This window comes from Streptomyces sp. NPDC047117 (genome assembly GCF_040643545.1).
Taxonomy (GTDB): Bacteria; Actinomycetota; Actinomycetes; order Streptomycetales; family Streptomycetaceae; genus Streptomyces.
Genome location: NZ_JBEYUN010000020.1, coordinates 57,096 through 114,076, shown reverse-complemented (window position 1 = coordinate 114,076; position 56,981 = coordinate 57,096). Strand labels below are relative to the sequence as shown.

50 protein-coding genes (2 of these 50 cut by a window edge) are annotated in these 56,981 nt (G+C 72.7%); 16 read left to right on the top strand and 34 right to left on the bottom strand.

The annotated features are described in order from the left end of the window. Both ABZ840_RS30965 and ABZ840_RS30960 read right to left on the bottom strand, forming a co-directional pair. Nucleotides 1-1,265: the 5' portion of an ammonium transporter gene (locus ABZ840_RS30965; RefSeq protein ID WP_361565079.1), read on the bottom strand. Its footprint begins 67 nt before the window's first position; 1,265 of the gene's 1,332 nt are visible here — the first part of the coding sequence; it begins with the start codon at nt 1,263-1,265; its stop codon lies beyond the left edge, outside the window. A 161-nt stretch (nt 1,266-1,426) separates the two neighbouring features. Then, nucleotides 1,427-3,100, bottom strand: coding sequence for an AMP-binding protein (locus ABZ840_RS30960; RefSeq protein ID WP_361565076.1), 1,674 nt, complete (start codon nt 3,098-3,100; stop codon nt 1,427-1,429). 165 nt (nt 3,101-3,265) lie between these two features. Between ABZ840_RS30960 and ABZ840_RS30955 the strand changes: the two genes are divergently transcribed. Both ABZ840_RS30955 and ABZ840_RS30950 read left to right on the top strand, forming a co-directional pair. Beyond that, a complete protein-coding gene (locus tag ABZ840_RS30955; protein WP_361565073.1) occupies nt 3,266-4,087 on the top strand; it encodes a helix-turn-helix transcriptional regulator in 822 nt (273 codons plus the stop codon). After that, complete coding sequence (locus ABZ840_RS30950) at nt 4,084-4,278, top strand: DUF397 domain-containing protein (protein WP_361565070.1); 195 nt, start codon at nt 4,084-4,086, stop codon at nt 4,276-4,278. Before ABZ840_RS30955 ends, ABZ840_RS30950 begins: the two co-directional genes overlap by 4 nt. On the opposite strand, the gene ABZ840_RS30945 is transcribed toward ABZ840_RS30950, so the two are convergent. Further along, entirely contained in the window at nt 4,247-5,293 is a 1,047-nt protein-coding gene (locus ABZ840_RS30945; protein WP_361565067.1) for a phosphotransacetylase, read from the bottom strand. The two genes, ABZ840_RS30950 and ABZ840_RS30945, sit on opposite strands and share 32 nt — an antisense overlap. Nucleotides 5,294-5,603: 310 nt before the next feature. Further along, complete coding sequence (gene xsc / locus ABZ840_RS30940) at nt 5,604-7,412, bottom strand: sulfoacetaldehyde acetyltransferase (RefSeq protein WP_361565064.1); 1,809 nt, start codon at nt 7,410-7,412, stop codon at nt 5,604-5,606. 234 nt (nt 7,413-7,646) lie between these two features. Here xsc and ABZ840_RS30935 point away from each other — a divergent pair, with 234 nt between their 5' ends. The 3 genes from ABZ840_RS30935 (at nt 7,647) to ABZ840_RS30925 (ending at nt 11,238) form a co-directional block, all read left to right on the top strand. Continuing rightward, nucleotides 7,647-8,462, top strand: coding sequence for an IclR family transcriptional regulator (locus tag ABZ840_RS30935; RefSeq protein ID WP_361565061.1), 816 nt, complete (start codon nt 7,647-7,649; stop codon nt 8,460-8,462). 74 nt (nt 8,463-8,536) lie between these two features. Continuing rightward, nucleotides 8,537-9,535 carry an AAA family ATPase gene (locus ABZ840_RS30930; RefSeq protein WP_361565058.1) on the top strand — a complete coding sequence of 333 codons (999 nt, stop codon included), beginning with the start codon at nt 8,537-8,539 and terminating at the stop codon, nt 9,533-9,535. After that, entirely contained in the window at nt 9,532-11,238 is a 1,707-nt protein-coding gene (locus ABZ840_RS30925; RefSeq protein ID WP_361565055.1) for a cobalt chelatase, read from the top strand. Before ABZ840_RS30930 ends, ABZ840_RS30925 begins: the two co-directional genes overlap by 4 nt. On the opposite strand, the gene ABZ840_RS30920 is transcribed toward ABZ840_RS30925, so the two are convergent. After that, nucleotides 11,224-12,864 carry a PLP-dependent aminotransferase family protein gene (locus tag ABZ840_RS30920; protein ID WP_361565053.1) on the bottom strand — a complete coding sequence of 547 codons (1,641 nt, stop codon included), beginning with the start codon at nt 12,862-12,864 and terminating at the stop codon, nt 11,224-11,226. The genes ABZ840_RS30925 and ABZ840_RS30920 overlap by 15 nt on opposite strands. A gap of 243 nt (nt 12,865-13,107) precedes the next feature. On the opposite strand from ABZ840_RS30920, the gene ald reads away from it, so the two are divergent. The 3 genes from ald (at nt 13,108) to ABZ840_RS30905 (ending at nt 17,832) form a co-directional block, all read left to right on the top strand. Then, entirely contained in the window at nt 13,108-14,223 is a 1,116-nt protein-coding gene (ald, locus tag ABZ840_RS30915) for an alanine dehydrogenase (protein WP_361565050.1), read from the top strand. 124 nt (nt 14,224-14,347) lie between these two features. Beyond that, the gene (locus ABZ840_RS30910) at nt 14,348-15,718 is read left to right on the top strand and encodes an aspartate aminotransferase family protein (protein WP_361565047.1); all 1,371 of its coding nucleotides are present in this window, start codon (nt 14,348-14,350) and stop codon (nt 15,716-15,718) included. A 572-nt stretch (nt 15,719-16,290) separates the two neighbouring features. Then, nucleotides 16,291-17,832: an amino acid permease gene (locus ABZ840_RS30905; protein WP_361565044.1), complete on the top strand. Its 1,542-nt coding sequence runs from the start codon at nt 16,291-16,293 to the stop codon at nt 17,830-17,832. Nucleotides 17,833-17,864: 32 nt separating this feature from the next. On the opposite strand, the gene secD is transcribed toward ABZ840_RS30905, so the two are convergent. From secD to argC, 7 genes are all read right to left on the bottom strand, one after another. Beyond that, nucleotides 17,865-20,225, bottom strand: coding sequence for a protein translocase subunit SecD (gene secD / locus ABZ840_RS30900; RefSeq protein WP_361565041.1), 2,361 nt, complete (start codon nt 20,223-20,225; stop codon nt 17,865-17,867). Nucleotides 20,226-20,411: 186 nt separating this feature from the next. Then, a complete protein-coding gene (locus ABZ840_RS30895; protein ID WP_361565038.1) occupies nt 20,412-20,807 on the bottom strand; it encodes a hypothetical protein in 396 nt (131 codons plus the stop codon). A gap of 302 nt (nt 20,808-21,109) precedes the next feature. Continuing rightward, nucleotides 21,110-21,649, bottom strand: a complete 540-nt coding sequence (locus ABZ840_RS30890; RefSeq protein ID WP_361565035.1) for an arginine repressor — start codon at nt 21,647-21,649, stop codon at nt 21,110-21,112. Between the two features lie 8 nt (nt 21,650-21,657). Continuing rightward, nucleotides 21,658-22,881, bottom strand: coding sequence for an acetylornithine transaminase (locus tag ABZ840_RS30885; RefSeq protein ID WP_361565032.1), 1,224 nt, complete (start codon nt 22,879-22,881; stop codon nt 21,658-21,660). Then, complete coding sequence (argB, locus tag ABZ840_RS30880; protein WP_361565029.1) at nt 22,878-23,825, bottom strand: acetylglutamate kinase; 948 nt, start codon at nt 23,823-23,825, stop codon at nt 22,878-22,880. Before argB ends, ABZ840_RS30885 begins: the two co-directional genes overlap by 4 nt. After that, on the bottom strand, nt 23,822-24,973 hold the full coding sequence (argJ, locus tag ABZ840_RS30875) for a bifunctional glutamate N-acetyltransferase/amino-acid acetyltransferase ArgJ (protein WP_361565026.1): 1,152 nt from the start codon (nt 24,971-24,973) through the stop codon (nt 23,822-23,824). The genes argB and argJ overlap by 4 nt, the downstream gene beginning before the upstream one ends. Further along, the gene (gene argC / locus ABZ840_RS30870; protein ID WP_361565023.1) at nt 24,970-25,998 is read right to left on the bottom strand and encodes an N-acetyl-gamma-glutamyl-phosphate reductase; all 1,029 of its coding nucleotides are present in this window, start codon (nt 25,996-25,998) and stop codon (nt 24,970-24,972) included. The genes argJ and argC overlap by 4 nt, the downstream gene beginning before the upstream one ends. A gap of 158 nt (nt 25,999-26,156) precedes the next feature. Between argC and ABZ840_RS30865 the strand changes: the two genes are divergently transcribed. Then, the gene (locus ABZ840_RS30865; RefSeq protein WP_361565020.1) at nt 26,157-26,912 is read left to right on the top strand and encodes a VOC family protein; all 756 of its coding nucleotides are present in this window, start codon (nt 26,157-26,159) and stop codon (nt 26,910-26,912) included. A gap of 119 nt (nt 26,913-27,031) precedes the next feature. On the opposite strand, the gene ABZ840_RS30860 is transcribed toward ABZ840_RS30865, so the two are convergent. After that, entirely contained in the window at nt 27,032-27,925 is an 894-nt protein-coding gene (locus ABZ840_RS30860) for an NADP-dependent oxidoreductase (protein WP_361565230.1), read from the bottom strand. 79 nt (nt 27,926-28,004) lie between these two features. Between ABZ840_RS30860 and ABZ840_RS30855 the strand changes: the two genes are divergently transcribed. Both ABZ840_RS30855 and ABZ840_RS30850 read left to right on the top strand, forming a co-directional pair. Continuing rightward, nucleotides 28,005-28,616 carry a helix-turn-helix domain-containing protein gene (locus ABZ840_RS30855; RefSeq protein ID WP_361565017.1) on the top strand — a complete coding sequence of 204 codons (612 nt, stop codon included), beginning with the start codon at nt 28,005-28,007 and terminating at the stop codon, nt 28,614-28,616. A gap of 95 nt (nt 28,617-28,711) precedes the next feature. Beyond that, nucleotides 28,712-29,635 carry an LLM class F420-dependent oxidoreductase gene (locus ABZ840_RS30850; RefSeq protein ID WP_361565014.1) on the top strand — a complete coding sequence of 308 codons (924 nt, stop codon included), beginning with the start codon at nt 28,712-28,714 and terminating at the stop codon, nt 29,633-29,635. A gap of 59 nt (nt 29,636-29,694) precedes the next feature. Here ABZ840_RS30850 and ABZ840_RS30845 read toward each other — a convergent pair whose 3' ends face one another. Continuing rightward, nucleotides 29,695-31,020 (bottom strand): bifunctional class I SAM-dependent methyltransferase/N-acetyltransferase, encoded by a 1,326-nt coding sequence (locus tag ABZ840_RS30845; RefSeq protein ID WP_361565012.1) that lies wholly within the window; start codon nt 31,018-31,020, stop codon nt 29,695-29,697. Between the two features lie 255 nt (nt 31,021-31,275). Further along, nucleotides 31,276-32,499: a beta-ketoacyl-ACP synthase II gene (locus ABZ840_RS30840; RefSeq protein WP_361565010.1), complete on the bottom strand. Its 1,224-nt coding sequence runs from the start codon at nt 32,497-32,499 to the stop codon at nt 31,276-31,278. 262 nt (nt 32,500-32,761) lie between these two features. On the opposite strand from ABZ840_RS30840, the gene ABZ840_RS30835 reads away from it, so the two are divergent. Continuing rightward, complete coding sequence (locus ABZ840_RS30835) at nt 32,762-33,721, top strand: D-2-hydroxyacid dehydrogenase family protein (RefSeq protein ID WP_361565008.1); 960 nt, start codon at nt 32,762-32,764, stop codon at nt 33,719-33,721. A 39-nt stretch (nt 33,722-33,760) separates the two neighbouring features. Here ABZ840_RS30835 and ABZ840_RS30830 read toward each other — a convergent pair whose 3' ends face one another. The 4 genes from ABZ840_RS30830 to ABZ840_RS30815 form a co-directional block, all read right to left on the bottom strand. Further along, on the bottom strand, nt 33,761-34,330 hold the full coding sequence (locus ABZ840_RS30830; RefSeq protein WP_361565006.1) for a histidine phosphatase family protein: 570 nt from the start codon (nt 34,328-34,330) through the stop codon (nt 33,761-33,763). Between the two features lie 52 nt (nt 34,331-34,382). After that, nucleotides 34,383-34,898 carry a GNAT family N-acetyltransferase gene (locus ABZ840_RS30825; protein ID WP_361565003.1) on the bottom strand — a complete coding sequence of 172 codons (516 nt, stop codon included), beginning with the start codon at nt 34,896-34,898 and terminating at the stop codon, nt 34,383-34,385. Between the two features lie 70 nt (nt 34,899-34,968). Next, nucleotides 34,969-35,166, bottom strand: coding sequence for a DUF1918 domain-containing protein (locus ABZ840_RS30820; protein WP_361565000.1), 198 nt, complete (start codon nt 35,164-35,166; stop codon nt 34,969-34,971). Nucleotides 35,167-35,348: 182 nt separating this feature from the next. Beyond that, on the bottom strand, nt 35,349-36,635 hold the full coding sequence (locus ABZ840_RS30815; protein WP_361565227.1) for a family 10 glycosylhydrolase: 1,287 nt from the start codon (nt 36,633-36,635) through the stop codon (nt 35,349-35,351). A gap of 167 nt (nt 36,636-36,802) precedes the next feature. On the opposite strand from ABZ840_RS30815, the gene ABZ840_RS30810 reads away from it, so the two are divergent. Both ABZ840_RS30810 and ABZ840_RS30805 read left to right on the top strand, forming a co-directional pair. Further along, complete coding sequence (locus ABZ840_RS30810; protein WP_361564997.1) at nt 36,803-37,660, top strand: 3-hydroxybutyryl-CoA dehydrogenase; 858 nt, start codon at nt 36,803-36,805, stop codon at nt 37,658-37,660. 483 nt (nt 37,661-38,143) lie between these two features. Continuing rightward, nucleotides 38,144-38,401 carry a hypothetical protein gene (locus ABZ840_RS30805; protein WP_361564994.1) on the top strand — a complete coding sequence of 86 codons (258 nt, stop codon included), beginning with the start codon at nt 38,144-38,146 and terminating at the stop codon, nt 38,399-38,401. Between the two features lie 49 nt (nt 38,402-38,450). Here the strand turns inward: ABZ840_RS30805 and ABZ840_RS30800 are convergent, their stop codons facing one another. From ABZ840_RS30800 to infC, 10 genes are all read right to left on the bottom strand, one after another. Further along, nucleotides 38,451-38,981, bottom strand: coding sequence for an NUDIX hydrolase (locus ABZ840_RS30800; protein WP_361564991.1), 531 nt, complete (start codon nt 38,979-38,981; stop codon nt 38,451-38,453). Between the two features lie 50 nt (nt 38,982-39,031). Beyond that, entirely contained in the window at nt 39,032-40,369 is a 1,338-nt protein-coding gene (locus ABZ840_RS30795) for a transcriptional regulator (protein WP_361564989.1), read from the bottom strand. Between the two features lie 73 nt (nt 40,370-40,442). Next, on the bottom strand, nt 40,443-41,747 hold the full coding sequence (locus ABZ840_RS30790; protein ID WP_361564986.1) for a PP2C family protein-serine/threonine phosphatase: 1,305 nt from the start codon (nt 41,745-41,747) through the stop codon (nt 40,443-40,445). Nucleotides 41,748-42,000: 253 nt separating this feature from the next. Then, nucleotides 42,001-44,508, bottom strand: coding sequence for a phenylalanine--tRNA ligase subunit beta (pheT, locus tag ABZ840_RS30785; protein ID WP_361564983.1), 2,508 nt, complete (start codon nt 44,506-44,508; stop codon nt 42,001-42,003). Continuing rightward, a complete protein-coding gene (gene pheS / locus ABZ840_RS30780) occupies nt 44,508-45,635 on the bottom strand; it encodes a phenylalanine--tRNA ligase subunit alpha (RefSeq protein WP_361564980.1) in 1,128 nt (375 codons plus the stop codon). Before pheS ends, pheT begins: the two co-directional genes overlap by 1 nt. Nucleotides 45,636-45,775: 140 nt before the next feature. Further along, a complete protein-coding gene (locus ABZ840_RS30775) occupies nt 45,776-46,936 on the bottom strand; it encodes an ATP-binding protein (RefSeq protein ID WP_361564977.1) in 1,161 nt (386 codons plus the stop codon). A 38-nt stretch (nt 46,937-46,974) separates the two neighbouring features. Continuing rightward, nucleotides 46,975-47,829 carry an RNA methyltransferase gene (locus tag ABZ840_RS30770; protein WP_361564974.1) on the bottom strand — a complete coding sequence of 285 codons (855 nt, stop codon included), beginning with the start codon at nt 47,827-47,829 and terminating at the stop codon, nt 46,975-46,977. A 117-nt stretch (nt 47,830-47,946) separates the two neighbouring features. Continuing rightward, nucleotides 47,947-48,330 (bottom strand): 50S ribosomal protein L20, encoded by a 384-nt coding sequence (gene rplT, locus ABZ840_RS30765; protein WP_030251930.1) that lies wholly within the window; start codon nt 48,328-48,330, stop codon nt 47,947-47,949. Nucleotides 48,331-48,431: 101 nt separating this feature from the next. Then, nucleotides 48,432-48,626 (bottom strand): 50S ribosomal protein L35, encoded by a 195-nt coding sequence (gene rpmI, locus ABZ840_RS30760; RefSeq protein ID WP_030251934.1) that lies wholly within the window; start codon nt 48,624-48,626, stop codon nt 48,432-48,434. Nucleotides 48,627-48,750: 124 nt separating this feature from the next. After that, on the bottom strand, nt 48,751-49,329 hold the full coding sequence (gene infC / locus ABZ840_RS30755) for a translation initiation factor IF-3 (protein ID WP_030251937.1): 579 nt from the start codon (nt 49,327-49,329) through the stop codon (nt 48,751-48,753). 532 nt (nt 49,330-49,861) lie between these two features. On the opposite strand from infC, the gene ABZ840_RS30750 reads away from it, so the two are divergent. After that, nucleotides 49,862-50,251: a DUF1844 domain-containing protein gene (locus ABZ840_RS30750; protein WP_361564970.1), complete on the top strand. Its 390-nt coding sequence runs from the start codon at nt 49,862-49,864 to the stop codon at nt 50,249-50,251. A 92-nt stretch (nt 50,252-50,343) separates the two neighbouring features. On the opposite strand, the gene ABZ840_RS30745 is transcribed toward ABZ840_RS30750, so the two are convergent. From ABZ840_RS30745 to ABZ840_RS30730, 4 genes are all read right to left on the bottom strand, one after another. After that, nucleotides 50,344-51,090 (bottom strand): MIP family channel protein, encoded by a 747-nt coding sequence (locus ABZ840_RS30745; protein WP_361565224.1) that lies wholly within the window; start codon nt 51,088-51,090, stop codon nt 50,344-50,346. Between the two features lie 329 nt (nt 51,091-51,419). Next, entirely contained in the window at nt 51,420-52,154 is a 735-nt protein-coding gene (locus ABZ840_RS30740; protein ID WP_361564967.1) for an SseB family protein, read from the bottom strand. A 164-nt stretch (nt 52,155-52,318) separates the two neighbouring features. Beyond that, nucleotides 52,319-53,461 (bottom strand): type VII secretion-associated serine protease mycosin, encoded by a 1,143-nt coding sequence (mycP, locus tag ABZ840_RS30735; RefSeq protein WP_361564964.1) that lies wholly within the window; start codon nt 53,459-53,461, stop codon nt 52,319-52,321. Continuing rightward, nucleotides 53,458-54,603: a hypothetical protein gene (locus ABZ840_RS30730; protein WP_361564962.1), complete on the bottom strand. Its 1,146-nt coding sequence runs from the start codon at nt 54,601-54,603 to the stop codon at nt 53,458-53,460. The genes mycP and ABZ840_RS30730 overlap by 4 nt, the downstream gene beginning before the upstream one ends. A gap of 227 nt (nt 54,604-54,830) precedes the next feature. Here ABZ840_RS30730 and ABZ840_RS30725 point away from each other — a divergent pair, with 227 nt between their 5' ends. Further along, nucleotides 54,831-56,045 (top strand): amino acid deaminase/aldolase, encoded by a 1,215-nt coding sequence (locus ABZ840_RS30725; protein WP_361564959.1) that lies wholly within the window; start codon nt 54,831-54,833, stop codon nt 56,043-56,045. 46 nt (nt 56,046-56,091) lie between these two features. Here the strand turns inward: ABZ840_RS30725 and ABZ840_RS30720 are convergent, their stop codons facing one another. Continuing rightward, nucleotides 56,092-56,981: the 3' portion of a DUF2510 domain-containing protein gene (locus ABZ840_RS30720; protein ID WP_361565221.1), read on the bottom strand. 145 nt of this gene lie beyond the right edge of the window; only the last 890 of its 1,035 coding nucleotides appear in the window; its start codon lies beyond the right edge, outside the window; it ends in the stop codon at nt 56,092-56,094.

Below are 56,981 nucleotides of genomic sequence, written 5' to 3'. Positions count from 1 at the left end.
GGGTCGCGGCGGCCTACCGTGCCGTGGCCGAGGACGCCGTGGTCGTAGGCGGTCTCGGCGTGGATCGTCAGGTCCAGGCCGGTCCGTTCGTGGTCGGGTGCCGCGCGGAAGCCCATGACCTTGTCGATGGCCTTGCCGAGGCCGTATGTGACGAGGAAGGCGTACGCGCCGGTCGCGAGGACGGCGACGAGCTGCTTGAGGAGCTGACCCGCGCCGCCGCCGGAGAACAGTCCGGCCGGGCCGTCGGTCATGGCCGAGGTCGCGAAGAAGCCGATGAGCAGGGTGCCGAGGACGCCGGCGACGAGGTGGACGCCCACCACGTCCAGGGAGTCGTCGTAGCCGAAGCGGAACTTCCAGTTGACCGCGTACGAGCAGACCACACCGGCGGTCAGGCCGATGGCGAGGGCGCCCCAGACGCCGACCGAGCCGCAGGACGGGGTGATCGCGACCAGGCCCGCGACCGCGCCGGAGGCCGCACCGAGGGTGGTGGCGTGCGCGTCCCGCCGCTTCTCCACCAGCAGCCAGCCGAGCAGGCCGGTGCACCCCGCGGCCTGGGTGTTCAGCAGCGCCATGGCGGCCTTGCCGTCCGCGGCGACGGCGGACCCCGCGTTGAAGCCGAACCAGCCGAACCACAGCAGCCCGGCCCCCAGGATCACCAGCGGCAGGCTGTGCGGGCGCATCGCCTCCTTGCCGAAGCCGAGGCGCGGCCCGAGGACGAGGGCGAGGGCGAGGCCGGAGGCGCCGCAGTTGACCTCGACGACGGTGCCGCCCGCGAAGTCCAGCGCGCCCAGCCGGTCCAGGATCCAGCCGCCGGGCGCGAAGACCCAGTGCGCGACCGGCGCGTAGACGAGCAGGGTCCACAGCGCCGTGAAGGCCACCCACGCGCCGAAGCGGGCGCGGTCCGCGATGGCGCCGCTGATCAGGGAGACGGTGAGGATCGCGAAGGTGAGCTGGAAGGCGGCGAAGAGGGCGGTCGGGACGGTGCCGGTGACGCTCTTCGGGCCGATGCCGTGCATGCCGAGGTGGTCCAGGCCGCCGATCAGCCCGGCTCCGGTGTCCGGCGCGAAGACCAGGCTGTATCCGATCGCGAGCCAGACGACCGTGACGACGGCGATGGCGGCGAAGCTCATCATGAGCATGTTCAGCACGCTCTTGGCGCGCACCATGCCGCCGTAGAAGAGGGCCAGCCCCGGCGTCATCAGCAGCACCAGTGCGGTCGCGGCCAGCAGCCAGGCGGTGTCCCCGGAGTCGATTCCGGCAGGCATGTGCGTCAACCTTCCCGCCCGGCGGAGGTGACAGGGGGCGACGCCGGGCCAGGGAAGAGAGTGACCCGCCGTAATTTCCGGTGGCGAACATCGACGTTTCGGCGACGTTTCGCGTTACCGCGGAGTTTCCCTGGCGCGGCCGCCCGCGGCCGCCGCGCGTGTCAGCCGGCTGCCTCCCGCAGTCCCCGCAGTTCCCGGCGGAGGATCTTCCCTGTCGCCGTCTTCGGCAGATCATCCAGGATGGACAGGGAGCGGGGGTATTTGTACGCGGCCATCTGCTCCCTGCAGTACCCGATCAGCTCCTCCTCCGTGACGGACGCGTCCCGCTCGAGGGACACGAACGCCTTCACGCTCTCGCCCCGGTACGCGTCCGGCACGCCGACCACGGCCGCCTCCCGGACCGCGGGATGCCCGTACAGGACGTCCTCCACCTCGCGCGGCCACACCTTGTACCCGGCCGCGTTGATCATGTCCTTCTTGCGGTCCACGAGGTAGAACCAGCCCGCGGCATCCATGAAGCCGACGTCCCCGGTACGCAGCTCCCCGCCGGGCAGCGCCGCGGCCGTCGCCTCGGGCTTGTTCCAGTACCCGGGCACGACCTGCGGCCCCGAGGTGGCAATCTCCCCGACCTCCCCGACCGGCACCTCGGCCCCCTCCTCATCAAGGATGCGGACGACCGTGTTGAAGACGGGCACCCCCACCGACAGCGCGCCGGAGGCCGGGTCGACGGGCGCCTGCGCGCCGAGCGGCACAGCGTGCGTGGGCGAGTTGGTCTCCGTCAGCCCGTAGATGTTGTGGATGTACCGGCCCGTCGCCTTCTCGAACTGCTCGGTGACGGCCGGCGCGACGGGCGCGCCGCCGGAGTAGACGACGCGGAGCGAGGCGAAGTCCTCCCGGACGGCGTCCGGGGCACCGGCCAGGCTGATGAAGACGGTGATCGCGCCGACCGTGAACGTCGGCCGGTGCTCGCGCAACGCGTCGAGCACGACACCCGGGTGGAACCGGTGCGCGAGCACCAGCGGGCAAGGCAGCAACAGCGCGACCGCCAGATGCCCGATCAGCCCGGTGATGTGGAACAACGGCGCAACACCCAGAATGCTGTCGTCCTCGCCCAGCCGCATCCACTCCCGGTACGTACAGGCGTTGAACAGCATCGTCCCGTGCGTGTTCAGCGCGCCCTTGGGCTCGCCGGTCGTACCGGAGGTGTAGGTGAGCACGGCGACATCACCGGGAGCGGGCGTCGCGGGCGCGGGGACCCGCCCCGCGTACCGCTCGACGAGCGCACGAAGATCGAGCGTGCCCCGCGGACGGCTCCTCCGCACACCGTCGAACAACCGGGGGTCGTCGCGGGTCTGCCAGTCCAGCGGCGAGCAGGTGACCACGGTGGCGACCTGGGTGGCGCCACCGCCGATGACGCCCCTGGCCACGCTCTCGTACAGCGCGTCCAGGCACAGCAGCGCGCTCGCGCCGGAGTCGGTGAGCAGGTACGTCAGCTCGCGGGCCTTGTTCATCGGGTTGACGGCGACCGCGGCGCCGCCGGCCTTCCATGCGGCGAGCAGGCCGATGACGAACGCCGGGTCGTTCTGCACGTACAGCGCGAGCCTGTCGCCCGGCGCGAAGCGCCGCTCGGCCAGCGCGACGGCGAGCGCGTCGGACGCGGCGTCCAGCTCGGCGAGGGTCAGCACACCGTCGAAGTACCGGATCGCCTCGGTGTTGGGGCTGCGCGCGACGGAATCCCGGAAGGCGTGCAGGAGGGTGGGGTGCTCCGGGGTGATGTCGGCCGGTGCCCCCTCGGCGTACCGCGCCAGCCAGGGACGCTCCCGGTACGCGCTCACGTGATCACCATGGGCTTTCCCCTCATCGGTGCGGCGTAGCGGAGCGGCTCCACTGTGAATCAGCTTTCAACTACCCGTCAATGCGCAGGCGTCGCGAGACGCGTGCCGGTGACGATTGCCGGCTTCGGAGAGTGACGAGCCGTGTGCGGCGGCTAGCCTCGCCGCATGGCGAAAGAAACCGGCGAACGACCCGCCATCTGGGTCGGCTACGGCAAACTGCTGAAGCTCTTCCGCGAGCGGGCCGGGCTTACTCAACAGCAACTCTCCGAAGCTGTGGGCTATTCGTACGAGCTCGTCGCATCGGTCGAGCAGGGCCGTCGTCCGGCGAAGGCCGTATTCACCGAGGCCGTGGAGAGCGTGCTGGACGCGGGCGGAACGCTGCGCACGCTGCAGCCGCAGATCGAACTCGCCAAGTTCCCCGCGTTCTTCCGGGACTTCGCCCTGCTGGAGGCGGAGGCGGTGAGCCGGTTCTCGTACGACCCCGGCGTCGTGCCGGGGCTGCTCCAGACCGAGGAATACGCACGGAGTTTGCTCCATGCCCAGTACCCGCCGCTCGACGACGAGACGGTGGAGCAGCGCGTCTCCGCACGCCTTGCGCGGCAATCCCTGCTCACGCGGCAGAAGCCGCCACTGGCCCTCGTGTTCGTCATCGAGGAGGCCGTGCTGCGCCGTGCGGTGGGTGGCGCGGGCGTCATGAGGGACCAGCTCGGCAAGCTGCTGGAGTGCGGGCAGATCCGCAACGTCGACATCCAGGTGCTGCCGACAACCGTCGTCGGGCACAGCGGACTCAACGGAGGCCCGATGGTGCTCGTGGAGACCTCGGACCGCAATCAGGCCGTCTACCTCGAATCACACGGCGTGAGCACCTTGGTTTTCGACCGTGCGCGCGTCAGTGAACTGTGGATGAGCCATGGGATGCTGCGCTCGCAGGCCCTCGGCCCGGAGGAGTCTGCACGACTCGTCGAACGCGTGGCAGGGGAACTATGAACACCGAATTGGCCTGGTTCAGGAGCAGCTACAGCGGCCCTAACGGCGGCGACTGCGTGGAGGTCGCTGCGGCGCCCGGCACGGATACGGTCCACGTGCGTGATTCGAAGGCGATACGCGGGCCCGAGATGCAGGTATCGCGGGTCGCTTGGAGCGCGTTCATCGCGTTTGCGGTGGCTGGCGACGCCTGACCGTCGCCTGTACCGCCGTGGCCAGGGACAGGGCCGCTGTGTCGGAGCCCGTGCAGCCGCGGGAGAGGTCGTGGAGGGGGGCGGCCAGGCCCTGGAGGAGGGGGCCGATGGCGGTGGCGTGGCCGAGACGTTGGGCGATCTTGTAGCCGATGTTGCCGGCGGCGAGGCTCGGGAAGATGAAGGTATTGGCCTGCCCCGCCACCGTTGAGGCGGGGGCCTTGGCGCGGCCGATCGCCGGTACGCAGGCCGCGTCGTACTGGAGCTCGCCGTCCACCGCCAGCTCCGGATCGCTCGCGCGGAGCAGCCGTACCGCGTCGCCGACCCGGTCGACCTGGGGGTGCTGGGCGCTGCCCTTCGTGCTGAAGGAGAGCAGCGCCACCTGGGGTGTGCCGGCGGTGAGTTCCTCGTACGTGGCGGCCGTGGCGCGGGCGATGTCGGCCAGCTCCGCCGAGGTGGGGTCGACGACGACGGCGCAGTCGCCGTAGCCGAGGACGCGGCCGTCGGGCAGCTCCATCAGGAAGCTGCTGGAGAGGGTGCGGATGCCGGGGGCCAGGCCCACGACGTAGAGGCCGGCGCGCAGGACGTCGGCGGTGGGCCGGTTGCTGCCCGCGACGCAGCCGTCCACGTCGCCGAGGCGGAGCGCGGTGGCGGTGAGGAAGAGCGGGTCGGCGGCGAGTTCGCGGCGGTCGTGGGAGGTGAGGCGGCGGCGGGCTTCGAGTGCTTCGGCGAGCGCGTCCGTGCAGCGGGGGTCGGCCGCGAGGCGGGCCGGGTCGAGGATGTCGAGCGCTTCCGGGTCCTCGGGGAGCTTGAGGTCCAGGTCGGCGGCGAGATTGCGGACGCGGGCGGGGTCGCCGGTGAGGACGGGCGTGACGGCGCCCTGCTCCGCGAGGTGGGCCGCGGCCCACAGGACGCGGGGGTCGGTGCCTTCCGCCAGCGCGATGCGGGGTTTGCGGTGCGCGGTGCGGAGCCGTTCCGCCCATGTGGTGATCAGGGGCTGGGCGGGGTCCGTCGACATGGCGCGGCTCCTTCGGTGGCGGGAGGGGGGACGGCCAGGGGCGCGGGGAACTGCGCGAGCGGCCACGGCGGTGGCGCGGCCGCCGGTGGCGGGTCAGGGGCACCCCGGGTGGCGAAGCCGGGGCACCTCGCGGAGCAATGGCCGGGGCCGCCCGCGTTGAGGGGCGCGGGCGGCCCCGGCCGGGGTGCGGTCACCGCTGCCGGCAGGGCAGCCGGGTGGCGCGGGCCGCACCCGGTGGACGCCGTCCGCACGGCGTCCACCGGCACGTGGCGGCGGACCGGCGGAACCCCGCCCGGTCGGCCGGCTCCGGTCAGACGTAGTCCTGGTACTTCTCCAGGTACCGGACCGGCTTCTTGAGGGCGTCGCGGCGGAACGGGTCGCCGAGCTCACGCGTGCACATGATCTCGATGACGGTGGTCCGTCCCTCGGTCATCTGCGCCTCCACCGCCCGCTGCAGTGCGGGGCCGACGTCCTCCAGCTTCTCGACGACGACGCCGTCCGCGCCCATCGCCTGCGCGATGCCCGCGAAGGACTCGCTCTCCAGCTCGCCCGCGACGAAGCGGCGGTTGTAGAAGTCGACCTGGTTCTTCTTCTCGGCGCCCCACTGGCGATTGTGGAAGACCACGGCGGTGACCGGGATGTCGTGGCGTACGGCGGTCATGATCTCGCCCATGCTCATGCCCCAGGCGCCGTCCCCGGCGTACGCGATCGCCGGGCGGTCCATCGCGGCGGCCTTGGCGCCGATGATGGTCGGCAGCGCGTAGCCGCAGTTGCCGAAGGACATCGGCGCGAAGAAGGAGCGCGGCTCCTCGAAGCGCAGGTAGCTGTGGGCGACGGAGTTGATGTTGCCGATGTCGGTGGAGACCATCACCCGCTCCGGCATGGCCTTCTCCAGTTCGCGCAGGACCTGGCGCGGGTGCAGCCAGTTGCCGTCCTCCTGCTCCTGTTCGGCGATCATGTCGAGGGAGTAGGGGTCCTTCTCGTGGGTCCAGGCGGAGAGTTCCTCCTCCCAGGCGTCCTTCTCGGCCTTGGTGCGCGCGGCACGTTCCTCGCGGGTGGCGTCGCAGGCGAGGGTGCGGTCGGCCAGCCGGTCGGTCAGCGCCGAGGCCGCGGCCTTCGCGTCGCCGCAGATGCCGACGGTGATCTTCTTGACCAGGCCGAGCATCTTGTGGTCCGCGTCGATCTGGATGATCTTCGCGTTCTTGGGCCAGTAGTCCATGCCGTGCTGCGGCAGCGTGCCGAACGGGCCGAGCCGCGTACCCAGCGCGACCACCACGTCCGCCTGCGAGATGAGCTTCATCGCGGCCTTGGAGCCCTGGTAGCCGAGCGGCCCGCACCACTGCGGGTGGCTCGCGGGGAAGCTGTCGTTGTGCTGGTAGCTGTTGACGACCGGCGCGCCCAGCCGTTCGGCGAGCGCCTTGCACTCCTCGACACCGTCGGCCATGACCACGCCGCCGCCGGAGATGATGACGGGGAACTCGGCGGTGGCGAGCAGTTCGACCGCCTCGGCGAGGGTCCGCTCACCGCCGGGGCCGCGGTCCAGCCGCTGCGGGTCGGGGATCTCGGTCTCGATCTCGCCGTAGAAGTGGTCGCGCGGGATGTTGAGCTGGGTGGGGCCGATCTCGGAGTGGGCCCGGTCGAAGGCGCGCGCGGTGTACTCCGCCATCCGCTGCGGGTTGTTCACGTGCGCCTGGTACTTGGTGAACTCCTGGAACATGGGCAGCTGGTCGGCCTCCTGGAAGCCGCCCAGCCCGGTGCCCATGGTGCCCGCCTCGGGCGTGATCATCACGACGGGGCTGTGCGCCCAGTACGCGGCGGCTATCGCGGTGACGCAGTTGCTGATGCCGGGGCCGTTCTGGCCGATGACGACGCCGTGCCGGCCGCTGACCCGGGCGTACCCGTCGGCCATGTGGCCCGCGCCCTGCTCGTGCACGACGGGGACGAGGCGGATGCCGGCCGGCGCGAAGATGTCCATCGCGTCCATGAACGCCGAGCCCATGATGCCGAAGATGTCGGTCACCCCGTTGGCCACGAGGGTCTCGACAAAGGCCTCCGACGGGGTCATCCGCTGCTGCCCGCTGACGACGGTACGGCCGTCGGCCGTCTGCTTCTCGCTCAAGGTTCCACTCCTTCGACACGCCGGGGAGGCACGGAAAGCGCTCGATGAGCCCTACGTAAGGGGCTGCATGCGCCAATAATCGGTACGTGGCGTTCCTGAATTCAGGATCTGGCTGGACCATAAGGGGGCCGCACGGAGCCGTCAACGATGCGTTCAGGAAATCGAGACGGTGGTAGCTTGTTTCCGGAATCCACACCGGATGACGACTGGTGGACGTACAGCCCTGGAGGTACCGTGGTCCCGCCACGCGAGCCCGACCCCGGCGCGGTGAACGGCGACACGCCGACCATGCGCCTCTTCTCCCTGCTCGAACTGATCGCCGCGAAGGACCAGTTGGTCTCGCTGCAGGGCCTGGTCGAGGAGACCGGGCTGCCCAAGCCCACGCTGCACCGGATGCTCCAGCAGCTGGAGAGCACCGGGCTGCTGATCCGGCAGAGCGACGGCCGGCACTACGGCACCGGCCACCGGCTGCGCCGGCTCGCCGAGAACCTCCTCCTCAACGCCACCCACCACGGCGCGCGCCACACCGTCCTGCGCGGCCTGGTCGAGGAGCTGGGCGAGAGCTGCAACATCACCGCGCTCTCCGGCAACGAGGTGGTCTACCTGGACCGCGTGGAAACCCCGGAACCGCTCCGCTTCTACCTCCGCCCCGGTTCCCGGGTACCGACGCACTGCTCGGCCAGCGGGAAGATGATCCTGTCCCAGATGAGCCCGGCGCAGCGCCGCAAGCTGCTCGCGCACGCCCCCCTCAAGGCGTACACCGGCAAGACGATCACCGATCTGGACGCGCTGGAGGAGGAGTTCAAGCGCATCCGGCGGGACGGCTTCGCGCTGGACGACGAGGAGTTCCTGCCGGGGCTGGTGTGCGTCGCGGTGCTGGTGCCGACCGATGACGGCGGCCGCTCCAACCTGTGCGTCGCGGTCCAGGCGCCGGTCATGCGGCTGACAGCGGACAAGGCGCTGTCGCTGCTGCCGGCGCTGCAGCGCGCCGCGGACGCGATCAGCCGGATCGAGGCGGAGGGCACACCGGAGGACGCGACGGCGTCCTGAACCGGCACCCGTACTTCGGTGCACCCGTGCACCGGTACTTCGGTGCACCCGTACTTCGGAGGAGTTCCCCGCACATGACGACAGCCCCGGACACCACCATCGCCGTCAAGGACGTCTTCGGCATCGACTCCCCGCTCACCGTCCCCGCGTTCCGCGAACCCACCCCGTACGTACCGGAGGCGGACCCCGCGTACCGCTTCCAGCCGGACGTCACCCTCGCCCTGCTCGCCGGCTTCGCGCACAACCGCCGCGTCCTGGTCCAGGGCCTGCACGGCACGGGCAAGTCCAGCCACGTCGAGCAGGTGGCGGCGCGGCTCAACTGGCCCTGCGTACGCGTCAACCTGGACGGCCACCTCAGCCGCCCGGACCTGATCGGCAGGGACGCGGTGGTGCTGCGCGACGGGCAGCAGGTGACGGAGTTCCAGGAGGGCATCGTGCCGTGGGCGCTGCAACGGCCGATGGCGCTGGTCCTGGACGAGTACGACGCGGGGCGACCCGACGTGATGTTCGTGCTCCAGCGGATGCTGGAGAGCGACGGGAAGCTGACGCTGCTGGACCGGAACCGGGTGCTCGCGCCGCACCCGGCCTTCCGGCTCTTCGCCACCGCCAACACGGTGGGCCTCGGCAACCTCAACGGCCTCTACCACGGCGCGCAGCGGCTGAACCACGCACAGATCGACCGCTGGCACATCGTCGCCGCGCTCGACCACCTCCCCGCCGAGGAGGAGGCCGCGATCGTCCGCGCCCGCGTCCCCTCCCTCGCCGACGAGCGGGGCCGCGCGCTGGTGGCGGCGATGGTGGCGGTCGCGGGCCTCACCCGCGAGGGGTTCCGGGCCGGCGACCTGTCCACCCTGATGTCCCCGCGTACGGTGCTCACCTGGGCGGAGAACACCGGGATATTCGGCGACCCGGCCGCCGCCTTCCGGGTCTCGTTCCTCAACAAGTGCGACGAGGCCGAACGCCCGCTGGTCGCCGAGTACTTCCAGCGCTGCTTCGACCGCGAGCTGCCCGAATCCCACCGGCTCACGGCCGCGTCCGGGGAGCCCGCCGCGCACGAGGAGCCCGCCGCGTGACCGCCCGGCAGGCCGCGGCGCGGCGGCGGCAGCAGGCGGAGGAGCTGTGCGCGGGCGCGGTACGGGCGCTGAGCGCGGAACCCGCGGTGCACTTCCGCGGCGGGCGCCCGTACCGCGGCCGGCACCCGGTCCCGGTACACGCCCCGCACGCCCGCCCCTCCCCCGACGACGCCGACTTCGCCTCCCGGCGCGGCGCGGCCGACGGCCTGGCGCTGCGGCTGCGCGGCTCGGACCCCGGCCTGCACGCGGAGGCGTGCCCCACGGACGACCCGGCCGCCCGGCTGGTCTTCGAGCTGCTGGAACAGTTCCGTACGGAGGCGCTGACCCCCGCGCCGCTGGCCGGCGTACGCGCCAACCTCCGCCACCGCTTCACCGTGTGGTCCGAGGACTGCGTGCGGTCCGGCCTCACCGAGACCGCCCGCGGCCTGCTCCTCTTCACCGTCGCGCACGTCACCCGCGCCCGGCTCACCGGCGAACCCGTGCCCGCGCACGCGGAGGAGCCGATCGAGGCCACCCGCGCCGCGCTCGCCCCGCTCACCGGCCACGACCTGGCCGCCCTCCGCCGCCACCGCGCCGACCAGCATGCCTTCGCCCCGTACGCGCTGTCCCTGGCCCGTACGGTCGCCGGCCTGCTCACGGCGGCGGTCACCCCCGGCGACAAGACCGAGGACGACGACCCCGACGAGTACACCCGCTCCCCCTTCGCCGCCCTCCTCGACCTCGACTCCGAGTCCGCCGAGGAGAGCCCCACCGCCGCGTCGGGCCACAGCCGGACCCTGGCCGAGGCGCCCGGCGGCTACCGCGTCTTCACCACCGCATACGACCGCGAGGCCGCCGCCACCGCGCTCGTCCGCGCCGAGCTGCTGCGCGAGTACCGCGCCCGGCTGGACCGCCGCGTCGCCGACCAGGGCGTCAACGTCCCCCGGCTCGCCCGCGAGCTGCACCTGCTGCTCGCGACGCCGGCCCGCGACGGCTGGGACGGCGGCCAGGAGACCGGCCACATCGACCCCGGCCGGCTCAGCCGGCTGATCACCTCGCCCACCGAGCGGCGCCTCTTCCGTACCGAACGGACAGCGCCGGTCGCCGACGCGCTGGTCACCTTCCTCATCGACTGCTCGGGCTCGATGAAGGAGCACGCCGAGTCCGTGGCGATGCTGGTGGACGTGTGCGCCCGCGCCCTGGACCGGGCCGGCGCCGGCTGCGAGGTCCTCGGCTTCACCACCGGCGCCTGGAACGGCGGCCGCGCCCGCCGCGACTGGCTGCGGGCCGGCCGGCCGCCCCACCCCGGCCGTCTCAACGAACGCTCCCACCTGGTCTTCAAGGACGCGGCCACCCCCTGGCGCCGGGCCCGCCACGGGATCGCGGCGCTCCTCAAGCCCGATCTCTACCGCGAGGGCATCGACGGCGAGGCGGTGGACTGGGCCTGCGCCCGCGCAGAGGCCGGCGCCGAGGGCCGCAGGGTCCTCTTCGTCGTCTCGGACGGCAGTCCGATGGACACCGCCACCCACCTCGCCAACGACCGCCACTACCTCGACCACCACCTGCGGGACGTGGTCGCGCACCGGGAGTCCGGCACCGAGATCCACGGTCTCGGCGTGGCCCTCGACCTGACCCCGTACTACCGCCGTTCCCGCATCCTCGACCTGCCGCCGGACACGGGAAACGGCCTGTTCCGCGAGGTGCTGGGGCTACTGGCCCGCTAGCTGGCGGGCCACCAGCCGCCCCAGGATCCGGATGCCCGGGTCGATGGCATTGAGGGGCGGTGCGGCGAAGCCGATGCGGAAGTGGTGCAGCGGGGGGCCGTCGGTGCCCCGGGGCAGGAAGTAGATGTCGCCGCGTTCGATGAGGACGCCGTGGCGCTGGGCGCTGTCGACGAGCTTGCGGCAGTCCAGTTCCTCGGGGCCGGTCATCCAGAGGCTGACGCCGCCCGGGGAGGGGGTGGTGTGCCACGGGAGGTGGGCGTTGACGGCCGTGCAGACGGCCTCCCACTTGCGCATGAGCTGGCCGCGATAGCGGCGGACGGCGCGCTGGTACTCGCCCGACTGGATCATGAGGGCGAGCGCGCGCTGGGTGTGGCCCGAGGGGTGACGGACGGAGTAGCGGCGCAGGTCGCGGAGTTCGCGTACCAGCTCCTTCGCGCCGACCAGGTAGCCCAGGCGCAGGCCGGGGGCGAGGAACTTGGAGAAGGTGCCGAGGTACACGACCTGGTCGGTGGTGTCCAGGCCCTTCAGTGCCGGGGTCGGAGTGCCCTGGTAGCGGAACTCGCTGTCGTAGTCGTCCTCGACGATGACCGTGCCGCTCTCCCGGACCAGGGAGAGCAGTTCGCGGCGGCGGCCGATGCCGAGGGTGACGTTGGTGGGGTGGTGGTGGCTCGGGGTGACGTGCAGCAGGTCGACGCCGGCGAGGGTGGCGGGCGGGGTGAGCCCGGCGGCGGTCACCGGCAGCGGCATCAGGCGGGCGCCGGCGCGGACGAAGATGTGGCGGGCGTCGAGGTAGCCGGGGTCCTCGACGGCGACGGTGGAGCCGGTGCCGAGGAGGGCGCGGGAGAGCAGGTCCAGGCCCTGCTGGGAGCCGACGGTGACGAGGACTTCCTCGGGGGTGGCCTCGACGCCGCGGGCCGGCAGCAGCCTGCTGCACACCATCTCGGCCAGCAACGGGTCGTCGCAGGCGATGCTGTCCTGGAGGCTGTAGCGGGCGTGCGGCTGGTACAGCGCTTCGTTGAGCGCGCGGGACCAGTCGCGGGCGGGAAAGGCGCGCAGGTCCACCTGCCCGGCGAGGAAGGGGTACGGATACTCGGCCCAGTCGGCGCGCTTCTCGATGTGCGGGAGGGTGTCCTCGGGGTGGCCGCGCAGCCGGGCGCTCCAGTCGAAGGGCTCGGCCTCGGGGCGCTGTTCGGCGGCGCAGTGCGGGCGCATGTCGCGGTTGACGAAGATGCCCTGCCGCACCCGGCTCTCGACGAAGCCCTCGGCGACCAGCTCCTGGTAGGCGGCGTTGACGGTGTTCCTGGAAAGGCCCAGCTCACGGGCCAGTTCGCGGGACGAGGGGAGCCGGCTGCTGGCGTCGACGGTGCCGACAGCTATGCCGTGCTCGATGGCCTTGCGGATCTGTCGGTACAGCGGTTCGGCCGAGTCCCGGTCGATCTCGATCAGTGTGCGGGGAATACCGGCCTCCTGCGATGGCGGATGGCGGGGAACGTGCTGGACCGGCGTACAGGCAGGGGGAAAGGACCGGCGGGCGGAGGCGGGACTGCCCCCATCGGATTGACCGGAATCGCCTTGTCGTGGGGTGCCAGCTGACGGGATCGTAACCGCGTCCGGGCCGCCGCCCAAGAGGTCGGGCGGGAGAAATTGCCCGGACGGACGGGTTCCGGTAGGCCCGGCCCTGGACCCATCAGAAGCCGGAGAACTGGCGCTTACGCCCGGACCAGTTGGCCCCGCACGCTAGCGCCACGAGACGCCACGACCGCCACGGCACGTCAGGCCGCGGCGCGTCACGGCGGAGCGCCGCCGCCCCGGACACCGAGAGTCGCCGGGCGCGCTTGCCGCGCCCGCCCCTACCGATGGGAGTTCTTCGTGAAGATCGGAATCCCGCGCGAGATCAAGAACCACGAGTACCGCGTGGCCATCACCCCCTCGGGCGTGCACGAGCTGGTCCGCCACGGCCACTCCGTGTACGTCGAGCAGGGCGCCGGCGACGGCTCCTCGATCCCGGACGCCGAGTACGCCGCGGCCGGCGCCACCGTCCTGCGGGACGCCGATCAGGTGTGGGCCACCGCCGACATGATCCTGAAGGTCAAGGAGCCGGTCGCCGAGGAGTACCACCGCATGCGCGAGGGGCAGCTGCTCTTCACGTACCTGCACCTGGCCGCCTCCAAGGAGTGCACGGAGGCGATGCTGGAGTCCGGGATCACCGGAGTCGCGTACGAGACCGTGCAGCCCGCGGACGGCTCGCTGCCGCTGCTGTTCCCGATGTCGGAGGTCGCGGGCCGGCTGGCGCCGCAGGTCGGCGCGTACCACCTGATGCGCGCGGCGGGCGGCCGCGGCGTCCTGATGGGCGGCGTCTCCGGCACCTCCCCCGCCAAGGTCGTGGTCGTCGGCGCGGGCGTCTCCGGTATGAACGCGGTGGCCGTGGCCACCGGCATGTGGGCCGACGTCACGCTGCTGGACCTGAACATCGAGAAGCTGCGCGCCGCCGACCGGATGTACCAGGGCCGGATCCGGACCGTCGCCTCCAACGCCTTCGAGCTGGAGCGGGCGGTCCTGGAGGCGGACCTGGTCATCGGCGCGGTACTGGTGCCCGGCGCCCGCGCCCCCAAGCTGATCAGCAACGACCTGGTCTCCCGGATGAAGGAGGGCTCGGTACTGGTCGACATCGCCATCGACCAGGGCGGCTGCTTCGAGGACTCGAAGCCGACCACCCACGCCGACCCGACGTACCAGGTCCACGACTCGGTCTTCTACTGCGTCGCCAACATGCCGGGCGCGGTGCCCAACACCTCCACCCACGCGTTGACCAACGTGACCATGCCCTACGTCCTAGCCATCGCCGACAACGGCCTCGCCGCCGCGGCCGCCGCCGATCCCGCCGTCAAGCGCGGCATCAACGTGCTCGGCGGCCAGCTCACCTACCAGCCGGTGGCCGAGGCGCACGACCTGAAGTACGTGGACGTGGACGAGGTCCTCGTCTGAGGCGCGCCGCGGGCCCGCCCGTTCCCTCGCGCCGCGGGCCCGCCACCGCAAACCCGTCCGAACCACTCTCCTCCCCTCCGCTCCTCTCCGCTCTCCTCCCCTCTCCTCCCCCGGAAGGATCACCGTGAGCACCGAACACTCCTTGCGCGCCAAGGCACAGGCCCACCTCGGCCAGCACTTCACCCGCAACGACGTCTGGCAGGACGAAGGACTGCCGGTGTTCGTCCGCAGCGAGGGCTGCCACCTCTACGACGAACAGGGCCGCCGCTTCCTGGACGGCCTGGCCGGACTCTTCTGCGTCAACATGGGCCACGGCCGCGGCGACATCGTGGCCGCCGCCACCAAGCAGATGGAGACGCTGCCGTACTCCACCAACTGGGGCGCCGCGCACCCGCCGGCCGTGGAGGCGGCGAGCCTGATCGCGGACCTGGCGCCCGGCGACCTGAGCGTCACCTGGTTCGTCAACTCCGGCTCGGAGGCCGTGGAGACGGCCATCAAGTTCGCCCGGCAGTACCACCGGAGCCAGGGCGCCCCCGAGCGTACGAAGATCATCAGCCGGCACATGGCGTACCACGGTGTGACGCTCGGCGCCCTGTCGGTGACCGGGCTGCCCAAAATCCGCGACCCGTTCCAGCCCCTGCTGCCCGGCATCCGGCACGTCCCCCACACGCTCGGCTTCACCGGCGACTGCGGCCCGGCGGACGAGCTGGACTGCGTACGCGCCATCGAGCAGGCCATCGTCGAAGAAGGCCCGGAGACGGTCGCCGCGGTCTTCGCCGAGCCGGTGCAGAACGGCCGCGGCGCGCTGGTCCCGCCGGACGGGTACTGGCGCGAGCTGCGCCGGATCTGCGACACGTACGGCGTACTCCTGGTCGCCGACGAGGTCATCTGCTCGTTCGGGCGGCTCGGCGAATGGTTCGGCAGCGGGCACTTCGGCGCCGTGCCCGACATGATCACCTTCGCCAAGGGGTCGACCTCGGGGTACGCGCCGCTGGGCGGCATGATCGCCCGGGAGCCGCTGGTGCGCGGCCTGTTCGAGTCCCCGCAGGGCGGTACGTTCACGCACGGCGCGACCTGGGGCGGCCACCCGGTCTCCACGGCGGTCGCGGTCGCCAACATCACCGCGATGCGGGACGAGAACGTCCTCGGCAACGTCCGCACGCTCGGCCCCGAACTGCGCGCCGGACTGGAGGCCATCAAGGACCGGTACCGCGTGGTGAAGGACGTACGCGGCATGGGCTTCTTCTACGCGGTCGAGCTGATGGCCGACCGCGAGACGGGCCGCGAGCTGACCGAGGCGGAATCGCAGAAGGTGCTGCGCGAGGTACTGCCGACCGCCTTCCGCCGCACGGGCGTCATCCTCCGCCCCGACGACCGCGGCGCGACCATGCTGATGATCTCGCCCCCGCTGATCGCCGACCGCGAGGTACTCGGAGAACTGCTCTCGGGCGTCGACGTCATGATGGCGGACGTCCAGCGAGCGGTGCTGGGGTAGCGGGGGGCTGCCTAGGGGGCTGGACCGGCGGCGGGGGCTGGGCGGAGGGCCTGGGCCGGCGCTACGGGCGTACGGGGTCGGCGCCATCGGCGTACGGCTGACGCCACGGGCGCGCCGGCTGGGCAGCTCGGGCAGCTCAGCCCCGACGCCGCGGCGTATACGTGGCGGCTCGAACACCCCCGTCCCCCCAGCAGGGGGTTACCCAAAGAAGGCGGCGCGAACGCCCGGGTCCCTCAACAGCGCCGGCCCCTTCCCACATCCGCCGCGGCGCATACGTGGCGGCTCGAACACCCCCGTCCCCCCAGCAGGGGGTTACCCAAAGGAGGGGGCGCGGAAGCATCGGGGTTACCCAAGGGAGGCGGTGCGGACACGCCCGCCTCCCTCGGCGCAGCCCTCCCCTTGGTGTGCGCGAAAACGATCATCGTGCAATGCCGATGCAACACGCGCGTCATGCGCGCGTTCTAGGCTCCCCTCTGGTACCGCGATATCGCTGGTTTCTGGCGCTTTCTCCGGAGTTCACCGGGCGGCCATCATCCCCGACAATGCCGATCACCCGAGGAAAGGGCGTCTCCGTGGGAGAGAAAAACACCGAAGCCACCGAAAACGCGGGGCTGCGCGGTGAACTGAAACAACGCCATATGCGGCTCATCGCCCTCGGCGGTGTCATCGGCGCGGGGCTCTTCGTCGGCAGCGGCGTGGTCATCGAGGACGCCGGACCGGCCGCGATCATCTCGTTCATGCTGGCCGGCGGGCTGGTCATCCTGGTCATGCGGATGCTCGGCGAAATGGCGGTGGCCCGTCCCTCGGTCGGCTCCTTCTACGCGTACGCACGCCTCGCCCTGGGCAATTGGGGCGGATTCACCATCGGCTGGCTCTACTGGTATTTCTGGGTGAACGTGGTGGCGCTGGAAGCCGTCGCCGGCGCGAGTCAGCTGCACGTCTGGCTGCCGGGCATTCCACTCTGGGTCATCAGCCTCTGCCTGATGGTCATCCTCACCGCGGTCAACATGTTCTCGGTGAAGTCCTTCGGGGAGTTCGAGTACTGGTTCTCCTCCATCAAGGTCGCCGCCATCACCGTATTTCTCGTCCTCGGCCTGGTATTCGTCCTCGGAATGTGGCCCGGTGCGCACGCCGACGTATCGAACCTGACCGCGCATCAGGGATTCGCGCCGCACGGCATCGGTCCGGTGCTCGCCGCCGTCATTCCCGCGGTCGGTTTCTTCACCGGTGCCGAGATCGCCGCGCTGGCGGCATCGGAGTCCAGCGAGCCGCGCCGCAACGTCGCCAAGGCCACCAACTCCGTCGTCCTGCGCGTGCTGCTCTTCTACGTCGGCTCGATCTTCCTGGTCATCGCGATCGTGCCGTGGAACAAGCCGGACGTGGCCGACGGCCCGTACGTCGCGGCGCTCCAGGAGATCGGTATCCCCTCCGCCGGCACCCTCATGCGGATCCTCGTACTGGTCGCCGTGCTCTCCTCGCTCAACGCGGGCCTCTACAGCGCCTCCCGCATCGTCTTCGCGCTCACCCGGAACGGCGACGCGCCGCGCGGCCTGACCAAGCTCAGCAAGCGGGGCGTGCCGCGCCGCGCGATCCTCCTCGCGACCACCCTCGGCTATGTCTCGGTGATCATCGCGTACGTCTCGCCGGACGCCGTCTTCTCCTTCATCGTGCACTCCTACGGAGCGGTGGCCCTCTTCGTGTACCTGCTCGTCGCCCTCTCTCAGCTGCGGCTGCGCCGCCGCCTGGAGCGCGAGGACCCGGAATCGCTCCAGCTGCGGATGTGGTGGTATCCGTACCTGAGCTGGTTCACGGTGGCCGCGATGACGGTGGTGATCGTCACGATGGCCGTGCTGCCCTCCACCCGTATGGACTTCGCGGCCAGCGCCGTCACGCTCGTGGTCGTGCTCGCGGCGTACGGCGTGCGCGCGTACCGGCGGCGCGGCCGGGGCGGACCCGCCGCCGGAGCGCCGGCCGGGACCCCGACCGACGCCCCGGATACGGGCGCCACGGAGACGGCCGCCACGAGGGCGGGCGTCACGGGGACCGGCGCCACAGCGGTATCGGCACTGGAGGCCGAGACCCCCGCCCCTGAAGCAGAGGTGCCCCGCCCCTGAGGCGGACCACCTCACCGCTGTCTTCCGTACGGCTACACCACCGCGCCCGTGTCGTCCGTGCGGCCCGCGCCCGCTCGACGGCGCGGGCCGGTCAGGGACGGCGCGGGTCCGCGGCGCGTGACCGGCCGGGGCGGCGGCGCCGCGCTGCGGGCCTCCAGGGAGATGGCCAGCGGCATGGCCGTGAACAGCGACGAGTACGTGCCGACGCCGATGCCGATCAGCAGCGCCACCGCGAAGTCGGTGAGCGTGTCCCCGCCCAGGAACGCCAGCGCGGCCAGGATCAGGACGGCGCCGATGCCGGTGTTCACCGTGCGCGGCAGGGTCTGCAGGATCGCGGAGTTGGCGACCCGGTCGAACCGGGCCCTGCGGTTCGCGCCCCACAGCTCGCGCACCCGGTCGAAGACCACGACGGAGTCGTTGACGGAGTACCCGATGACGGTGAGCAGCGCCGCCAGGAACACGCCGTCGACGGGCTTGCCCAGCCAGGCGAAGACGCCGACGAGGATCAGCACGTCGTGCGCCATGGCGGCCACCGCGGAGGTGCCGAACGTCCAGCGGAAACGGACCGCGAGGTAGCCGAGCTGGGCGAGCAGCGCCACGCCGAGGGCGATCAGCGCGTTGCGGCGCAGTTCGTCCCCCAGGCTCGGACCGACCAGTTCGTCCCGTACCTTCTCGGTCTTCCCGCCGAGCCCGGCGACGGCGGCCCGGACCTCGCCCTCCTGCGCGGCGGTCAGCTTCTCGGTGCGTACGGTGAGGCCGCCGTCGCCCGAGGAGTTCACGACGGCGCGCGGGAAGCCGGCGTCGGCGAGCGCCGTGCGGGCCGCTCCCGGGTCCACCCGGGTGGCGGTGGTGTACTCGACCATCCGGCCGCCGGTGAACTCCACGCCGAATTCCAGGCCGCGCAGTCCGATGCCGCCGGCGGCGAGGACGAGGACGAGCGCGGAGCCGGCGAGCCAGCGGCGCCGGTGGCGCATCAGGTCGGGCGAGCGGCGGGTGAGCCAGGTGCGCACCCGGCCCTCGTTCGCCAGTCCGGTGATCCGCGGCGCGGCCCGTACGAGGTCCCGGCCGACGGCGAATTCGGCGAGGACGCGGGTGACGACCAGTGCGCTGATCATCGAGGCGAGGACGCCGATGGAGAGGGTGACGCCGAAGCCGCGTACCGGCCCGGAGGCGAAGAAGAACAGCAGTCCTGCGGCGAGCAGGGTGGTGATGTTGGAGTCGGCGACGGCGCTGAAGGCGTTGCGGAAGCCGGCGGTGAGGGCGGTGCGGATGTTCGGCCGCGCGCCGTTGTCCGCGCTGCCGCGCCGCTTCTTCTTGCGTCCGGCCGCGTACTCCTCCCTGGCCCGTTCGAAGACGAGGACGTTGGCGTCGACGGCCATGCCGATGGCGAGTACGAAGCCGGCCAGGCCGGGGAGGGTGAGCGTGGCGCCGAGCGCCAGCAGCGCGGCGTAGGAGATCAGCGCGTAGCAGGCCAGGGCGAGCGCGGCGAGGGCGCCGAGCAGCCGGTAGACGACGATGATGAAGAGCGCGGTGAGGGTGATGCCGATGACCGCGGCCCGGGCGCTGGCCTCGATGGCGTCGGCGCCGAGCGTCGGCCCGACGGTCCGCTGTTCGACCAGCTCGACGGGGACGGGCAGCGCGCCGCCCTTGATGAGCAGCGCGAGGTCCTGGGCCTCCTGCTGGGTGAAGCCGCCGGTGATCTGGGTGGCGCCGCCGGTGATGCCGGTGCCGCAGGCCACCGACTCGTTCACCTGCGGAGAGGAGATGACCTTGTCGTCGAGGACGATGGCGGCGCGGCGGGCCGGGTCGCCCACCGGGTTGCAGGCGGCCTCCCCGGTGAGTTTCGCCCACTTGCGTTCGCCGTCGCCGCGCAGGTCGACGCTGACGAACCAGCCGCTGCCGCCCTCGGCGTCGAAGCCGGCCTCGGCGCCGTCGACCTGCTCACCGGTCAGCGCGGCCGGGCCGATGCGCAGCGGCTGTCCGGACTCGTCGCGCAGAGTGCGTTCGTCCTTGGGCCCCTGCTCCCGGGAGTCGGCCGGTTCGGTGCCGTGTACGGGGTGGAAGGTGAGCTGGGCGGTGCGGCCGAGGACCTGGGCGGCCTCGCGCGGGTCCTGGACGCCGGGGAGTTCGACGACGATGCGGTTCTCGCCGGAGCGGGCGAGGTTCGGTTCGGAGACGCCGAGGCCGTCGACGCGGCGGCGCAGGACTTCCAGGGTGCGTTCGGTGGCCTCCCGGCCGGCCTTCGTGGTGGGTGTGTCCCGGGTCTCCAGGACCATCTGGGTGCCGCCGCGCAGGTCGAGTCCGAGGCGTGGCGACTGGGTCAGGGTCAGGTAGAGCGACAGGGCGAGGACGGCGAGCGCGAGCAGCGCGCGCAGCCTCGAAGCGCGGTTCATGGGCGGGTGCCTCCAACAGGCGGTCGCGCCGGTGGCGTACGGGCGCGACGGGGATCCGTGCCGGTACGCGATTGCGTGCGGGCACGGCGGTGGACACCGCGGCCGTTCCGTACGGGCGCGGCGGGGGGCACGGCGGACGCCGCCCCGGCCGGTGGCCGGGTCAGGGTGTGCCGTGGTGGGAGGTGTTCACCTGTTGGAGAGGGGCGGGGCGCGGGCCGGCCGGAGGCCCGCCGAGAACTGCTGCCGGTCGGTGGTGTCCCCGCGTACCGGCAGCCAGGACAGGGCCCGCGGCCGGGGCGCGGCGTGGCCGGCCGGGCCGAGGCCCGGGACCGGGTGTGCCACGTGCTGTTCGGCCGGCGCGGTGCGGCCGGTGGTGCGCAGGACGGCGTGCAGGTTCGCGGGGTACGCGGAGCCGTCGTGCGCGTGCGGGGGTCCCGCCGGGTGCGCCGCGGCGTACGGGGTGCCGTCCGCGTACGGGGCCGTGGTGGCGGCCGTCGCGGTGGGGCTGAGCCCGCCGAGGACGAGCGCGAGGACCGCGAGCAGTGCCCGCAAGGCGTCCGCCGGCCGCATCCGCCGGTCCATGCCACTGCCTCCCGTCCGCCCCGCCGCCCGGACAGCGGCCTGATCGCCGCACCCGGACGGGTGTCCGGCACACTCTGCCACGACCGGACGGTTTTCGAGAGCCTCCGGTGGTGGCCGGTTCCTTGCAGGGCTTCCGGTGACGGCCGGTACGCCTGGACGGCCTCCGGTGACGGCCGGTTCTTCGGGGGCCCGCCGGACACGCCGGTGTGGTGAGGCGCGAGCGCCCGCGGGTACGCGAACGGCCCGCCCCCGAGGGGCGGGCCGTGGTGCGCCGGGCTCGGCCGTACGTGGGCCGGGCCGGGTCAGCCGTTCTTCTGGGCCAGGCGGAGGAGGTGGTCGGCGAGTGCCTGGCCGCCGTCCGGGTCGCGGCTGATCAGCAGCAGGGTGTCGTCGCCGGCGATGGTGCCGAGGATGACGTGCAGTTCGGCCTGGTCGATGGCCGAGGCGAGGAACTGGGCCGCGCCGGGCGGGGTGCGCAGCACCACCAGGTTCGCCGACGCCTCCGCGGAGATGAGCAGCTCGCCGGAGAGGCGGCGCATCCGCTCCTCCTTGGCCGACTCGCCCAGTGGCGCCTTGGGGGTGCGGAAGCCGCCCTCGCTGGGCACCGCGTAGATCAGCTCACCGTTGGTGTTGCGGATCTTCACCGCGCCCAGCTCGTCCAGGTCGCGGGAGAGCGTCGCCTGGGTGACGCTCAGCCCGTCGTCGGACAGCAGCTTGGCCAGCTGGCTCTGCGACCTCACCGGCTCGCGGTTGAGGATGTCCACGATCCGGCGGTGCCGGGCGGTCCGGGTCTGCGGCACGGCGGGGCCGTGCAGCGAATCGTTGTCCTGCGCCTCGGTCATCGTCTCTGTCAGTCTCCGGCTCGTCGTTCCCCGTCGGCCGCCTCGACGGCCGCGTCGAGGACGCCGGGGAGTTTCTGGAGGAACGTGTCCACTTCAGCGTCGGAGACGATCAGCGGCGGCGCGAGCCGGACCACGTCCGGTGCGACGGAGTTCACCAGGAGCCCTGCGTCCTGTGCGGCCTGCTGCACCTTCGGCGCGTGCGGCCCGCTCAAGACGATACCCAGCAGCAGGCCCGCACCGCGGACCGAGCCGACGAGCGGGTGTTCCAGCGCCTCGATCCCGGCCCGCAGCCGCTCCCCGGCCTGCTTCACGTGGTCCAGCAGCCCGTCCGCCTCGATGGTGTCCAGGACGGCCAGCGCGGCGGCGCAGACGACCGGGTTGCCGCTGAAGGTGGAGCCGTGCGCGCCGGGGGTGAGCAGCTCGGCGGCCTTGCCGTACGCGAGGGTGGCGCCGATCGGCAGACCGCCGCCCAGGCCCTTGGCGAGGGTGATGATGTCGGCGTCGACGACGCCCTGGGCCTGGGATTCCAGCCAGTGCCCGGTCCGGCCGATGCCGGTCTGGATCTCGTCCAGGACGAGCAGGGTGCCGGTGGCACGGGTGATCTCGCGGGCGGCCCGGAGGTAGCCGTCCGGGGGCACGACGACGCCGTTCTCGCCCTGGAGGGGTTCCAGGATGACGAAGGCGGTGTCGGTGGTGACGGCGGCCTTCAGTGCCTCGGTGTCGCCGTACGGGACGTACGTGACGTCGCCGGGCAGCGGCCGGAAGGGGTCCTGCTTGGCGGGCTGGCCCGTCAGCGCGAGGGAGCCCATCGTGCGGCCGTGGAAGCCGCCGACGGTGGAGACGACGTGGGTGCGTCCGGTGAGCCGGCCGATCTTGAAGGCGGCCTCGTTGGCCTCGGCGCCGGAGTTGGAGAAGTACACCCGTCCCGGACGGCCGCCGGCGATCCGCAGCAGCCGCTCGGCGAGGGCCACGGTGGGCTCGGCGACGAAGAAGTTCGAGACGTGGCCGAGGGTGGCGACCTGGTCGGAGACCGCGCGGACGAGGGCCGGGTGCGCGTGGCCGAGTGCGTTGACCGCGATGCCGCCGAGGAAGTCCAGGTACTCGGCGCCGTCGGCGTCCCACACCTTGGTGCCCTCGCCGCGCACCAGCGGGATGCGGGGCGTGCCGAAGTTGTCCATCATGGCGCCCTGCCAGCGCTGGGTGAGGTCCGTGTTGCTCGCGCCGTCCGTCATGCCGTTGCCCCCTCGTCCGTGTCGTTCTTTGCGTCCGGCAGGACCATCGTGCCGATGCCCTCGTCGGTGAAGATCTCCAGCAGGATGGAGTGCTGGACGCGCCCGTCGATCACCCGGGCGGTGTGCACGCCGTTGCGTACCGCGTGCAGGCAGCCGCGCATCTTGGGCACCATGCCGCTGGCCAGGTCCGGCAGGAGTTTCTCCAGCTGGGTGGCGGTGAGCCGGGAGATGACCTCGTCGCTGTGGGGCCAGTCCTCGTACAGGCCCTCGACGTCGGTGAGGACCATCAGCGTCTCGGCGTTCAGCGCGGCGGCCAGCGCGGCGGCGGCGGTGTCGGCGTTGACGTTGTAGACGTGGCCGTCGTCCGCGCTGCGGGCGACGGAGGAGATCACCGGGATCCGGCCGTCGTCGAGCAGGGCCTGGACGGCGCCCGGGTCGATGGCGGAGATCTCGCCGACCCGGCCGATGTCCACCAGCTCGCCGTCGATGTCGGCGTAGTGCTTGGTGGCGGTCATCAGGTGGGCGTCCTCGCCGGTCATGCCGACGGCGAGCGGCCCGTGCTGGTTGAGCAGCCCGACCAGCTCCCGCTGGACCTGCCCGGCGAGCACCATCCGGACGACGTCCATGGCCTCGGGCGTGGTGACCCGCAGCCCGCCCTTGAACTCCGACTCGATGCCGAGCGCGTCGAGCTGCTTGCTGATCTGCGGGCCGCCGCCGTGCACGACGACGGGGCGCAGTCCGGCGTGCCGCAGGAAGACGACGTCCTGCGCGAAGGCGGCCTTCAGCTCCTCGTCGATCATGGCGTTGCCGCCGAACTTGATGACGACGGTCTTGCCGTGGTGCCGGGTGAGCCAGGGCAGCGCCTCGATGAGGATGCGGGCCTTGGGCAGCGCGGTGTGCTTGCGGGTGGCCCCCGAACCTGCGGGGGTGGGCTGCTCGCTCATGAGGAGTACGCGCTGTTCTCGTGGACGTAGTCGGCGGTGAGGTCGTTGGCCCAGATGACGGCGGACTCGGATCCGGCGGCGAGGTCGGCGGTGATCTTGACCTCCCGGTAGCGCATGTCGACCAGGTCGCGGTCCTCCCCCACCGAGCCGTTCTTGCAGACCCAGACGTCGTTGATCGCGACGTTCAGCCGGTCCGGCTCGAAGGCGGCGGAGGTGGTGCCGATGGCGGAGAGCACCCGGCCCCAGTTCGGGTCCTCGCCGTGGATGGCGCACTTCAGGAGGTTGTTCCGGGCGATGGACCGGCCGACCTCGACGGCGTCGTCCTCGCTCGCGGCGTTGATCACCTCGATGCGGATGTCCTTGCTGGCGCCCTCGGCGTCACCGATGAGCTGCCGCGCGAGGTCGTCGCAGACCTCCCGTACGGCCTCGGCGAACTCGTCGAACGCCGGGGTGGTGCCGGACGCGCCCGAGGCGAGCAGCAGCACGGTGTCGTTGGTCGACATGCAGCCGTCGGAGTCCACCCGGTCGAAGGTCGTACGGGTCGCGGACCGCAGCGCCTTGTCCAGGTCGGCCGCCGGTACGTCGGCGTCGGTGGTCAGCACGACGAGCATGGTGGCCAGTCCCGGCGCGAGCATGCCCGCGCCCTTGGCCATGCCGCCGACGACCCAGCCGCCGCGCTCGGCGACCGCGGTCTTGTGGACGCTGTCGGTGGTCTTGATCGCGATGGCGGCCTTCTCGCCGCCGTGCGGGCTCAGCTCACCGGCCGCCTTCTCGACGCCGGGGAGCAGCTTGTCCATGGGCAGCAGCTCGCCGATCAGGCCGGTCGAGCAGACCGCGACCTCTCCGGCGCTCTGCCCGAGCACCTCGGCGACCTTCTCGGCGGTCGCGTGGGTGTCCTGGAAGCCCTTCGGGCCGGTGCACGCGTTCGCTCCGCCGGAGTTCAGCACGACGGAGCCGAGCTGCCCGGCCTTGAGGACCTGCTGGGACCAGAGGACCGGCGCCGCCTTGACGCGGTTGGCGGTGAAGACGCCGGCGGCGGCCAGTCGCGGGCCGTTGTTCACCACGAGGGCGAGGTCCGCGTTCCCGTTCTCCTTGATCCCGGCGGCGATGCCCGCCGCCGTGAATCCCTTGGCTGCCGTAACCGTCACGGCGCGACTCCGATCGTGGAAAGTCCCGTGTCCTCGGGGAGCCCGAGGGCGATGTTCATGCTCTGTACGGCGCCGCCGGCCGTACCCTTCGCGAGGTTGTCGATCGCGCAGATCACGATGATCCGGCCGGCGGCGGCGTCGTACGCGACCTGGAGGTGCGCGGCGTTCGAGCCGTACACGGCGGCCGTGGCGGGCCACTGGCCCTCGGGCAGCAGCCGCACGAAGGGCTCGTCGCCGAAGGCCTTCTCGTACGCGGCGCGCAGGTCCTCCGCGGTCAGGCCCGGCCTGGCCTTGGCCGTGCAGGTGGCGAGGATGCCGCGGGGCATCGGCGCGAGGGTCGGCGTGAAGGACACGCTGACCGGCTCGCCGGCCGCGGCGCTGAGGTTCTGGATCATCTCGGGGGTGTGCCGGTGCACGCCGCCCACGCCGTACGGGCTCATCGACCCCATGACCTCGGAGCCGAGCAGGTGCGGCTTGGCCGCCTTGCCCGCGCCCGAGGTGCCGGACGCCGCGACGATCACGGCCTCCGGCTCGGCCAGTCCCGCCGCGTACGCCGGGAACAGCGCGAGGGAGACGGCGGTGGGGTAACAGCCCGGGACGGCGATGCGCTTGGACCCCTCCAGCGCCGCGCGCGCCCCGGGAAGCTCCGGCAGGCCGTACGGCCAGGTACCGGCGTGCGGGGAGCCGTAGAACTTCTCCCAGTCCGCCGCGTCCGTCAGCCGGAAGTCGGCGCCGCAGTCCACGACCAGCACGTCCGGGCCCAGCTCCTCGGCCACGGCCGCCGACTGCCCGTGCGGCAGCGCGAGAAAGACGACGTCGTGCCCGGCCAGCGCCTCGGTGGTGGTCTGCTCCAGCACCCGGTCCGCCAGTGGCAGCAGGTGCGGCTGGAGCGCGCCGAGTCGCTGTCCCGCGTTGGAGTTCCCGGTCAGCGCCCCGATCTCGACCTCGGGGTGCGCCAGCAGCAGACGCAGGACTTCCCCGCCCGCATATCCGCTGGCCCCGGCCACCGCCGCTCGTACAGTCATCGAATCCTCCTCATCGATGGCATGACTATACGGACCAGTGAAGTTTTATGCAACGCGGTCATGCGATGCGGCTGTGCATGCGACCGTGCATCCTGGGGTTGATCACCGTTCGGCAACGGCCGGACGACCTCGTGGAGCGGGTCCATAGCATCGCCGGCATGGCACTGCGACCGGTCAACGTGAACATCAAGGCCCTCGATGACGCGGCGGTCGGCCGCTTCTGGGCGGAGGCGCTCGGCTGGGGCGTGTCCAGCGAGGGGCCCGGCGTGACCAACGTGGAACCGGGCGGCGACTTCGTCTGGCCGGACCCCACCGCCCTCTGCCTCGACGTCGTCACCGTCCCGGAACCCAAGACCCCGGCGAAGAACCGCGTGCACCTCGATCTCGCCACCACCTCGGCGGCCCAGCAGGCGGAGTGGGTAGAGCACCTGAAGGCGCTCGGTGCGACGCCCGTCGACGTGGGCCAGGGCGACGTGCCGTGGACGGTCCTCGCCGACCCCGAGGGCAACGAGTTCTGCGTACTGGAGCCCCGGGAGACCTACCGGGACACCGGGCCGGTCGCCGCGGTGGTGATCGACTGCGTGGATCCGCGCGCCATGGCCCGGTTCTGGGGCGAGGCGATGGACTGGGCCCTCCACGAGGTGACCGACGAGCGGGCAGTACTGCGCTCCGCCGAGGGCGTCGGCCCGTATCTGGAGTTTCTCCGCGCGCCCGGCGGGAAGACCGTGCCCGACCGCGTGCACATCGACCTGCTGCCCTACCCCGGCGACGACGAGGCGGCGGAGGTGGCCCGGCTGCGCGCCCTCGGCGCCACCGCCCTCGACCTCGGCCAGGGCGACGTCCCGTGGACCTGCCTGACCGACCCGGAGGGCCACGAGTTCTGCGTCCTCGCCCCCGCGGCCAAGCCCGAGTGACGCCCGCCCCGGCACGCGATCCCCGCGCGGTCGGCGCCGCCCCCCTGATTCCGCCCGGGGGCGACGCCGACCGGCTTTCCAGCGACGTCGGCCCGCTGTCGAGCGACGACGGCCGGCTTTCAGATGACGATGACCCGGCGCCCGCGGGTGTGACCGGCCCGGCTGTCGATGTGCGCCGCCGCTGCCTCGGCGAGTGAGTACGTCTTCTCGACCGGGATGTGGAGTTTTCCGCGTGAGATGAGGGCGGCGGCCTCGGCGAGCGCGTCCGGCACGCTCCCGGCCACGCCGGAGAAGCGCACCCCGAGGTCCGGCGCTCCGAGGTCGGCGATGGAGACCACCTTCCGCGGATCCCCGGTCAGCTCGACGAGCTCGCGGATCACGCCCGAGCCGGCCAGATCGAGGGCCGCGTCGACGGGACCGAGCCGCCGTACGCGCTCGGTCCAGCCCTCGCCGTACGTCGTGGCGTGGGCGCCCAGGCTCCGCAGATAGTCCTGGTTCGCGGCCCCGGCCGTGCCGATCACCGTGATGCCGCGGTCGCGGGCGATCTGCAGCACCGCCGACCCGACTCCCCCGGACGCCCCGCTGACCAGCAGCGTCTGCCCCGGCCGCACGCCGACCTCGCGGATGATGCGCAGCGCGGTCTCCACCACGGAGGGGTACCCGGCCGCCTCCTCGAAGGTCAGGCCCTCGGGCATCCGGGCCCAGGCCGACAGCACGGCGAACTCGGCATAGGTGCTCGCCCCCTCGCCGAACACGTGGTCGCCGACCTCGATCCCTTCGACGCCCTCGCCGATCTCGTCCACCACCCCGGCGGCGTCCAGCCCGACCCCCGAGGGCAGCTCGGTCGGATGGGCCCCCAGGATTTGGCCTTCACGGATCCGCCAGTCGACGGGGTTCACGCCCGCCGCCCGCACGGCGATGCGTACCTGACCGGGGCCCGCGTGGGGCTCCTCGGCGGCTATCAGTCGCAGCACGTCCGGACCGCCGAACTCGGCGAAGCTCACCTTCTTCATGTTCTTCATGCGGCCGACCGTAACACTAACGGTTAGCTTTTCGGAGCAGTTCTTGTTTTGCATTTGGTAGCGTCAAGGCATGACCGAGCCGCCCGGACGCCGTGAGCGCAAGAAGGCCGCGACCCGCCAGAAGATCGCCGACGCCGCCCTGCGGCTCTTCCTGGAACGCGGCTACGACGCGGTGGGCATCCGTGAGGTGGCCGCCGAGGCCGACGTGGCCGTGACCACGCTCTTCTCCCACTTCGCCTCGAAAGAGGCCCTGGTCTTCGAGCAGGACGAGAACTTCGAGCAACGGCTCACGCAGGCGGTCACCGGCCGGGCGTCGCACGAGCCGCTCGTCCCCGCGCTGCGCCGCGAGATCCACGCCATGGTGCGCCACTGCACCGCGGACGGCGCCGTCCCGGTCCGGCGCCTGATCGACGAGTCCCGTGCCCTGCGGGAGTACGAGGATTCGATGCGGCTGCGCCACGCCGAGTCCCTCGCGGCGGCCATCGCCGACGACCCCGGCCTGTCGCCGACCTCGACGGCCGGCCGGGCAATCGCGAGGTTCGTGATCGACGCCTACGCGCTGGCCCGGGAGGCAGCCGACCCGGAGGCCGCGGTGGACGAGGTCTTCCGGATGATCGAGGCGGCCTGGGAGGTCGCCGCCCCCTCCGAAAACTCCACCGGCCTTACGTCGTCCGCCACTTGACGGCCGCAGCCGCTCGCCGGCCGGGTTCGCATGACCGACAGGCAACGTTCACGTACGGGCGGAATGGGCGGTCGGCCGGGGACGGTTCCCGGTACATGACAGTGGGAGTAGCACTCAACGCGACCGATACCGACAACCAGATCGACGCCTCCGTACGGCTGGCCGAGGAGGCCGCAGCCGCGGGGCTGCGTTCCGCCTGGTTCGGGCAGACCTTCGGCGCCGACTCGCCGCAGCTCGCGGCGATCGCCGGGCGCGCGGTGCCCGGCCTCCAGGTGGGCACGTCCGCGATCCCCGTCTTCGGACGCCACCCCCTGACCGTCGCCGGCCAGGCCCTCACCGCGCAGGCCGCCACGCACGGCCGCTACCACCTCGGACTCGCGCTGGGCACCAAGTTCCTGACCGAGGGGGGCTTCGGCCTCCCCTTCGAGCGCCCCGTCGCCCGGCTGCGCGAATTCCTCACCGCGCTCCGGCAGTTGACCGAGACCGGCACCGCCGACTTCCACGGCGAGCTGCTCACCGCCGCCACCCCGATCCCCGCCCGCGTCCCCGGCGCCGACGCGGGCGTACCCGTGCTCGTCGCCGCGATGGGGCCGCAGGCGCTGCGGGCCAGCGGCGAACTGGCGGACGGGATCCTGCCGTACCTCGCCGGTCCGCGTGCCCTGGCCGAGCACATCGTCCCGGCCGTCACCGCGGCGGCGGAGGCCGCCGGCCGGCCCGCGCCCCGCATCGTGGCGCTGGTGCACGGCGTGGTCACCGACGACGTGGACGCCGTACGCGAGAAGGCCACCGAACAGCTCGCCTTCTACGAGCAGATCCCCTCCTACGCCCGGGTCATCGAGCTGTCCGGCGGCAAGCGGGCCGTCGACGCCGCGGTGATCGGCGACGAGCGGACGGTCGCCGAGGAGGTACGGCGCTACCGCGACGCCGGGGTGACCGAGGTGGTCTTCGCCGGCACGGAGATCGCCGGGGACGCCGACCGGCTCCGCACCTGGGACCTCCTGGGGTCGCTGGCGGGCTGAGCGGCGCAGCCGGGTCCCGTGGCCGGCGGACTGCCGGCCACGGGACCCGGTCATACGGGTCAGCCCCCGAGGGCAGCCGGGTACTGGATCACTCCGCCGGGAACCGGCCGGGCCGCATCCAGGGGGAGGGCCATCATCGCCTCGTCCGGCACCTCGAACGGCGCCCTGATGCCCCAGCGGGAGGCGGGCGCGAAACCGAACCTGGGGTAGTACTCCGGATGCCCCAGGACCAGCACCACGTGCTCCCCCGCCTCGCGAGCGGCTTCCAGCGCGGCCCGGATCACGGCCGAGCCGGCGCCTCGGCGCTGGTGGGCGGGGAGCACCGCGACGGGCGCGAGCGCGAGCGCGGGGTGGCCGTCGACGTGGCAGCGGGTGAGCAGCGCGTGTCCGGCGAGCGTGCCGTCGGGCGCCTGAGCCACCATCGACAGGCCGTCGAGCCACGCACCGGGATCGGCGCGCAGCGCGTCGACGATGCCGGCCTCCTCCGGGGTGGGGAAGGCGGCGAGGTTGATCTCGCGGACGGCTGCGGCGTCGCCGGGGGCTTCGGCGCGCGTGCTCCAGACGGGGGTCTCCGTAGAGGTCATGGTGTTTCCCTTCTCGGGCCGGGGGCGCAGGACGTACGCCGCGTACCGGTACTCGTGGCCGTGCTCGCGGCGCAGGGCGATCTCCTCGCGGGCGCCGGCGAGGGCCCGATCCATGCCGGGCCGGTCCGGGTCGGCGGCGGCGATCCGCTCGGCGAGCGGGTCGTAGTACTCCGCCCACCAGTCGCTGTCCGGCTGCGGAAGATGGGCGACCACCCGGTGGCCGGCGGCCTCGGCGAGCGCGGCGTTCTCCGCCGCGGTGCGCAGCGGGTACGCGGCGTCCCAGAAGGCCCGTACCGCCGGGCAGGGGTCGGCGCGGGACCACTCGGGCTCGGTGACGACCAGGGCGCCGCCCGGTGCCAGGAGCCGGCGCCAGCCGCGCAGCGCGGCCTCGAAGCCGATGACGTACGCGGAGCCCTCGGCCCAGATCAGGTCGAAGGTGTGGTCGGGGAAGGGCGGGCGGTCCATCGAGCAGTTGACGGTGGTGACGCGCGCGTCCAGGCCGCGCCGGGCAGCGGCGGCGGTCAGCTCGTCGAGGAAGGGCTGGTGCAGGTCGACGCAGGTGACGTGCGCGCCGGCCTCGGCGGCCAGCAGCAGCGCGGAACGGCCGGTGCCGCAGCCCAGGTCCAGTACGCGCGGGCGCTCCGGCAGCGGCCCCGCCAGCCGGAACAGCCGGCGGGTGGTGCCGTCCGACCCGGGGCCCTGCCTGGGCAGCCCGTGGTGCAGCGCGAAGAACGCCTCGGTGACGGCATCGGAAGAAGCGGACTCGTCGGAGGACGAGAATTCGGAAAAAGCTGAGGACAACGTGGAAACCCTTGTGATCAGGGTCCCGGTACGCACGGAGGCGTGCCCGGCGGCACCGGTGGGGTGGCGCGGGTCAGGCCGGGACCCGGGAAGTGAGGATGGCCCGGGCGCCGCGCACAGCGGCGGTCTCCACGACAGTCATCAACTCACCTCCTCGTCACTCGGTACCGTCACTCGGTCTGCCGGCCGACGGTAGCACGCGCCCCGGTGACCCGGCCGGGAATTGTGCCGGGCTCCGGGGCGCGTGGACCGCTGTCAGGGCGCCGGGGTGAAGACCAGCGACGCGTTGTGGCCGCCGAAGCCGAAGGAGTTGGTCAGGGCGGCGGGTACGGCGGTGCGGCGCGCTGCGCCGGTCACGATGTCCAGCTTCACCTCCGGGTCGAGGGTGTCGACGTTGAGGGTGGCCGGGACGACGCCGTCGCGTACCGCGAGGATCGTCGCGAGCGCGCCGAGGGAGCCGGCGGCGCCGAAGAGGTGGCCGGTCATCGACTTGGTCGCGGTGACGGCCGGGTGGGTGCCCACCGCCTCCGTGACCGACTGCGCCTCGGCCAGGTCGCCCTTGGGCGTGGACGTCGCGTGGGCGTGCACGAGCCCGATGTCCTGCGGCGCGAGCCCGGCCTCGGAGAGCGCCCGGCGCATGGCGCGGACCTGGCCCTCGGGGTGGGCGGCCGTGATGTGGAAGGCGTCCGAGGTGACGCCGGCCCCCGCGAGGGTGGCGTGCGCGCGGGCGGCCCGGGCGGCGGCGAACCCGGCGCGTTCCAGGACGACCACGGCGGCGCCCTCGCCGATGACGAAGCCGTCGCGGTCCACGTCGAAGGGGCGGGATGCGCGCTGCGGCTCGTCGTTGCGGGTCGAGTGCGCCTTGGCCTGCGCGAATCCCGCCATCGTCAGCGCGCAGACGCACGCCTCGGCGCCGCCCGCCACGACCACGTCGGCGCGGCCGAGCCGAATCAGGTCCGCGCCCATGGCGATCGCCTCGGCGCCGGACGCGCAGGCGCTGACGGGGGTGTGGGCGCCGCCGCGGGCGCCGAGTTCGATGCTGACCCAGGCGGCGGGGCCGTTCGCCATCAGCATCGGCACGGTGTGCGGCGACACCCTGCGGACCCCGGAGGCCTCCAGCACGTCGTCCTGGCCGAGCATGGTCAGCGCGCCGCCGGTGCCCGTGCCGATCACCACGGCCAGCCGCTCGGGGTCGACGTCGGGCGTGCCCGCGTCGGCCCACGCCTCGCGCGCCGCGACCAGCGCGACCTGCTCGCAGCGGTCCATCCGGCGGGCCTGCACCCGGTCCAGCGTCTCGGACGGTTCGGCCGCGAGCCGGCCCGCGATCCGCCCGGGCAGCTGCGCCGCCCACTCCTCCTCGATCGGCCCGATGCCGGACCGGCCGGCCAGCATCGCGTTCCAGGTCGACACGGCGTCCCCGCCGAGCGGTGTCGTGGCCCCCAGGCCGGTGACCAGAACGTTGTCGGTGTCCACACTCATGGGCGCACCCTCTTTGTCGTAGAGATACAACAACCGGCCGCGCGATCGACGGTCCGACCGCGTGGCAGATCGCCAGGTCACCCGCAACTGTGCCAGTGAGTTGTCGATAATCCAGGTGCCATGATCGACGGAGTCTCGCGGTCAGCCCTTGTAAGGTTCACCCAAAGCCGGGAACGAATCCGACAGGTATGCCGGAGGGGCGCGGGGTCCGGTGGGAGAGACTGGGCGGAACGCGGCCGGTGAGCTACAGGAGGGGCGGAAGATGAAGCTGCGGTGTGCGGTGCTCGACGACTACCAGGGGGTCGCGCTGTCCATGGCGGACTGGAGCGCGGTGGCGGACGACGTCGACGTGCGGGTGGTACGCGAGTACATCGGTGACCGGGAGCGGCTCGTCGAGGCGGTCGGGGACTGCGAGATCCTCGTCGTGATGCGCGAACGAACGCCGTTCCCCGCCGAGTTGTTCGCACGGCTGCCCAAGCTGCGGCTGCTGATCACCTCCGGCATGCGCAACGCCTCGATCGACCTGGCGGCGGCAGCCCGGCACGGCGTGACCGTGTGCGGCACGGCCAGCAACACCGAGCCGCCCGTGGAGCTGACCTGGGCACTGCTGCTGGGTCTCGCCCGCGGGGTGGTCCGGGAGAACAACGCGCTACGGGAAGGCGGTCCGTGGCAGAGCACGGTGGGGGCCGACCTGTACGGGCGGCGGCTCGGCCTGCTGGGCCTGGGGAAGATCGGCGCGCGGGTCGCCGCGGTCGGACAGGCCTTCGGGATGGACGTGGCGGCCTGGAGCCAGAACCTCACCGCGGAGCGGGCGGAGGAAGTGGGGGCGCGACGGGCCGGTTCCCTCGAAGAGCTGCTGGAGAGCAGCGACTTCGTCTCGGTGCACCTGGTGCTCGGGGAGCGTACGCGCGGGCTGCTCGGCGAGGCCGAGCTGAAGCGGATGCGGCCGACGGCGTACCTCGTCAACACCTCTCGCGCCGCGATCGTCGACCAGGACGCGCTCGCGACGGCGCTGCGCGAGGGGTGGATCGCGGGAGCCGGGACCGACGTGTTCGACCAGGAGCCGCTGCCCGCCGACCACCCGTACCGCTCGCTCCCGAACCTGCTGGCCACCCCGCACCTGGGCTATGTGACGCGGCGCAACTACGAGGGCTACTTCCAGCAGGCGGTGGAGGACATCGCGGCGTTCGTCGCGGGAGAGCCGGTGCGCCGGCTGGGCTGAGGGCCCGCAGTCCGCTCCCGCCCGTGCGCGGCGAAACGGTCAGGACGACAGCACCAGCGTCCAGCAGTGCGGGTGGCCGTGGAAAGTGGTGACGGAGAGGGGGAGAACGTCCAGGTGCCAGTAGGCGTGGGGCGGGACGCGGAGGGCGTAGATGACGGCGGCGCGGATGACGCCGGGCTCGGCCACGGCGAGGGCGCTGCCGCCGTCGCCGACCGGACGGGTGTCCAGCCAGCCGCCGACGCGGGTGATGAACGCCAGCAGGGACTCGCCCCCGTGCGGCGCCGCACGGGGGTCGGCCAGCCAGGCGTCGACGGCCTGGGGCTCGGCGGCCGCCACGTCACGCAGCGTGCGCCCGCGCCACCGGCCCATGTCGCAGTCCCGTAGGGCGGGCTGGACCAGTGGGGTGAAGCCGAGCAGTTCGCCGGTCTCGCGGCTGCGGGCCGCGGGCGAGCAGTAGCGCAGCTCGGCGGCGGCCAGGGGGCCGAGGGCGGGCGCCGCCCGCTCGACCTCGTGCCACCCCATCGCGTCCAGCGGCCGGTCGTCGTCGAAGCGGGCTTCGAGCAACGAGGAGCTGCGCCCGGCAGCGACCAGCGTGAGGCGAACAGTCATTCGGTGATGGTAAGAGCGCCACCGCCGCTGCGTACCCCCTCAACTCACATATTTACGGGGCAAGTTCGGTATCGACCGCCGGAGTGTGATGTTCCGCCCCGGCGGCGGGCGCGGCGGTCTCGGTGAGGGCGAGCGCCATCCACTTCTCGGGGTCGGTGATCCGCCGGAATCCGATGCGTTCGTACATGCCGTGCGCGTCCTGCGTGGCGAGCATGATCCGGCGCAGCCCGCCGGGCGCGAGGTGGTCGCGGACGGCGGTGGCGAGCGCGGCGCCCAGCCCCTTGCCGCGCGCGGCGCGGTCGACGTAGACGTCACAGAGCCAAGCGAAGGTGGTGTGGTCGGTGACCACGCGGGCGTACCCGGCCTGCCGGCCCGACGCCGTCTCGTACACCCCGAAGTTGAGCGACCCGTCGATCGCCCGGTCCTGGCGCTCGCGGGACCTGCCCAGCGCCCAGTACGCGTCCGTGGCCAGCCAGTGGTGGACCAGGTCGCGGTCCAGGCGGGCGGGGTCGGTGGAGATCTCGTAGCCGTCGGGGGCCGGCAGCTCCGGGCCGGATGCGGTGATCATGGCCGGAGCCTGGCAGACCGACCCGGGGACGTCGAACGGATTTCGCCCGCCGCCCCCGCGCCGGTCACTGTCAGCCGGTCGCCTGGTCCGGGTGCCGTACGACGGTGTCGGGGCCGGGCGACATGATCGTTTCGTGGCCGTCCTCGAAGCGGACGCGGTACGGCGGGGTCCCGCTCTCGCCGAGCACTTCGACCACCTCGGCGACCCGGTCCCGCTGCCCGACGATCCTGCCGTGCACCAGCAATCGGTCGCCCTTTTCAGCGTGCATCAGAGGTGACCTCCACATCCGGATGGTCGGGGTGCGCCCGGACACGCCGGCCGCAGCCAGTCAGGGGCGCGCTGCCGGTACCACTGAGGCCCGCACCCGTACGGCCAGTCTAGGCCCGGCAGCCGTTCCGGGCGCCGGTCGCGACCGGCCATCGGCGTACCGGCCACCGGGCCCCGGGGCCGTCAGCGCGGTGGCCGCACACGGGAGGGATAGTGGTCGGCCACCACCCGGGCCATCGACCCGGTGGGGTCCGTGGCCACCTCCTTGGCGGAGAAGTAGACGTTGCCGCGCACCTGCCGGTAGCGGTCGTCGAAGGTGAGGTGGCGGGAGAGTTCGGCCGGATCCTGCCAGGGGGCGGGCTGCGCCGGGTCGCCCGCCTTGTAGAGCGCCTCGCCGATGTAGAGGTGGACCCGGGTCCCGTCCACGGTCCGTGCCCACCACGGCACGAGCTTGGCGTAGTCGGCGGCGGCGAAGCCGATGTTCCAGTAGACCTGCGGGACGATGTAATCGATCCACCCCTCGCGGACCCACTTACGGGTGTCGGCGTAGAGATCGTCGTACGTCTGTACGCCCGCTCGGGTGTCGGAGCCCGTCGGATCGGTCGCCTTGTTGCGCCAGACGGCGAACGGGCTGACCCCGAAGCGGGCGGTCCGCCGGGTCGCCCGGACCCGCTCCCCCAGCTCCCGCACCAGCCGGTCGATGTTGTCCCGGCGCCAGCTCGCGCGGTCCGGGAAGCCGCCGCCGTGCTCTGCGTAGGCCGCGTCGTCGTTCAGCGTCTGGCCCGCGACCGGATAGGGGTAGAAGTAGTCGTCGAAGTGGACGCCGTCCACGGGGTAGCGGCGCACCGCGTCCATGATCGCGTCGAGGACGAAGGCGCGGACCTCCGGCAGCCCGGGGTTGTAGTAGAGCTTGCCGCCGTAGGACAGCACCCAGTCGGGGTGCAGCCGGGCGGGGTGGGTGGCGATCAGCTTGGACGGGTCGGCGTGGTTGGCGATGCGGTACGGGTTGAACCAGGCGTGCAGCTCCAGGCCGCGCTCGTGCGCCTCCCGGAGGGCGAAGCCCAGCGGGTCCCAGCCGGGGTCGCGGCCCTGGACACCGGTGAGGTACTGCGACCACGGCTCGTGGGGCGAGGGCCAGAGCGCGTCGGCGGTGGGGCGCACCTGGAAAAGCACGGCGTTCAGCTTGGCGGCGGCCGCCTTGTCGAGGTAGGCCACCAGCTCGGCCTGTTGCTGCGCGGCGGACAGGCCCGGCTTCGAGGGCCAGTCGCGGTTGGCGACGGTCGCCAGCCACATCCCGCGGAACTCCGGACGGTGACTGTTCCCGTCCCCCGGCTCCCGCCGCCGGCCCGCGGTCTCGGCGGCGCCACCGGTCCCGCCGGGGGTGCTCGCCGCGGCCCCCGATGTCCACAGCGCCGAGGAGGCCACCCCCAGCGCGGCCACAGCAAATCCTCTTCGGGTGAAATTTCCTATTCGTCGCATGCCACCACCCCAATCCGTCCGGTAAATGAGGCTCTCCTCGCTCAGAATGCCCGCCCCGCCCGCCCCTGCGCACCAGCGCGCGGAGTAACGTCGGGGCCGAGGCGGGCGTCGGACCCTTACGGCTCCCGCCGGTCCCGAAGATCAGCGAAAGGCACGATGTGACCGACATCGAACGCGTCGGAGTGGTCGGCTGCGGCCAAATGGGCGCCGGCATCGCGGAGGTATGCGCCCGGTCCGGCCTGGAGGTCATGGTCGCCGAGACCACCGGCGAGGCCCTTGAGATCGGCCGCACCCGCCTGACCAACTCCCTCGGCAAGGCCGCCGAACGCGGCAAGATCAGCGCTGCCGAGCGCGACGCGACCCTCGGCCGGCTCAGCTTCACGACCGACCTGGGCGAGTTCGCCGACCGTGACCTGGTCATCGAGGCCGTCGTGGAGAACGAGCAGGTCAAGACCGAGATCTTCCAGGTGCTCGACCAGGTGGTGACGCGCCCGGACGCGATCCTCGCTTCGAACACCTCCTCCATCCCGCTGGTGAAGCTGGCCGTCGCGACCAACCGCCCCGAGCAGGTCATCGGCATCCACTTCTTCAACCCGGCCCCGGTGCAGAAGCTGGTCGAGCTCATCCCGGCGCTCACCACCGGCGAGGAGACGATCAAGCGCGCCGAGGCACTGGTCGAGAACCACCTGGGCAAGCACGCCATCCGCGCCCAGGACCGCTCCGGCTTCGTCGTGAACGCGCTCCTGATCCCGTACCTGCTCTCCGCGATCCGGATGTTCGAGTCGGGCATCGCCAGCCGCGAGGACATCGACAACGGCATGGAGCTCGGCTGCGCCCACCCGATGGGCCCGCTGAAGCTGTCCGACCTGATCGGCCTCGACACCGTCGCCTCGGTCGCCGACTCGATGTACGAGGAGTTCAAGGAGCCGCTGTACGCCGCTCCCCCGCTGCTCCAGCGGATGGTCGACGCGGGCCGCCTGGGCCGCAAGACCGGCTCGGGCTTCTACCCGTACTGAGCACCCGGTCCATGAGCCGGGCCCCGGCCCCGTCCCGGGCGGCCCGGCCCACGCGCGCACCGGCCCGTGCCGCTCCTTCTCTCACGGAGCGGCACGGGCCGTCGTCGTTCCACGGGGGCGCCGGACGGCATCCGTAGGCGTGGGCCGTCCGGCCGTCCGCCGCCGCTCGGGGGAAAGACGGCGGCCGGACACCGCCGGCGGGGCGCCCGTCCCGCCGGCTGCTGCCCCCGTGGCATCTCCGAGTCAACTCCCCCGCCACCGTGTGCGGCACCGTGTGAAACGGCCCGCTTCGAGTGCGCGGTTCACACCCCGTGTGCGGCCCGCGCACCCCCGGCGGGGACGCCTGCGGCGCCCGATTCACACGGGGTGTGCGACGTTGACACGCATATTCCTCCCGCACACTCTCCCGCCCCTCCCCGCAAAGGAGTTCACTGTCAGTAGCAAGGAAAACACCGAGTTACCGAGAGGGATGAGGAGCGGACCGTGACCGCCCACCCAGATACCGACCCAGTGACCAGCGACGTGGCCGAGCTCAGACGCTGCTGTGACGTGCGCACGGCTCGCGTCGACGGCCAGCTCGCGCTGCTCGCCCAGCGCACCGAGCAGTACGAGCGCGAGGCGGACGAGTTGCACAGCAGGCTCACCCGCATCGAACACGGACGGTGGCCGCTGCCGTCCGTCGCCGCGCTCACCGGGATCGCGGCCCTGGCGGTCGCCGTGTGGCAGGTTCTGGCGCCCTGACCGTCGGCCGGGCCGGCCGCCCCACTGGCAGCCGGCCCGGCCGGGGCGCTCAGCCCAGGCGGAGGTGGTGCAGCATCAGCAGCGCCGCCGCCATGTTGGCGGCCGGCACCTCGCCCCGCGCCACCATGTCCGGCACCAGCTTGAGCGGGATCCACTCGCGCCGGTCGGACTCGAAGTCGTCCTCGGGGTGGCCGACGTACTCCGCCTCCTCGGACCAGTAGATGTGGTGCCGGGCGTCCGTGAGGCCGTTGGACGGCTCCACGGTCATCAGGTGCTGGAGGGGGCCGGGCCGCCAGCCCGTCTCCTCCTCCATCTCACGGGCGGCCGCGACGGCCACGTCCTCGCCGTCCTCGACCACCCCCGCCGCCAGCTCCCAGCCCCAGGCGTCGGTGATGAAGCGGTGCCGCCACAGCAGCAGCACCTCGTTGGCCTCGTTGACCACCGTGGCCACCGCCACCGCCCGCATGCGGATCAGGTAGTGGTCCAGATGCCGCCCGTCCGGGAGTTCCACATCGGCGAGATTGACCCGGAACCAGCGGTTCTCGTACACGGTCTGCTCCTTGAGGTTCTTCCATCGCACGTGTCTGCCACCTTCCGCCGTAGAGATGGCACGTGGACACGAGCCATCCGTCAGAGCGGAACGCGCAACGCCTCATCGATCAAGTCGGCCGCGGCGTCGGTGGCGCTGCTTCCGGTTTCGGCAAGGAGTTCGCGAACCGCCCGCAGGCGGTCCCGTAACCGCTGCGACTCCATGCCCCGTGCCTGTTCGGCCATCTGCGTCGCACTGGCCACGGCACGCTCCGTCTCCCCCTGTCTCAACTCGATGTGCGCGAGCATGGCCAGCCGGTGCACCCGTCCGCGGTCGTGCGCGGGGGTGTCGACGGCGGCGGTCGCCTGCTCCCGTGCGGCCCGGAGGTCCCCCAGGCTGAGCAGCGCCTCCGCCACCTGAACGTTGACCAGCCCCGGCTGGACGTACCCCGTCTCGTCCGGTTCCTGGCCCGGACGGATCCGCTCCGCCGCGGCCTCGGCCCGGCGGATGCAGGACAGCGCGCCGGCCCCGTCGCCCAGCCGGGCGTACGCCTTCGCCTGCATCGCGTACAGGTCGGCGGCCAGCGCCGGGGTGATGTGCGGCCCCGCCGCGCGCAGCGCCGCCTCGGCGAAGGCAACCGCCTGACGGTACTCCCGGGTGAACAGGGACTGATTCGTCAGCAGGGCGATGATGTACGCGCCGAGCCCCCGGTCGCCGCTCGCCTTGGCCAGCCGCAGCGCCTGGTGGAAGTAGCGCTGCGCGAGCCCGAAGGCGTCCGAGTCGTACGCGCAGATGCCGGCCACGGCCACCAGGCCGCCGGTGGCCCGGTGCAGCTGGCGGCCGGTGGCGTCGGTGTAGCTGCCCCGCAGCAGCGGCGCCGCCTCGGTGTTGAGGAAACCGACGATGCGCGCCCTGGTCGCCACCCCGCCGGCCTTGCGGTACATCTGCTCGTAGTGCGTACGCGCCGACCGCAGCATCTCGATGTCGGCCATGGACACCCGGGTCAGGCCGGAGCGCGAGACGTCGGAGTCCTCCGGCGGGTTCTCCCACTCCCAGACCGGCATGACCGCGGAGGTGCCGGTGAGCGCGGGCGCGGCCAGGACGTGCGGACGCTGCTGCTCGTCGGAGCGCCACAGCGCGGTGGCCCGCTCGACGAAACCGGACAGCGGGGTGTCGGCGGCCCTGCGGGTGCCGGGCCGGCTCAGCCCGATGTCGTCCAGGCTGACCGGACGGTGCAGCCGTTCGCTGAGGATCTCGCAGATCAGGTCGGGTACTTGGCCGCGCGGCCGCTGCCCCTTCAGCCAGCGGGCCACCGCGGTGTGTTCGTACCGCAGGGACAGGCCGCGCCGGCGGCCCAGCTGGTTGATGTGCACGGCCAGACCGGCATGCGAGATGCCCGCCTCGTCCAGGATCGCGTCGAGCAGGGTATTGGGCTCCATGGCCCCCTCCCGGTCCGCGCCGTCGTCAGCGGCGGGCGCGCTTCGCCTCGTCTCCAGCGTAAGCAGGGGAAGTTCACACGGGGTGTGAACCGTGGTGACCCCGTGGGACGTCCGGCGTGTGCGGCGTCCCCTGGGCCGGTACGCGCGGGCCCGCGGCGGCCCCGGCGCGGGGGCGGCCGGGGGCGAGGGCCAGCAGCGCGACGTCATCGGTGAGCCGGCCCCCCGCGTGCCGCACGATCCGGTCGCGTACGGCGGTGACGAGGGCGCCGGGGAGGGGCGGTTCCGGCGCCGCCTCGGCCAGGCACGCCCGCAGCTGCGTGTCGAGCGAGAAGAAGGCGCCGTCCGCGTCGCGGGCGTCCTCCGCGCCGTCCGTGTACAGCAACAGGCCCTCGCCGCGGTCCAGTCGGCCGGACAGCGGCCGCAGCCGGTCCGGCAGCGGGAACAGGCCCAGCGGCGGCAGCGGCCCGTCCTCGGCGGCCGGCTCGGCCGCGCCGCCGCTGAACCGATACGGCCACGGGTGACCGCAGTTCAGCGCGGTGAACTCGCCGCTGGGCGCGAGCTGGAGCAGCAGGACCGTGACGAACTCCTCCGCCGCCGGACTGTCCGTCACCACACCGCCGCACGCCGGGTGTTCGGCACGGGCCCGTTCGGCGAGGTGCCGGGCCAGGGTGCGGTCCAGCCGCCGCAGCACGCCCGGCAGCCCCGGCTCGTCGTGCACGGCTTCGCGGAAGCAGCCGAGCATGACCGAGACCGTGCCGATCGCCCCCAGGCCGTGGCCGCGTACGTCGCCGATGACCACCCGCAGGCCGTACCGGGTCGGCACCGCGTCGTACAGGTCCCCGCCGATCAACGCGCCCTCGCCCGCCGAGAGATGGCCGGCGGCGACCCGGATGCCGCCGAGACGTTCCGGCAGCGGGCGGAGCACGAGCCGCTGCGCCGCCTCCGCGACGTCGCGGGTGCGGTCCAGCTCGCGGAGCAGCCGCGCGCGACGGCCTGCCGTCAGATAGCTGGCCACGACCACGGCGAGGACGGCGGCGCAGGTCCCGAGCCGGCCGGCGGGCGGGGCGATGCCGCTCCCCGGCCCGAACGGCACCAGCGCGAGCAGGGCGCACAGCCCGCCGAGCACCACGCACTCCCGGCGGCCCGTGCCGGCGCAGGCGATGGCCGGGGCCGCGGCGAGGAGCTGGAGCGGCTGATCGTGCCCGGACCCGGCCAGCTCCCAGACGAGGACGCCGGCCACCCAGAGGCCGGGGAGCACGAGGACGAAGAGCCGACGGGCGAAACCGCGGAACGTCTCGCCCTCGACCGGCGGCAGCGGGCGCCACGCCTGGACCCGGCGGCGGACCCGGCCGCACTGCCGCGCCCAGGTGCGGATCATCCGGATCCCCCTCCGCCGTACTGTCGCGTGCTCGGGTGGCTGCGCCCCTTGCCTGTCCGGTGCCGCGGCGTACGCGCTCTTACGGCGTGATCGATTCTGGCCACACACGGTGTCGGCCCCGCCACCCAAAGCTCACCTCTCACCCGAACGAGTGATGAGTCGGATTGACGCCACTCGACCCGGCCGGCGCACGAAAAAAGCGGGTGGCGGCACCGGCCGGAACCGGTACCGCCACCCGCTCGGGTGGGCTTTCTCAGCCGCGCAGGCTCGCGCCCGTCCGCTCGACGGCCGCCGCCACCGCGGCGTCCCGCGCCGCCGAGGCCTCGTCGGCGGTCAGCGTGCGGTCCGCCGCGCGGAAGCGCAGCGCGTACGCCAGCGACTTCTTGCCCTCGCCGACCTGCTCACCGGTGAAGACGTCGAACAGCCGCAGGTCCTCCAGCAGGTCACCGGCGCCGGACCGCAGCGCGGCCTCGACGTCGGCGGCCGGGACCGAGGCGTCGACGATCAGCGCGACGTCCTGGGTGGCGACCGGGAAGGTGGAGATCCGCGGCGCGGGGATCACGCCGGCACCGGCCCGCTCCAGGCGGTCCAGGTCGATCTCCATCGCGCAGGTGCGCTCCGGCAGCCCCAGCGCCTTGATGACGCGCGGGTGCAGCTCACCGGCGTTGCCGACGAGCACCTCCTCGCCGTCCACGGCGACGAGCAGCGCGGCGCAGCGGCCCGGGTGCCACGGCGCGTGCTGGTCCTGGCGGACGATCAGCTCCACGCCCGCCTCACGGGCCACGACGCGGCCCGCCTCGACGGCATCCGCCCAGGTCGCCGGGCGGCCCTTGCCCCACCAGCCGGCCTGCTCGCGGGCGCCCGCGAGGACCACGGCGGCGCGGCGCGGCTGCTCGGGCAGCGCACCGTTCAGCGCGGCGATCTCCGCGTCCGTCGGACGGCGGTCGACGGGCAGCCGGGCGGCCGGCTTCTCGTCGCCGGTCGGCCGGAAGACCAGGCCGGTTTCGAAGAGCGCCAGGTCGTGCGTGCCCCGGCCGTCGTTGCGCCGCAGCGCGGACAGCAGGCCCGGGATCAGCGTCGTACGGAGCGAGGGCTCCTCGTCCGAGAGCGGGTTGGCCAGCTTGACCGTGCGGCGGCGCGGGTCGTCCGCCTCGATGCCGAGCTGGTCCAGGACCGCCTCGCCGAGGAACGGGTAGTTCAGCGCCTCGACATAGCCGGCACCGGCCAGCGCGCGGCCGACCCGGCGGTGCAGCCGCTGCCGCTCGGTCAGGCCGGTGCCCGCCGGCGGCGTCGGCAGCGTGGAGGGCAGGTTCTCGTAGCCCTCCAGCCGGATGACCTCTTCGGCGAGGTCGTTCGGGTCGGTCAGGTCCGGGCGCCAGGACGGCACCGTCACGACCAGCTCGTCCTGGCCGTACACGTCACAGCCGACCGCCTGAAGGCGGCGCACCACGGTCTCGCGGCCGTACGCCACGCCCGCGACCTTGTCCGGGTGGTCCGCCGGGATGGTGATCGAGCGGGGCGCGCTGGGCGCCACGATCTCCGTCACACCGGCCTCGGCGGTGCCGCCCGCGAGCAGCACGAGCAGGTCGACGGTCCGCTGGGCGGCGGCGGACGCGGCCTCGGGGTCGACGCCCCGCTCGAAGCGCTTGGACGCCTCGGAGGACAGCTTGTGGCGGCGGGCCGTGCGCGCGATCGTCAGCGCGTTGAAGTGCGCGGCCTCGATGACGACCTCGGTGGTGCCCTGGCCCTCCGCGTGGTCGGCGATCTCGGTGTTCGCACCGCCCATGACGCCCGCCAGGCCGATCGGCCCGCGGTCGTCGGTGATGACCAGGTCCTCGCCGTCCAGGACGCGGTTGGTGCCGTCGAGGGTGGTGATCTTCTCGCCGGGCTCGGCGCGGCGCACCCCGATCGTGCCCTCGACGAGGGAACGGTCGTAGGCGTGCAGCGGCTGGCCCAGCTCCAGCATCACGTAGTTGGTGACGTCGACGGCCAGCGAGATCGGGCGCATGCCGGCCTTCTGCAGGCGGCGCTTGAGCCAGATCGGCGAGCGCGCCTCCGGCTGGAGACCGACGACCGTACGGGCCGTGAAGCGGTCGCAGCCGATCGGGTCGGTGACCTTGACCGGGTAGCCGTAGGAGTTCGGCGGCGGCACGTCCAGCAGCGCCGGGTCGCGCAGCGGCAGGCCGTACGCGGTGGCCGTCTCGCGGGCGACGCCGCGCATCGACAGGCAGTAGCCGCGGTCCGGGGTGACGGCGATGTCCAGCACCTCGTCGACCAGCTGCAGCAGCTCGATCGCGTCGGTGCCGACCTCGTACTCCGGCGGCAGCACGATGATGCCGCCCGAACCGTCGTCGCCCATGCCCAGCTCGTCGCCGGAGCAGATCATGCCGTGCGACTTCTTGCCGTACGTCTTGCGCGCGGAGATCTTGAAGTCGCCGGGCAGCGTGGCGCCCGGGAGGACCACGACGACCTTGTCGCCAACGGCGAAGTTGCGCGCGCCGCAGACGATCTCCTGCGGCTCGCCGGTGCCGTTGGCCCGGCCGACGTCGACCGTGCAGAAGCGGATCGGCTTCTTGAAGCCCTCCAGCTCCTCGATCGTGAGGACCTGGCCGACGACCAGCGGGCCCTCGAGCCCGGCGCCGAGCTGCTCGACGGTCTCCACCTCCAGACCGGAGGCAATCAGCTTGGCCTGCACGTCACGGCCGGACTCACCGGCCGGCAGGTCGACGTACTCCCGCAGCCAAGAAAGCGGGACCCGCATCAGATCTCCATCCCGAAAGGCCGGGTGAAGCGCACGTCACCCTCGACCATGTCTCGCATGTCCTCGACGTTGTGGCGGAACATCAGCATCCGCTCGATGCCGAACCCGAAGGCGAATCCGCTGTACTTCTCCGCGTCCACACCGCAGGCGGTCAGCACCCGCGGGTTGACCATGCCGCAGCCGCCCAGCTCGATCCAGCCCTCGCTGGAGCAGGTGCGGCAGGGGGCGTCCGGATTGCCCACGGACGCGCCACGGCACACGTAGCACACCATGTCCATCTCGGCGGACGGCTCGGTGAAGGGGAAGTAGTTCGGGCGCAGCCGGGTCTCCATGCCCTCGCCGAACAGCGCCTGCACCATGTGGTCCAGCGTGCCCTTGAGGTCCGCCATGGTCAGGCCCTCGTCGACGGCGAGCAGCTCGACCTGGGTGAAGACGGGGGTGTGGGTGGCGTCCAGCTCGTCGGTGCGGTAGACGCGGCCCGGGCAGATCACGTACAGCGGCGGCTCGCGGTCCAGCATCGAGCGGATCTGCACCGGCGAGGTGTGCGTGCGCAGCACCACACCGGTCTGCTTCTCGTCGCCGTCGGCGGCCGACTCGACGAAGAAGGTGTCCTGCATCGTGCGGGCCGGGTGGTCCGGGGCGATGTTCAGCGCGTCGAAGTTCAGCCACTCCGACTCCACCTCGGGGCCCTCGGCGACGGAGTACCCCATCGCCACGAAGACGTCCTCGATGCGCTCGGAGAGCGTGGTGAGGGGGTGCCGGGCGCCGGGCTGTACGCGGTCGTACGGCAGCGTGACGTCCACCGCCTCCTCGACCAGCACGCGGGTGTCCCGCTCGGCCTCCAGCTCCTCCTGGCGGGCCTTGAGGGCCTGGTTCACCCGGCCGCGGGCCTGGCCGACGCGCTTGCCGGCGTCCGCCTTGGCGTGCGGGGGCAGGGCGCCGATCTCCCGGTTGGCGAGCGCGAGCGGCGAGGTCCCGCCGGTGTGCGCGGTCTTCGCCTGGGCGAGCTCGTCGAGGTCCTTCGCGGCGGCGAACGCGGCGAGCGCCTCGCTCTGCATCCGCTCGATCTCTTCCGGTTTCAGGGCCTCGACCTCAACAGGGTCGTACGACTTGTTCGGTGCCGACATCTCTTCCCGTGCTTCCGATGGTCTTGGCGCGCGGCTTGCCCCCGACGCTTGAGTGCCAAAGGTGCCAAAGGTCAAGTCTAAGGGGCACCGCGGCCACGCCTCACCGGCGCCCCAGTCGGAACAGCGCCCGTCGGACCCGGTCAGGCCATGAAGGCCGGGGTGCCGACGGGCAGGCTAAATCGGAACTGCGCGCCGCCGGCCGGGGCCCGGCCGACCGTGATCGTGCCGCCGTGCGCCTCGACGATGCCCTTGACGATGTACAGCCCGAGGCCCGTGCCGCCGCGTTTGCTGCCCCGCCAGAAGCGGGTGAAGACGCGGTTCATCGAATCCTCCGGGATGCCGGGTCCCTCGTCGCTCACCGTGACGGTCGTCCCGGTGCACGTCTGCTCGGGCTGAGCGGACGACGAGGGCGCTACCTCGATTGTGACCGTCCCCTCGCCGTGGCGCACCGCGTTTTCCAGCAGGTTGCCCAGCACCTGGTCGACCTTGTCCGGATCGGCCCACAGCTCCGGCAGCGGCTCCAGCATCCGGATCAGGAACCGGTCCGGGCGTTGCCCCGCCGTCGTCTGCGCCTGGACGTGCCGCCGTACCGCCGCGATCATGTCGACCCGCTGCCGTCGGACCTCCAGGCGCCCGGAGTCGATGCGCGAGATGTCCAGCAGCTCGGCGATCAACCGGGTGACGCGGTTGGCGTCCGCGTCGACGGTCTCCAGCATCAGCCGCTTCTGGTCGTCGGTGAACCGCTCCCACTTCTGCAGCAGCGTCGCCGTGAAGCCCTTCACGGACGTCAGCGGCGACCGCAGCTCGTGCGCGACGGTCGCGATCAGCTCGGCGTGGCTCAGCTCCGTACGGCGGCGCGCCTCGGTGCCGCGCAGCGTGATGACCAGACGGCGGACCGGCCCCGTCGGCCGGGTGCGGACGTACCGCGCGGAGACCAGCAGCTCCCGGCCGCCCAGCAGCAGATTGCGCTCCGGCTGGCCGGTGCGGATGGCCAGCCCGCCGTACGGGTCGGTCAGCTGCCACCAGCGGCGGCCCTCCATGTCCTGCAGCGGGAGGGCGCGCTCCAGCGGCTCGCCGAGCGCGTCGGCGGGGTCCACGGCCGTCAGCCGCGCGGCGGCGGCGTTGAAGCACACCACCCGGCCCGCCTCGTCGGCCACCACGAGGCCGTCGGGGAGCTCGTCCGGATCCAGTCCGCCGACCGAGGCGGCCGGGTCGTACGGGAGCGGAGGGTTCTCGCCGGGATCACCCGAGAGACAGATGTCCACGACGGATGTGCGTGTGCCGGAAGTCCTCACATTCATCCCGCTGCCCCCTCCCGGGATCTGGGCACGCAACCCTACTAGCCCGCGGCGGCCGAGCGGCACCCTCCGGCCGACCGCTGGGCGCGCGCGGAGGCGTACAGGCACACTGCGGCGGCGGTCGCGAGGTTCAGGCTCTCGGCCTTTCCGTGGATCGGCACCCGGACCACCGCGTCGGCCAGCGCCCGGGTCTCCGCCGGCAGCCCCCACGCCTCGTTGCCGAAGACCCAGGCCGTCGGGGAGCCCATGGTGCCCGCGTCCAGCTCGGAGTCCAGGTCGTCGGCGCCCGCGCCGTCCGCCGCCAGGATGCGGACGCCCGCTCCCTTGAGCCCGTCCACGACCCGCTCGACCGGCACGCCCACGGCCACCGGCAGGTGGAAGAGCGAGCCGACCGAGGCCCGTACCGACTTGGGGTTGTACAGGTCGACGGAGGCGTCGGTGAGCACCACCGCGTCCGCGCCCGCGGCGTCCGCGCAGCGCAGCACCGTACCGGCGTTCCCCGGGTCGCGGACGTTGGCCAGCACCGCGACCAGCTTCGGGCGGGCGGCCAGGATCTCCTCGAAGGGCGAGTCCAGGAAGCGGCAGACCCCGACCAGCCCCTGCGGGGTGACCGTCTGCGAGAGGTCGGCGATGGTGTCGTCGTCGGCCAGCAGGACGCGTACCCCGGCGTCCTGGGCGGCGGCCACGATGCCCTCGTGGCGCTCGGCGGCCTCCGGCGTGGCGAAGACCTCGACGAGGGTCGGCTCGCCGTTGCTGCTGTGCCGTACGGCCTCTCTGACCGCCTGCGGGCCCTCGGCGATGAACCGGCGCTCCTTGCCGCGGAAGTTGCGGCGGGCCAGCCGCCGCGCTGCGGCGACGCGTGCGGAACGCGGGGAGATCAGCTCGGGGGTGCCCATGGGCGGCGGCTCACTTCTGCGGGACGTGCGTACGGAGGGTGTACGGGGGGCGAAACGGCGGCGGACCCGCAGGCCGGGGGCCTGCGGGTCCGCGCGACAACTGCCTCAGGCTGTGGTTCAGGCAGCCTTGGGAGCGTTCACGTCGCTCGGCAGCGCCTTCTGCGCCACCTCGACCAGCGCGGCGAACGCGTTCTGGTCGTTGACCGCGAGGTCGGCCAGGATCTTGCGGTCCACCTCGATGTTGGCGGCCTTCAGACCCTGGATGAAGCGGTTGTACGTCATGCCGTTGGCGCGGGCAGCGGCGTTGATGCGCTGGATCCACAGCTGACGGAAGTCGCCCTTGCGCTTCTTGCGGTCGTTGTAGTTGTAGACGAACGAGTGGGTGACCTGCTCCTTCGCCTTGCGGTACAGACGCGACCGCTGACCGCGGTAGCCGCTGGCCTGCTCGAGGATCGCCCGGCGCTTCTTGTGGGCGTTGACTGCCCGCTTGACGCGTGCCACTTGTTAACTCCTTGTAGCGGGGCCGTGGTGGTCGGCACACGGCCCGGTTCGATTCTGGTCCCGGTCGAGGTCGCGCGCCGCCTTTTCAGGGGCGCGGCGACTCACTTGCCGAGAAGCTTCTTGATCTTCTTGGCGTCGCCCGGGGCCATCTCGGCGTTGCCGGTGAGGCGACGCGTCAGCTTGGACGACTTGTGCTCGAGCAGGTGGCGCTTGCCGGCGCGCTCGCGGAGCACCTTGCCGGAGCCCGTGATCTTGAAGCGCTTGCTGGAGCCGCTGTGCGTCTTGTTCTTCGGCATGCGCCGTTCTCTCCTCGTCAGTGGCGCCCCCGCCGGCCGGCGGGCCGGCATATGGGAGCGTCAGATGTCTCGTTCGGTGTCCGGGGCGGTGACCCCGGCGCTGATCCGGGGCAGCACCCTGGAATCACGCCTCGGCGGGCTCCTCGGCGGCCTGCTCCTGCTCGGCAGGTGCAGCACCCTGGCGCTCCGCCTTGCGGGCGGCCTGCGCCTCGCGGGCCTCGGCCATCGCCTCGGTCTTCTTCTTGTGCGGACCGAGGACCATGATCATGTTCCGGCCGTCCTGCTTCGGGTTCGACTCGACGAAACCGAGGTCCTGGACGTCCTCCGCGAGCCGCTGCAGCAGCCGGAAGCCGAGCTCCGGACGGGACTGCTCGCGACCACGGAACATGATCGTGATCTTGACCTTGTCGCCCTGCTTGAGGAACCGGACGACGTGACCCTTTTTGGTGTCGTAGTCGTGCGGGTCGATCTTCGGCCGGAGCTTCATCTCCTTGATGACCGTGTGCGCCTGGTTCTTGCGCGCTTCACGGGCCTTCATGGCCGACTCGTATTTGAACTTTCCGTAGTCCATGAGCTTGCAGACCGGCGGACGGGCGTTCGCCGCCACCTCGACCAGGTCGAGGTCGTACTCCTGCGCAAGCTCCAGGGCCTTGGCAAGCGGCACAATGCCGACCTGCTCGCCGCTGGGACCGACGAGTCGCACCTCGGGGACGCGAATCCGGTCGTTGATGCGGGGCTCGGCGCTGATGGATCCTCCTCGGTTAGCACCACACGACCGCCTGGCGGACAGCCGCGTAACGTCTGTTCGGTGTGACCATCCTCGCCGGAAGCACGAAAAACGCCCCGGACAGGACACAGGCGGGGCTCCGGAAACTGGCTCGGGAGCACCGCCGCGAATGTCACCGCGGGGCGCAGCCTGACCGATGACCCGCCTGCCCTGAGGGCTGGAATCGGGTGGGAGATCGGAGCCTCCACTTGTGGGCCGGGCACATAGATGACCGGCCGGTCGCAGTCAATGGTACACGACCCGGGCGTGCCCCGTACCGGCCGTACGCGCGTACGGCACCGGCGTGCCTACGCGAGGCCCGGCGCGTCCGCTTCCGCACAGCCGCGGGCGGCGCTCCGGGCGCGGGTGGCGCCCCACGCGCGGGCGGGTGCGCGTCTGGGCCTAGTCTGAGGGCAGCGCACCGGCCGCACGGAGCGGGCGCACCGATCGTACGGACAGATAGAGAGCCATGAGCGACGCCACCCCTCCCCCCTCCGACCCCGCGGCAGCGCAGGGCGCGCAGCCCGCGGACTTCGACGCGATGACCCGCGACATCGCCGACGTGCCGGCCGTCGAGGTGATCACCACCGTCGCGGTGCACCTGATGAGCTCGGCAGCGGTCAACCTCGGCCTCGCCGAGGAAGGCGAGCAGCACAAGGACCTGGACGAGGCGCGGAAGCTGATCCAGGCGCTGGCCGGACTGGTCACCGCCAGCGCCACCGAGATCGGCTCGTACCACGCCGCGCCGCTCCGGGACGGGCTGAAGTCGCTCCAGCTGGCCTTCCGCGAGGCGTCGGTCGTCCCGGACGAGCCGGGGCAGGGGCCCGGGGAGAAGTACACGGGGCCGGTGTACGGCTGAGTGGTGCGCGCCGGGAGAACCCGGAGAAGCCATGACGGTGGCCCCCTGATCCGTGGATCAGGGGGCCACCGTCATGAGCGCGGGCGGAAGGGTCAGAGCGCAGCGCGTTCGTCCGCCGGGGGCTCCTGGTCGGCCGGGGGCCGCAGCGGGCTGTACGGGGTGTGCGTGAGCCGGTGCGCCAGGGCCGCCAGCGCGCCGCCGATCAGCGGCGCGACGATGAACAGCCACAGCTGCGAGAGCGCCCCGCCGCCCGCGAAGAGCGCCGGACCGAAGGACCGGGCCGGGTTCACGGACGTACCGGTGAGCGGGATGCCGATGAGGTGGATGGTGGCCAGCGCGATACCGATGGCCAGGCCGTCGAAGCCGACGAGGGCCACCTTGTGGGTGACCGCGAGGACCACGAAGACCAGCAGGAACGTGAGCACGATCTCGGCGACGAACGCACCGCCGAGGTTGATGTGCACCGCCGAGCGGTCGCCGAAGCCGTTGCTGCCGAAGGCGCCGTCGGTCTTCAGGCCCGGGACCTGCTTGGCCACCAGGAAGAGGAGCGCGGAGCCGACGATGCCGCCCAGCAGCTGGGCGATCCAGTACTCGACGGCCGTACGGAGGGTGATGCGGTGGGCGACGAGCATGCCGAGCGTCACCGCGGGGTTGACGTGGCAGCCCGAGATGGGCCCGAGCGCGTAGGCCAGGGCCAGCAGGGTGAAGCCGAAGGACAGGGCGATGCCGAAGGTCCCGATGTACTCCCCGGCCAGCACGGCAGCGCCGACCGCGAAGAACACCAGGAGCAGCGTGCCGAGGAACTCGGATACGACCGAGCGGGTCTCCGGGGTGTCCATGTAGGGGCCTTCCTCGAAGGGATCTTGCACCTGCTGCGATTGTGCGTCGCCCGCGAGAGGCTCGCCTCTCGACGGGGCCCTCGGGCGGGCGGCGGGTGCGGGGAGGAAGGCGGTGCGTCGTACGGCTGGTGGGCCGGGATCGAGGCCGGTGGGCCCGGATCGTCCCGGGTGGCCTCGGGTCCGGATCGAGGCCGGTGGCCCTGAACGGGGCCGGTGGGTACTGCCGTCCCGTGGGGCGGGCCGAGGCCGGTGGCATTGCCGTCTGTGGGCAGGGACCCTGCCGCCTGTGGCCGGGTGCAGGACGGTGGGCCAAACCGGTGATGGGCGGATCAGCGCGTGAACAGCGGTTCGCCCTGGGGCGCGGTGTCCGGGTGCAGCAGGGCCAGGTCGAGGCCGCGTACGAGGCGCTCGCGGAGGACGGCGTCCGAGGCCAGCGCATTGGCCACGCGCTGGGCGACCTCGCCGGCCGGGGCGTCCGGGGCGAGGCCGAGGGCCAGCGTGGCATCCGTGTCGGCGGACGGCGCCAGATGGGCGACCCGGACGCCGGGCTCCGCTGCCAGCACGGCCCGCAGCGCTTCGGTGACCCGCAGGTCGGCGAGCGGGTCGGTACTGGTCCGGCCCTCGGCCAGGGCGCGCAGGGCCGCACCGGTCAGCGAGTACGTCACGGGGCCCGCGAGGTCGATGACCACGGTGTCGGCCTTCTCGTGGGACGCGGCGAGCAGCGCCTGCTCCAGCGGGACGGCGACCGGGCGGGCATCGGGGCGCCAGCGGTGCAGGGTGTCCATGGACGTGAAGGCGGGCAGCGCGCGGCGGCCGTCGGGGGCCTGGAGGGTCGGCACGGCCATGTCGCTGGTCTTCTCGCGCTGGAGCCCGTCCGGACCGGTCTCCGCCTCGCCCAGCAGGGCCACCACCGGTACGAGCAGCCGTGCGCCGCGGAGCGCCGCGAGGAGGCGGGGCTCGGCGGTGCGGTCCGCGGACCAGGCGGCGAGGGCGGCCGCCAGTTCGGGGTCGGCGGTGCCGTCGTCGTCGGAGAAGCCGGGGTTGGGGATGTTCTTCTGGTCCACGGCTTGAGCCTATCGGCTGGGGTGGGATTGGTTGCGGGCGGTGCCCGGCGGTGCTGTTCGTCGGGGTGCGCCCCGGTGACGATGTCCTCAAACGGCGGACGGGCTGGGTGGTGCCGGGTGCGGTGGGGGGTGAAAAGACGGGTGGGTGGGGGTGAGGTGAGTGGTCAGGTGCGGCGGCGCCAGAGGGTTACGGCTGTGGTGATCAGGGCGGCTCCGGCGAGGGTGGCTGTCCAGGGGAGCCAGGAGTTGCCTGATGCTGGTTGCGCTGTGGGGCCCGGGCCGAAGTAGTGCTTGGTGTAGGTGGTGCTGGTGCCGGTGGTCGTGGTGGGGGCGCCTTTTTTTATGGCTGCGGCGGGGTCGACCAGGCCGGCGCCCAGGTCGTCGTTGCGGCCCCGGGCGGGGGTGTCGCCGGCTGTTTCGGTGAGGAGTCGCTTGATGCGGTCGGGCTTCAGGGTGGGGTGGGCCGCGCGGACCAGGGCCACCGCGCCGGAGACGTACGCGGAGGCGGCGCTCGTGCCCCAGCCCTCGTAGTACTTGCGGTCGGGGTTGGCGATGACGACGTCGACGCCGGGGGCGCTGACCGTGGCGTACCAGCGGCGGGTGGAGAAGGAGGCGCGGGAGCCGTAGCGGTCGACGGCGGTCACCGCGATCACGCCGGGGTAGGCGGCCGGGTAGGAGACGTGGTCGCCGTGCTCGCCGCCGTTGCCGGCCGAGGCGACGACCGGGATGCCCTTGGCGAGGGCGTACTGGACGGCGGCGTCCTCGCGCGGTTCGGGGTGGGCGGAGTTGCTGTCGTCGCCGAGGGAGAGGTTGATGACGTCGGCGCCGTGGTCGGCGGCCCAGCGGATGCCGTCGGCGAGGGCGTTGGACCGCTCGGTGCGGGCCTTTTTGCGCTGTGGGTCGGCGTCTTCGAGGATCACCCGGACGGGGAGGATCTTCGCTTCGGGGGCGATGCCGAGGACGCCGTCGGCGTTGTCGTGGCCGTGGCCGTGCCCGGCGATGATGCCGGACATCGCGGTGCCGTGGCCCGCCCAGGTCTTGTCGCCGCGGGCGGCGCCGAAGCCGATGAGGTCCTTGCCGGGCAGGACCTGACCCTTCAGGTCGGGGTGGGTGGCGTCGACGCCGGTGTCGAGGACGGCGACGGTGATGCCGTCGCCCTTGGTCGTTCGCCAGGCGTCGTCGACGTGCAGGGCGTCCAGGGCCCATTCCTGGGACCGGATGCCGTCGGCGTGCGCGGGCGGTGTCGCGAGGGCCGCGACGGTGGTGGCGGTGAGGGCGGCCAGGAGGGCTCGGCGGGCGCGGGTCATTCGGTTTCCTCCCCGGCCTTGGCCGCCTCGGTGCGGAAGGCGTGTTCGATGCGGTCGGCGACGCCGGCGGCGTCGTGGCCGAGGCCGGACTGGGCGGGTGCCGAGGTGGCGCCGGTGCGGGTGGCCTCGCTCGCCGGTTCCGGTGACGCCACCTCGCGGCCGTCGGCGAAGCCGGAGACCGCGTAGATGACGAGGGGGGCGTCGGGCAGTACCTGGATGCTCCAGCTGGCGCGCTGCTCGGGGCCGAAGCCGGCGGCGAGGGTGCCGGGGGCGGTGTACGGGCGGGGCATCAGGTCGCGGCGGCTGTCCAGGCGCTCGGTGGTGAACCGCTTGTCCAGCGCGCTCATCCCGGCCGCGTCGGCTCTGGTGGTGACCACGCCGACGGTGATCACGCTGCTGTGGGTGGCGTCGACGTAGTCGGCGCGCAGCAGCCGCTTGCAGCCGGCCGGGGCCAGTGCCTTGGCGAGCAGCGGGTCGAAGGCGTCGGCGCAGCCGGTGTCGGGGGCGACCGCGATCCGCTTCCAGGTGCGGTCGGCGCCGCCGGGGCCGGCCGCCGTGCCGTGCAGGGTGCGCGGGAAGAGGGTGTTGACGGGGAGGCTGTGCCAGAGGCCGCGGGTCTCGCCGAAGGTGGCGGCGGTCGCCTCTCCGGGGCCGGGTTCGCCGGCGAGCCAGCTGCCGGCCGCGGCGCCGCCGATGAGGCCGAGGCCGAGCACGAGGCAGGCGGCGGCGACGGCCTTCCGTACGGCCGGGCGGCGCGGCGGGGTGGGGCCGGGCTGTCCGAGGGGGGCGACGGCGTCTCTCTCCGGGGGCAGCGGCGCGCGCTCGGCCGACCGGTCCTGGGGGGACGTTTCCGCTGCTGCGGGCTTCTGGGCCGCCTTCATGGCCGGTGGCTTGGCGCCCTTCGTCCGCTGCCAGGCGGCCTCCGCGTGGGCCAGGTGGAAGGACGCGGTGTCGCGGTATCCGGGCGGCGCGGGGCGGCTGGGCTTCGGCGGGACGGCGGGCCGGGGCGGTACCGGCGGCACGGGGCCGCTGTCCGGCGCGGGTTCTTCGGAGGCGGCCGGTCCGGTCGTCGGGCGGTACGGCGGGGGCGGGGGTATCCGGGGCAGGCGGCGCGGGCCGGCGTAATTGGCTTCGGTGCTCACCCGCGCTCCCCCTCGCGCAGTACGGTCCCGTGCCCGGACGGCGGCATGCCGGGTGGAACGTATGGATCAGACCTGGTGCCGCGGGTCTGCGGGCCACGGCGTGCGCCACTTTACGGGCTGTCGCGCCCCCCGCCGCAACTCCTGTCCGGTACCGGTCGCCTCGCTGTGTCCGGTCTGTATCGATCTCTCCCCTACCCTGCGGTAATGCGGTCTGGCAGGCTGCCGTCATGCACCGGTTCACGACCGATTCCCACGCTCTCGGGGCCCGTTACGACCGGGCCACCGCTCACCTCGACGCGCCGCTGGCCATTGTCGACCTCGCGGCGTTCGACGCCAATGCCGCGGATCTCGTGCGCCGTGCGCACGGCAAGCCCGTGCGGGTGGCGAGCAAGTCCGTGCGCTGCCGGGCCCTGCTGGAACGCGTGCTGGCGCGGGACGGCTTCGCCGGGATCATGAGCTTCACGCTCGCGGAGTCGCTGTGGCTGGCGCGCTCCGGCTTCTCCGACGTGCTGCTGGCCTATCCGTCGGCGGACCGGGCCGCGTTCGCCGAGCTGGCGGACGATCCGAAGCTCGCCGCCGCGGTCACGGTGATGGTCGACGACGTGGCGCAGCTGGAGCTGATCGACGCGGCGCGGGCGGGCGGCCGGGCGGAGATCCGGGTCTGTCTGGAGCTGGACACGGCCTTCCGTACCGCGGGCGGCCGGATGCGGGTGGGCGCGCGCCGCTCCCCGCTGCGGGAGCCCGCACAACTGGCTGAATTCGCTCGGCTGGTGGCGCGCCGGCCGGGCTTCAAGGTCGTCGGTCTGATGGCGTACGAGGGCCATGTGGCGGGCGTGGGGGACGCGGTGGCGGGGCGGCCGCTGTTCTCGCGTTCGGTGCGCGTGATGCAGGCCGCGGCGCGCAGGGAGCTGGCGCGGCGCCGCTGGGAGGCGGTGCGCGCGGTCCGGGCCGAGGCGCCGGACCTGGAGTTCGTCAACGGCGGCGGCACGGGCAGCGTGCAGGGCACCGCGGCGGAGGCGGCGGTGACGGAGGTCGCGGCCGGGTCGGGGCTGTACGTGCCGCGGCTGTTCGACAATTTCCGCTCGTTCAGCGGCCGGCCGGCGGCGCTGTTCGCGCAGCCGGTGGTGCGCCGGCCGGGACCGGGTGTGGTGACGGTGCTGGGCGGCGGCTATCCGGCGTCCGGTGCGCCCGGCGCCGACCGGCTGCCGGAGCCGTATCTGCCCGCGGGGCTGGCGTACGACCCGCAGGAGGGCGCCGGCGAGGTGCAGACGCCGCTGCTGGGCGCGGCGGCCGACGGGCTGCGGGTGGGCGACAAGGTGTGGTTCCGGCACGCCAAGGCGGGTGAGCTGTGCGAGCGGTTCGACGCGCTGCGGCTGGTGGACGGCGACCGGGTGGTGGAGACCGTGCCGACGTACCGGGGCGAGGGGCACACGTTCCTGTAGGCCGGGGGTACGGGGCGGCGCCGGGTGCCGGTCCGCCCCGTGCGGCTCACGCGGTGGGCTTGATCCCTTCGAGGATCTTGTCCATGTCGGCGAGCGGCGGGGCCTGGCCGCCGACGTCGAAGTTGAAGCGGACCACGACCATCGAGCCGGAGCCGCCGGGCGAGGGGAAGGAGACGGACTGCGCGATGCCGTCCGGGCCCTTCTTGTTGGTGACCTTCCAGCGCACCAGGTAGCCCTTCTGGCCCGCGACGGTCACCTTCTCCGCCTTCACTTCCTCGTGGTTCTCGATGCCGCCGTAGTAGTCCTTGTCGCCGTACGGGCCCTTGCCGTAGGTGGCCTCGATGTTCTTCTTGATGTCGGCCTTGGCGATGCCCTCGGCGGTGGTCTCGGTGAAGCCGGCCGCGGTCTCGGACAGGACCTTGCCGCGCATGCACTGCTTGCTGTCCGCGCCCTTGCAGTAGTACGGACCGATGTACATGTCGATGTCGTTGCCGAACTCCTCCTTGCGCCAGCCGTCGAGCACCGGGATGGCGATGCTGTTCAGGGCGTCGACGAGGGTGTCCTCGTCGTCGGTGGGCGCCGGCCCGGGCGCGGCCGAGCTCGTGGACGGCTCGGGCGAGGGGCTCGTGCTCTTGCTCGCCGTCGGGGCGGGCTTGGGGTCGTCCTGCGGGTCGCCGCCGCCGAGGGTGACGGCGAGGACGACACCGAGGGCGGCCACCGCGACCACGGCACCGGTGATCGCGAGGATCACCGGGCCGCGCTTCCGGCCGCCACCGTCCTGGCCGGGGCCGGGGCCGAACCCGCCCGGCGCGGTCTGCGGGTATCCGTAGCCCGGCTGCTGCTGCGGATAGCCGTGGGCCCCGGGCGTCCCTTGCTGCGGGTACCCGTAGGCCGCGGGCGCCCCCTGCTGCGGGTACCCGTACGTCCCGGGTGTCC

Excerpts from the sequence above, each read along its gene's own strand:
- ABZ840_RS30770 (WP_361564974.1), bottom strand. The coding sequence starts at position 47,829 with ATGGGCACCCCCGAGCTGATCTCCCCGCGTTCCGCACGCGTCGCCGCA.
- ABZ840_RS30890 (WP_361565035.1), bottom strand. The coding sequence starts at position 21,649 with ATGACCGAGGCGCAGGACAACGATTCGCTGCACGGCCCCGCCGTGCCG.
- ABZ840_RS30790 (WP_361564986.1), bottom strand. The coding sequence starts at position 41,747 with ATGATCCGCACCTGGGCGCGGCAGTGCGGCCGGGTCCGCCGCCGGGTC.
- ABZ840_RS30860 (WP_361565230.1), bottom strand. The coding sequence starts at position 27,925 with ATGAAGAAGGTGAGCTTCGCCGAGTTCGGCGGTCCGGACGTGCTGCGA.
- ABZ840_RS30775 (WP_361564977.1), bottom strand. The coding sequence starts at position 46,936 with ATGAATGTGAGGACTTCCGGCACACGCACATCCGTCGTGGACATCTGT.
- ABZ840_RS30855 (WP_361565017.1), top strand. The coding sequence starts at position 28,005 with ATGACCGAGCCGCCCGGACGCCGTGAGCGCAAGAAGGCCGCGACCCGC.
- ABZ840_RS30885 (WP_361565032.1), bottom strand. The coding sequence starts at position 22,881 with ATGACGGACGGCGCGAGCAACACGGACCTCACCCAGCGCTGGCAGGGC.
- rpmI (WP_030251934.1), bottom strand. The coding sequence starts at position 48,626 with ATGCCGAAGAACAAGACGCACAGCGGCTCCAGCAAGCGCTTCAAGATC.
- mycP (WP_361564964.1), bottom strand. The coding sequence starts at position 53,461 with ATGACCCGCGCCCGCCGAGCCCTCCTGGCCGCCCTCACCGCCACCACC.
- pheS (WP_361564980.1), bottom strand. The coding sequence starts at position 45,635 with ATGTCGGCACCGAACAAGTCGTACGACCCTGTTGAGGTCGAGGCCCTG.
- ABZ840_RS30835 (WP_361565008.1), top strand. The coding sequence starts at position 32,762 with ATGAAGCTGCGGTGTGCGGTGCTCGACGACTACCAGGGGGTCGCGCTG.
- secD (WP_361565041.1), bottom strand. The coding sequence starts at position 20,225 with ATGAACCGCGCTTCGAGGCTGCGCGCGCTGCTCGCGCTCGCCGTCCTC.
- argB (WP_361565029.1), bottom strand. The coding sequence starts at position 23,825 with ATGAGCGAGCAGCCCACCCCCGCAGGTTCGGGGGCCACCCGCAAGCAC.
- ABZ840_RS30725 (WP_361564959.1), top strand. The coding sequence starts at position 54,831 with ATGCACCGGTTCACGACCGATTCCCACGCTCTCGGGGCCCGTTACGAC.
- ABZ840_RS30945 (WP_361565067.1), bottom strand. The coding sequence starts at position 5,293 with ATGTCGACGGACCCCGCCCAGCCCCTGATCACCACATGGGCGGAACGG.
- ABZ840_RS30820 (WP_361565000.1), bottom strand. The coding sequence starts at position 35,166 with ATGCACGCTGAAAAGGGCGACCGATTGCTGGTGCACGGCAGGATCGTC.
- ABZ840_RS30850 (WP_361565014.1), top strand. The coding sequence starts at position 28,712 with ATGACAGTGGGAGTAGCACTCAACGCGACCGATACCGACAACCAGATC.
- ABZ840_RS30895 (WP_361565038.1), bottom strand. The coding sequence starts at position 20,807 with ATGGACCGGCGGATGCGGCCGGCGGACGCCTTGCGGGCACTGCTCGCG.
- pheT (WP_361564983.1), bottom strand. The coding sequence starts at position 44,508 with ATGCGGGTCCCGCTTTCTTGGCTGCGGGAGTACGTCGACCTGCCGGCC.
- ABZ840_RS30825 (WP_361565003.1), bottom strand. The coding sequence starts at position 34,898 with ATGATCACCGCATCCGGCCCGGAGCTGCCGGCCCCCGACGGCTACGAG.
- ABZ840_RS30830 (WP_361565006.1), bottom strand. The coding sequence starts at position 34,330 with ATGACTGTTCGCCTCACGCTGGTCGCTGCCGGGCGCAGCTCCTCGTTG.
- ABZ840_RS30840 (WP_361565010.1), bottom strand. The coding sequence starts at position 32,499 with ATGAGTGTGGACACCGACAACGTTCTGGTCACCGGCCTGGGGGCCACG.
- ABZ840_RS30795 (WP_361564989.1), bottom strand. The coding sequence starts at position 40,369 with ATGGAGCCCAATACCCTGCTCGACGCGATCCTGGACGAGGCGGGCATC.
- ABZ840_RS30745 (WP_361565224.1), bottom strand. The coding sequence starts at position 51,090 with ATGGACACCCCGGAGACCCGCTCGGTCGTATCCGAGTTCCTCGGCACG.
- ABZ840_RS30950 (WP_361565070.1), top strand. The coding sequence starts at position 4,084 with ATGAACACCGAATTGGCCTGGTTCAGGAGCAGCTACAGCGGCCCTAAC.
- argC (WP_361565023.1), bottom strand. The coding sequence starts at position 25,998 with ATGACTGTACGAGCGGCGGTGGCCGGGGCCAGCGGATATGCGGGCGGG.
- ABZ840_RS30865 (WP_361565020.1), top strand. The coding sequence starts at position 26,157 with ATGGCACTGCGACCGGTCAACGTGAACATCAAGGCCCTCGATGACGCG.
- ABZ840_RS30955 (WP_361565073.1), top strand. The coding sequence starts at position 3,266 with ATGGCGAAAGAAACCGGCGAACGACCCGCCATCTGGGTCGGCTACGGC.
- ABZ840_RS30930 (WP_361565058.1), top strand. The coding sequence starts at position 8,537 with ATGACGACAGCCCCGGACACCACCATCGCCGTCAAGGACGTCTTCGGC.
- ABZ840_RS30750 (WP_361564970.1), top strand. The coding sequence starts at position 49,862 with ATGAGCGACGCCACCCCTCCCCCCTCCGACCCCGCGGCAGCGCAGGGC.